This window comes from Salinispora fenicalii, from assembly GCF_000514815.1.
Taxonomy (GTDB): domain Bacteria; phylum Actinomycetota; class Actinomycetes; order Mycobacteriales; family Micromonosporaceae; genus Micromonospora; species Micromonospora fenicalii.
On sequence record NZ_AZWQ01000023.1, the window covers coordinates 57,672 to 112,478 of the forward strand.

Annotated in this window: 66 protein-coding genes and 1 riboswitch (1 of these 67 cut by a window edge); of the genes, 55 read left to right on the forward strand and 11 right to left on the reverse strand. The window is 69.3% G+C overall.

The window, feature by feature from the left end; genetic code table 11:
• From tuf to thiC, 43 genes are all read left to right on the forward strand, one after another.
• Window positions 1-232 carry the 3' portion of an elongation factor Tu gene (gene tuf / locus B116_RS0112735; RefSeq protein ID WP_027660310.1) on the forward strand. The gene continues 962 nt to the left of window position 1, outside the view, so 232 of the gene's 1,194 nt are visible here — the last part of the coding sequence; its start codon lies beyond the left edge, outside the window; its stop codon occupies window positions 230-232.
• Window positions 233-580: 348 nt separating this feature from the next.
• Window positions 581-889 carry a 30S ribosomal protein S10 gene (rpsJ, locus tag B116_RS0112740; protein ID WP_007073037.1) on the forward strand — a complete coding sequence of 103 codons (309 nt, stop codon included), beginning with the start codon at window positions 581-583 and terminating at the stop codon, window positions 887-889.
• Between the two features lie 11 nt (window positions 890-900).
• Window positions 901-1,560, forward strand: a complete 660-nt coding sequence (gene rplC, locus B116_RS0112745; RefSeq protein WP_027660311.1) for a 50S ribosomal protein L3 — start codon at window positions 901-903, stop codon at window positions 1,558-1,560.
• Entirely contained in the window at window positions 1,557-2,207 is a 651-nt protein-coding gene (rplD, locus tag B116_RS0112750; protein WP_018720672.1) for a 50S ribosomal protein L4, read from the forward strand. The genes rplC and rplD overlap by 4 nt, the downstream gene beginning before the upstream one ends.
• Window positions 2,204-2,506, forward strand: a complete 303-nt coding sequence (gene rplW, locus B116_RS0112755) for a 50S ribosomal protein L23 (protein WP_012015123.1) — start codon at window positions 2,204-2,206, stop codon at window positions 2,504-2,506. Before rplD ends, rplW begins: the two co-directional genes overlap by 4 nt.
• 12 nt (window positions 2,507-2,518) lie before the next feature.
• A complete protein-coding gene (gene rplB / locus B116_RS0112760) occupies window positions 2,519-3,358 on the forward strand; it encodes a 50S ribosomal protein L2 (RefSeq protein ID WP_018720671.1) in 840 nt (279 codons plus the stop codon).
• Window positions 3,359-3,370: 12 nt separating this feature from the next.
• Complete coding sequence (rpsS, locus tag B116_RS0112765) at window positions 3,371-3,652, forward strand: 30S ribosomal protein S19 (protein ID WP_012015121.1); 282 nt, start codon at window positions 3,371-3,373, stop codon at window positions 3,650-3,652.
• Window positions 3,653-3,692: 40 nt separating this feature from the next.
• Complete coding sequence (gene rplV, locus B116_RS0112770; protein WP_018720670.1) at window positions 3,693-4,151, forward strand: 50S ribosomal protein L22; 459 nt, start codon at window positions 3,693-3,695, stop codon at window positions 4,149-4,151.
• Window positions 4,151-5,017: a 30S ribosomal protein S3 gene (rpsC, locus tag B116_RS0112775; protein WP_012015119.1), complete on the forward strand. Its 867-nt coding sequence runs from the start codon at window positions 4,151-4,153 to the stop codon at window positions 5,015-5,017. The genes rplV and rpsC overlap by 1 nt, the downstream gene beginning before the upstream one ends.
• A gap of 3 nt (window positions 5,018-5,020) precedes the next feature.
• Window positions 5,021-5,446 (forward strand): 50S ribosomal protein L16, encoded by a 426-nt coding sequence (gene rplP / locus B116_RS0112780; RefSeq protein ID WP_007465292.1) that lies wholly within the window; start codon window positions 5,021-5,023, stop codon window positions 5,444-5,446.
• Window positions 5,446-5,682 (forward strand): 50S ribosomal protein L29, encoded by a 237-nt coding sequence (gene rpmC / locus B116_RS0112785; RefSeq protein WP_012015118.1) that lies wholly within the window; start codon window positions 5,446-5,448, stop codon window positions 5,680-5,682. Before rplP ends, rpmC begins: the two co-directional genes overlap by 1 nt.
• The gene (rpsQ, locus tag B116_RS0112790; protein WP_012015117.1) at window positions 5,679-5,954 is read left to right on the forward strand and encodes a 30S ribosomal protein S17; all 276 of its coding nucleotides are present in this window, start codon (window positions 5,679-5,681) and stop codon (window positions 5,952-5,954) included. The genes rpmC and rpsQ overlap by 4 nt, the downstream gene beginning before the upstream one ends.
• Before the next feature lie 98 nt (window positions 5,955-6,052).
• A complete protein-coding gene (rplN, locus tag B116_RS0112795) occupies window positions 6,053-6,421 on the forward strand; it encodes a 50S ribosomal protein L14 (RefSeq protein WP_007073026.1) in 369 nt (122 codons plus the stop codon).
• Entirely contained in the window at window positions 6,418-6,762 is a 345-nt protein-coding gene (gene rplX / locus B116_RS0112800) for a 50S ribosomal protein L24 (RefSeq protein WP_018720669.1), read from the forward strand. The genes rplN and rplX overlap by 4 nt, the downstream gene beginning before the upstream one ends.
• Window positions 6,762-7,331: a 50S ribosomal protein L5 gene (gene rplE, locus B116_RS0112805; RefSeq protein ID WP_018222587.1), complete on the forward strand. Its 570-nt coding sequence runs from the start codon at window positions 6,762-6,764 to the stop codon at window positions 7,329-7,331. The genes rplX and rplE overlap by 1 nt, the downstream gene beginning before the upstream one ends.
• A gap of 1 nt (window position 7,332) precedes the next feature.
• Window positions 7,333-7,518, forward strand: a complete 186-nt coding sequence (locus tag B116_RS0112810) for a type Z 30S ribosomal protein S14 (protein WP_007073023.1) — start codon at window positions 7,333-7,335, stop codon at window positions 7,516-7,518.
• A gap of 92 nt (window positions 7,519-7,610) precedes the next feature.
• Window positions 7,611-8,018 (forward strand): 30S ribosomal protein S8, encoded by a 408-nt coding sequence (gene rpsH / locus B116_RS0112815; protein ID WP_018217053.1) that lies wholly within the window; start codon window positions 7,611-7,613, stop codon window positions 8,016-8,018.
• A gap of 16 nt (window positions 8,019-8,034) precedes the next feature.
• Entirely contained in the window at window positions 8,035-8,577 is a 543-nt protein-coding gene (rplF, locus tag B116_RS0112820) for a 50S ribosomal protein L6 (RefSeq protein WP_018720668.1), read from the forward strand.
• Window positions 8,574-8,963, forward strand: coding sequence for a 50S ribosomal protein L18 (rplR, locus tag B116_RS0112825; protein ID WP_018720667.1), 390 nt, complete (start codon window positions 8,574-8,576; stop codon window positions 8,961-8,963). The genes rplF and rplR overlap by 4 nt, the downstream gene beginning before the upstream one ends.
• Before the next feature lie 34 nt (window positions 8,964-8,997).
• Entirely contained in the window at window positions 8,998-9,612 is a 615-nt protein-coding gene (rpsE, locus tag B116_RS0112830; RefSeq protein ID WP_018217050.1) for a 30S ribosomal protein S5, read from the forward strand.
• Window positions 9,612-9,794, forward strand: coding sequence for a 50S ribosomal protein L30 (gene rpmD, locus B116_RS0112835; RefSeq protein ID WP_018217049.1), 183 nt, complete (start codon window positions 9,612-9,614; stop codon window positions 9,792-9,794). The genes rpsE and rpmD overlap by 1 nt, the downstream gene beginning before the upstream one ends.
• On the forward strand, window positions 9,794-10,237 hold the full coding sequence (gene rplO / locus B116_RS0112840; protein WP_027660312.1) for a 50S ribosomal protein L15: 444 nt from the start codon (window positions 9,794-9,796) through the stop codon (window positions 10,235-10,237). The genes rpmD and rplO overlap by 1 nt, the downstream gene beginning before the upstream one ends.
• Before the next feature lie 917 nt (window positions 10,238-11,154).
• Window positions 11,155-12,480 (forward strand): preprotein translocase subunit SecY, encoded by a 1,326-nt coding sequence (secY, locus tag B116_RS0112845; RefSeq protein WP_018720666.1) that lies wholly within the window; start codon window positions 11,155-11,157, stop codon window positions 12,478-12,480.
• Entirely contained in the window at window positions 12,481-13,134 is a 654-nt protein-coding gene (locus B116_RS0112850; RefSeq protein WP_018720665.1) for an adenylate kinase, read from the forward strand.
• An 80-nt stretch (window positions 13,135-13,214) separates the two neighbouring features.
• Window positions 13,215-14,060, forward strand: a complete 846-nt coding sequence (gene map, locus B116_RS0112855) for a type I methionyl aminopeptidase (RefSeq protein WP_027660313.1) — start codon at window positions 13,215-13,217, stop codon at window positions 14,058-14,060.
• 517 nt (window positions 14,061-14,577) lie between these two features.
• Window positions 14,578-14,799, forward strand: a complete 222-nt coding sequence (gene infA, locus B116_RS0112860) for a translation initiation factor IF-1 (protein ID WP_007073013.1) — start codon at window positions 14,578-14,580, stop codon at window positions 14,797-14,799.
• Window positions 14,800-14,891: 92 nt separating this feature from the next.
• A complete protein-coding gene (rpmJ, locus tag B116_RS0112865) occupies window positions 14,892-15,005 on the forward strand; it encodes a 50S ribosomal protein L36 (protein WP_012015104.1) in 114 nt (37 codons plus the stop codon).
• Window positions 15,006-15,269: 264 nt separating this feature from the next.
• Complete coding sequence (gene rpsM, locus B116_RS0112870; protein WP_018217043.1) at window positions 15,270-15,650, forward strand: 30S ribosomal protein S13; 381 nt, start codon at window positions 15,270-15,272, stop codon at window positions 15,648-15,650.
• An 18-nt stretch (window positions 15,651-15,668) separates the two neighbouring features.
• A complete protein-coding gene (rpsK, locus tag B116_RS0112875) occupies window positions 15,669-16,076 on the forward strand; it encodes a 30S ribosomal protein S11 (RefSeq protein ID WP_007073011.1) in 408 nt (135 codons plus the stop codon).
• 13 nt (window positions 16,077-16,089) lie between these two features.
• Entirely contained in the window at window positions 16,090-16,716 is a 627-nt protein-coding gene (rpsD, locus tag B116_RS0112880) for a 30S ribosomal protein S4 (protein WP_018222594.1), read from the forward strand.
• A 96-nt stretch (window positions 16,717-16,812) separates the two neighbouring features.
• Window positions 16,813-17,835 carry a DNA-directed RNA polymerase subunit alpha gene (locus B116_RS0112885; protein WP_018217041.1) on the forward strand — a complete coding sequence of 341 codons (1,023 nt, stop codon included), beginning with the start codon at window positions 16,813-16,815 and terminating at the stop codon, window positions 17,833-17,835.
• Between the two features lie 32 nt (window positions 17,836-17,867).
• Window positions 17,868-18,440: a 50S ribosomal protein L17 gene (gene rplQ / locus B116_RS0112890; protein WP_018720663.1), complete on the forward strand. Its 573-nt coding sequence runs from the start codon at window positions 17,868-17,870 to the stop codon at window positions 18,438-18,440.
• A gap of 68 nt (window positions 18,441-18,508) precedes the next feature.
• Window positions 18,509-19,339, forward strand: a complete 831-nt coding sequence (gene truA / locus B116_RS0112895; protein ID WP_027660314.1) for a tRNA pseudouridine(38-40) synthase TruA — start codon at window positions 18,509-18,511, stop codon at window positions 19,337-19,339.
• A gap of 38 nt (window positions 19,340-19,377) precedes the next feature.
• Window positions 19,378-19,983 carry a class I SAM-dependent methyltransferase gene (locus B116_RS0112900; protein ID WP_027660315.1) on the forward strand — a complete coding sequence of 202 codons (606 nt, stop codon included), beginning with the start codon at window positions 19,378-19,380 and terminating at the stop codon, window positions 19,981-19,983.
• Window positions 19,984-20,024: 41 nt separating this feature from the next.
• Window positions 20,025-21,704, forward strand: a complete 1,680-nt coding sequence (locus B116_RS0112905) for an ATP-binding cassette domain-containing protein (RefSeq protein ID WP_027660316.1) — start codon at window positions 20,025-20,027, stop codon at window positions 21,702-21,704.
• 16 nt (window positions 21,705-21,720) lie between these two features.
• On the forward strand, window positions 21,721-22,689 hold the full coding sequence (locus B116_RS0112910) for an aldo/keto reductase (RefSeq protein WP_027660317.1): 969 nt from the start codon (window positions 21,721-21,723) through the stop codon (window positions 22,687-22,689).
• Window positions 22,690-22,887: 198 nt separating this feature from the next.
• Window positions 22,888-22,997, forward strand: a riboswitch (TPP riboswitch).
• Window positions 22,992-23,618 (forward strand): thiamine phosphate synthase, encoded by a 627-nt coding sequence (locus tag B116_RS0112915; protein ID WP_026321422.1) that lies wholly within the window; start codon window positions 22,992-22,994, stop codon window positions 23,616-23,618. Its footprint overlaps the riboswitch before it by 6 nt.
• The gene (thiO, locus tag B116_RS0112920; RefSeq protein ID WP_027660318.1) at window positions 23,612-24,805 is read left to right on the forward strand and encodes a glycine oxidase ThiO; all 1,194 of its coding nucleotides are present in this window, start codon (window positions 23,612-23,614) and stop codon (window positions 24,803-24,805) included. The genes B116_RS0112915 and thiO overlap by 7 nt, the downstream gene beginning before the upstream one ends.
• On the forward strand, window positions 24,796-24,996 hold the full coding sequence (thiS, locus tag B116_RS0112925) for a sulfur carrier protein ThiS (protein ID WP_018720656.1): 201 nt from the start codon (window positions 24,796-24,798) through the stop codon (window positions 24,994-24,996). The genes thiO and thiS overlap by 10 nt, the downstream gene beginning before the upstream one ends.
• A complete protein-coding gene (locus tag B116_RS0112930) occupies window positions 24,993-25,772 on the forward strand; it encodes a thiazole synthase (RefSeq protein ID WP_018720655.1) in 780 nt (259 codons plus the stop codon). The genes thiS and B116_RS0112930 overlap by 4 nt, the downstream gene beginning before the upstream one ends.
• Window positions 25,769-26,377, forward strand: a complete 609-nt coding sequence (locus B116_RS0112935; protein ID WP_027660319.1) for a thiamine phosphate synthase — start codon at window positions 25,769-25,771, stop codon at window positions 26,375-26,377. The genes B116_RS0112930 and B116_RS0112935 overlap by 4 nt, the downstream gene beginning before the upstream one ends.
• Window positions 26,374-27,174 (forward strand): bifunctional hydroxymethylpyrimidine kinase/phosphomethylpyrimidine kinase, encoded by an 801-nt coding sequence (gene thiD / locus B116_RS0112940; protein ID WP_027660320.1) that lies wholly within the window; start codon window positions 26,374-26,376, stop codon window positions 27,172-27,174. The genes B116_RS0112935 and thiD overlap by 4 nt, the downstream gene beginning before the upstream one ends.
• A 17-nt stretch (window positions 27,175-27,191) precedes the next feature.
• Complete coding sequence (gene thiC / locus B116_RS0112945) at window positions 27,192-28,784, forward strand: phosphomethylpyrimidine synthase ThiC (RefSeq protein WP_033667612.1); 1,593 nt, start codon at window positions 27,192-27,194, stop codon at window positions 28,782-28,784.
• A gap of 132 nt (window positions 28,785-28,916) precedes the next feature.
• Here the strand turns inward: thiC and B116_RS0112950 are convergent, their stop codons facing one another.
• From B116_RS0112950 to B116_RS0112965, 4 genes are all read right to left on the reverse strand, one after another.
• A complete protein-coding gene (locus tag B116_RS0112950) occupies window positions 28,917-30,212 on the reverse strand; it encodes a hypothetical protein (RefSeq protein ID WP_027660322.1) in 1,296 nt (431 codons plus the stop codon).
• Between the two features lie 77 nt (window positions 30,213-30,289).
• On the reverse strand, window positions 30,290-30,592 hold the full coding sequence (locus B116_RS0112955) for a cupin domain-containing protein (RefSeq protein WP_018720651.1): 303 nt from the start codon (window positions 30,590-30,592) through the stop codon (window positions 30,290-30,292).
• Window positions 30,589-31,539 carry an LLM class F420-dependent oxidoreductase gene (locus B116_RS0112960; RefSeq protein ID WP_027660323.1) on the reverse strand — a complete coding sequence of 317 codons (951 nt, stop codon included), beginning with the start codon at window positions 31,537-31,539 and terminating at the stop codon, window positions 30,589-30,591. The genes B116_RS0112955 and B116_RS0112960 overlap by 4 nt, the downstream gene beginning before the upstream one ends.
• Complete coding sequence (locus B116_RS0112965) at window positions 31,539-32,315, reverse strand: ABC transporter ATP-binding protein (protein WP_018720649.1); 777 nt, start codon at window positions 32,313-32,315, stop codon at window positions 31,539-31,541. Before B116_RS0112965 ends, B116_RS0112960 begins: the two co-directional genes overlap by 1 nt.
• A gap of 261 nt (window positions 32,316-32,576) precedes the next feature.
• Between B116_RS0112965 and B116_RS0112970 the strand changes: the two genes are divergently transcribed.
• Window positions 32,577-33,596 (forward strand): ABC transporter substrate-binding protein, encoded by a 1,020-nt coding sequence (locus B116_RS0112970; protein ID WP_018720648.1) that lies wholly within the window; start codon window positions 32,577-32,579, stop codon window positions 33,594-33,596.
• An 85-nt stretch (window positions 33,597-33,681) separates the two neighbouring features.
• The gene (locus tag B116_RS0112975; protein ID WP_027660324.1) at window positions 33,682-34,530 is read left to right on the forward strand and encodes an ABC transporter permease; all 849 of its coding nucleotides are present in this window, start codon (window positions 33,682-33,684) and stop codon (window positions 34,528-34,530) included.
• Between the two features lie 57 nt (window positions 34,531-34,587).
• Here the strand turns inward: B116_RS0112975 and B116_RS0112980 are convergent, their stop codons facing one another.
• Entirely contained in the window at window positions 34,588-35,766 is a 1,179-nt protein-coding gene (locus tag B116_RS0112980) for an ABC transporter substrate-binding protein (RefSeq protein WP_018720646.1), read from the reverse strand.
• Window positions 35,767-36,200: 434 nt separating this feature from the next.
• Here B116_RS0112980 and B116_RS0112985 point away from each other — a divergent pair, with 434 nt between their 5' ends.
• The 4 genes from B116_RS0112985 to B116_RS0113000 all read left to right on the forward strand — a co-directional run bounded on the left by B116_RS0112985 (window position 36,201) and on the right by B116_RS0113000 (window position 40,828).
• Window positions 36,201-39,368 carry a sensor histidine kinase gene (locus B116_RS0112985; RefSeq protein ID WP_027660325.1) on the forward strand — a complete coding sequence of 1,056 codons (3,168 nt, stop codon included), beginning with the start codon at window positions 36,201-36,203 and terminating at the stop codon, window positions 39,366-39,368.
• Window positions 39,368-39,775 (forward strand): roadblock/LC7 domain-containing protein, encoded by a 408-nt coding sequence (locus B116_RS0112990; RefSeq protein ID WP_012015079.1) that lies wholly within the window; start codon window positions 39,368-39,370, stop codon window positions 39,773-39,775. Before B116_RS0112985 ends, B116_RS0112990 begins: the two co-directional genes overlap by 1 nt.
• An 86-nt stretch (window positions 39,776-39,861) precedes the next feature.
• Window positions 39,862-40,230, forward strand: coding sequence for a DUF742 domain-containing protein (locus B116_RS0112995; protein WP_018720644.1), 369 nt, complete (start codon window positions 39,862-39,864; stop codon window positions 40,228-40,230).
• Window positions 40,211-40,828, forward strand: a complete 618-nt coding sequence (locus tag B116_RS0113000; RefSeq protein ID WP_018720643.1) for a GTP-binding protein — start codon at window positions 40,211-40,213, stop codon at window positions 40,826-40,828. The genes B116_RS0112995 and B116_RS0113000 overlap by 20 nt, the downstream gene beginning before the upstream one ends.
• Before the next feature lie 162 nt (window positions 40,829-40,990).
• On the opposite strand, the gene B116_RS0113010 is transcribed toward B116_RS0113000, so the two are convergent.
• Genes B116_RS0113010 through B116_RS0113030 form a run of 5 tightly spaced genes read right to left on the reverse strand, consistent with a single transcriptional unit; the run spans window position 40,991 to window position 48,421 of the window.
• The gene (locus B116_RS0113010; protein ID WP_018720642.1) at window positions 40,991-42,079 is read right to left on the reverse strand and encodes a uroporphyrinogen-III synthase; all 1,089 of its coding nucleotides are present in this window, start codon (window positions 42,077-42,079) and stop codon (window positions 40,991-40,993) included.
• A complete protein-coding gene (nirD, locus tag B116_RS0113015) occupies window positions 42,080-42,424 on the reverse strand; it encodes a nitrite reductase small subunit NirD (RefSeq protein ID WP_027660326.1) in 345 nt (114 codons plus the stop codon). It lies immediately after the preceding gene.
• A complete protein-coding gene (nirB, locus tag B116_RS0113020) occupies window positions 42,421-44,934 on the reverse strand; it encodes a nitrite reductase large subunit NirB (protein ID WP_027660327.1) in 2,514 nt (837 codons plus the stop codon). The genes nirD and nirB overlap by 4 nt, the downstream gene beginning before the upstream one ends.
• On the reverse strand, window positions 44,931-46,367 hold the full coding sequence (locus B116_RS0113025) for an FAD-dependent oxidoreductase (protein ID WP_027660328.1): 1,437 nt from the start codon (window positions 46,365-46,367) through the stop codon (window positions 44,931-44,933). Before B116_RS0113025 ends, nirB begins: the two co-directional genes overlap by 4 nt.
• Entirely contained in the window at window positions 46,364-48,421 is a 2,058-nt protein-coding gene (locus B116_RS0113030) for a molybdopterin oxidoreductase family protein (protein WP_027660329.1), read from the reverse strand. Before B116_RS0113030 ends, B116_RS0113025 begins: the two co-directional genes overlap by 4 nt.
• 215 nt (window positions 48,422-48,636) lie before the next feature.
• Here B116_RS0113030 and B116_RS0113035 point away from each other — a divergent pair, with 215 nt between their 5' ends.
• The 6 genes from B116_RS0113035 (at window position 48,637) to glmM (ending at window position 53,389) form a co-directional block, all read left to right on the forward strand.
• Window positions 48,637-48,894 carry a hypothetical protein gene (locus tag B116_RS0113035; RefSeq protein WP_018720637.1) on the forward strand — a complete coding sequence of 86 codons (258 nt, stop codon included), beginning with the start codon at window positions 48,637-48,639 and terminating at the stop codon, window positions 48,892-48,894.
• Window positions 48,872-49,177 carry a type II toxin-antitoxin system PemK/MazF family toxin gene (locus tag B116_RS0113040; RefSeq protein WP_018720636.1) on the forward strand — a complete coding sequence of 102 codons (306 nt, stop codon included), beginning with the start codon at window positions 48,872-48,874 and terminating at the stop codon, window positions 49,175-49,177. The genes B116_RS0113035 and B116_RS0113040 overlap by 23 nt, the downstream gene beginning before the upstream one ends.
• 200 nt (window positions 49,178-49,377) lie before the next feature.
• A complete protein-coding gene (locus tag B116_RS0113045; protein WP_027660330.1) occupies window positions 49,378-50,748 on the forward strand; it encodes a NarK family nitrate/nitrite MFS transporter in 1,371 nt (456 codons plus the stop codon).
• Between the two features lie 243 nt (window positions 50,749-50,991).
• A complete protein-coding gene (rplM, locus tag B116_RS0113050) occupies window positions 50,992-51,435 on the forward strand; it encodes a 50S ribosomal protein L13 (protein ID WP_018720634.1) in 444 nt (147 codons plus the stop codon).
• Window positions 51,436-51,455: 20 nt separating this feature from the next.
• A complete protein-coding gene (gene rpsI, locus B116_RS0113055; protein WP_018720633.1) occupies window positions 51,456-51,920 on the forward strand; it encodes a 30S ribosomal protein S9 in 465 nt (154 codons plus the stop codon).
• A 113-nt stretch (window positions 51,921-52,033) separates the two neighbouring features.
• Window positions 52,034-53,389, forward strand: coding sequence for a phosphoglucosamine mutase (gene glmM / locus B116_RS0113060; RefSeq protein ID WP_027660331.1), 1,356 nt, complete (start codon window positions 52,034-52,036; stop codon window positions 53,387-53,389).
• A 138-nt stretch (window positions 53,390-53,527) separates the two neighbouring features.
• Here glmM and B116_RS0113065 read toward each other — a convergent pair whose 3' ends face one another.
• Entirely contained in the window at window positions 53,528-54,715 is a 1,188-nt protein-coding gene (locus tag B116_RS0113065) for a pyridoxal phosphate-dependent aminotransferase (RefSeq protein ID WP_027660332.1), read from the reverse strand.
• Window positions 54,716-54,807 lie beyond the last annotated feature (92 nt).

Consider the following 54,807-nt stretch of genomic DNA (forward strand, 5'->3'; position numbering starts at 1 on the left):
CCGCCACACGCCGTTCTTCCAGAACTACCGTCCGCAGTTCTACTTCCGGACCACGGACGTTACCGGCGTTGTTACCCTCCCTGAGGGTACCGAGATGGTCATGCCGGGTGACAACACCACGATGACCGTGAAGCTCATCCAGCCCGTCGCGATGGAGGACAACCTCAAGTTCGCGATCCGCGAGGGTGGCCGCACGGTTGGCGCGGGCCGCGTCACCAAGATCATTCAGTGAGCTAGGTAACCCCGATTAGGTGTGCCGCTGCTCGTGCGGCATACTAGTCAGGTTGCGTAACGACGGTTCGCCCGTTCGCGTTCGGCCGTGCCGAACCTCCGGGCGGAGGAACCAGTCGGGCGCGGGGTGGTCGGCGATTCGCTCGCTGACCACCCTCGCGCGGCGTCTAGGTCGCCGTAGTGCGATCGACGTGATGACCCACCGCGGCAGGATCGCTCTGGATTCCGGGGCGGATTCTGAACCGAGGGCGCGACACGCCCGACCGCGGGGGTCGGCGAAGCGGGCCCGGCGCCACTCGGCGCAGGCGTCCGCAACACAGCGGCATCGAGAGAAGGAACAGAAGCCACTATGGCGGGACAGAAGATCCGCATCCGGCTCAAGGCCTATGACCACGAGGTCGTCGACTCCTCGGCTCGGAAGATCGTCGAGACGGTGACGCGCACCGGGGCGCAGGTCGCAGGCCCGGTGCCGCTGCCCACGGAGATCAACCGTTTCTGCGTTATCCGCTCGCCGCACAAGTACAAGGACTCGCGCGAGCACTTCGAGATGCGCACGCACAAGCGGCTGATCGACATCATCGACCCGACCCCGAAGACGGTCGACTCGCTCATGCGCCTCGACCTGCCGGCTGGCGTCGACATCGAGATCAAGCTGTAGGGATCGGACAAATGGACAGGCAAGTCAAGGGGATCCTGGGCGCGAAGCTCGGCATGACCCAGGTCTGGGACAACAACCGTGTTGTCCCGGTGACTGTGGTGCAGGCCGGCCCGTGTGTCGTCAGCCAGGTCCGTAGCCAGGAGAAGGACGGCTACGGGGCGGTCCAGTTGGCGTACGGCGCCATCGACCCGCGCAAGGTCAAGAAGCCGATGAGCGGCCACTACGCAAAGGCCGATGTCGCGCCGCGCCGGCACATCGTCGAGCTGCGCACGACCGACGCCGCCGAGTACTCGCTCGGCCAGGAGGTCACGGTCGAGGAGTTCCCGGCCGGGATCTCGGTCGACGTGACCGGAAAGACCAAGGGCAAGGGCTACGCCGGCCCGATGAAGCGGCACGGCTTCCACGGTCTACGCGCCAGCCACGGTGTGGAGCGTAAGCACCGTTCGCCGGGCTCGATCGGCGGCTGCGCCACTCCGGGGCGCGTCTTCAAGGGCACCCGGATGGCCGGCCGGATGGGTGGTGTGCGCTACACCGTCCAGAACCTCACCGTCCAGGCGGTTGACACCGAGAACAATCTCCTGCTCGTTCGGGGTGCCATTCCTGGCCCCAAGGGCGCGCTGGTCCTGGTTCGCACTGCGGCCAAGGCGAAGAAGGGTGGGGCAGCCAAGTGACCACCGTTGATGTCCGCACCGTTGAAGGTACCAAGGCCGGCTCCGTCGAGTTGCCCGCCGACATCTTCGACGCGCAGGCCAACATCGCGCTGATGCACCAGGTTGTGGTGGCTCAGCTCGCGGCGGCTCGACAGGGCACGCACAAGACCAAGACCCGGGGCGAGGTCGCCGGCGGCGGCAAGAAGCCCTACAAGCAGAAGGGCACCGGCCGGGCCCGCCAGGGTTCGATCCGCGCCCCGCAGTTCGCCGGTGGCGGCGTGGTGCACGGCCCGGTGCCGCGCGACTACAGCCAGCGGACCCCGAAGAAGATGAAGGCCGCCGCGCTGCGCGGTGCCCTCTCGGACCGGGCCCGCGCCGACAAGGTGCACGTTGTCGAGGCGTTCGTCGCCGGCGAGAAGCCGTCGACGAAGGCGGCCCTGACCACCTTGGCGAAGCTGACCGACGCACGCCGGGTGCTGGTGGTGCTGAGCAGCACCGACGAGCTGAACTGGGTGTCGCTGCGCAACGAGCCGCGGGTGCACCTGATCGAGTCCGGCCAGCTCAACACGTATGACGTGCTGCTGGCCGACGACGTGGTCTTCACCAAGGAGGCCCTGGAGGAGTTCCTGGGCGTTCCCGCTGAGACCACCGAGGAGGGTGGCAAGTGAGCACGATCGCCGACCCGCGCGACATCATCATCGCGCCGGTCGTCTCGGAGAAGAGCTACAGCGAGCTGAACCGTAACTGGTACACGTTCCTGGTGCACCCGGACGCGAACAAGACCGCGATCAAGATCGCCATTGAGCAGATCTTCAACGTCCGCGTTCTGACGGTCAACACGCTCAACCGCGTGGGCAAGCGCAAGCGGACCCGGACCGGGTTCGGCAAGCGTAAGGACACCAAGCGGGCGATGGTGAAGCTGGCTGACGGTGACCGCATCGAGGCCTTCGGCGGCCCGGTCAGCTGAGGGGTGTAGACAATGGCTATCCGTAAGTACAAGCCGACGACGCCGGGCCGGCGTGGCTCGAGCGTTGCCGACTTCGCCGAGATCACCCGGTCCACGCCGGAGAAGTCGCTGCTGGCCCCGCTGCCGAAGAAGGGTGGGCGTAACGCCCACGGCCGGATCACTGCCCGGCACCAGGGTGGCGGCCACAAGCGCCAGTACCGAATCATCGACTTCAAGCGGGTCGACAAGGACGGCGTGCCGGCGAAGGTCGCGCACATCGAGTACGACCCGAACCGCACCGCGCGGATTGCGCTGCTGCACTTCCTGGACGGCGAGAAGCGGTACATCCTCGCGCCGAAGGACCTGAAGCAGGGCGACACCGTCGAGTCGGGTCCGGGCGCCGACATTAAGCCCGGCAACAACCTGCCGCTGCGGAACATCCCGGTCGGTATGACCATCCACAACGTGGAGCTGCGTCCAGGTGGCGGGGCCAAGCTGGCCCGCTCCGCGGGGACCGGGATCCAACTGCTCGGCCGGGAAGGCGCCTACGCGACCCTGCGTATGCCTTCCGGTGAAATCCGCCGTGTTGACGTGCGCTGCCGGGCCAGCATTGGTGAGATCGGCAACGCCGACCAGTCAAACATCAACTGGGGTAAGGCCGGCCGGATGCGGTGGAAGGGCAAGCGCCCGACCGTCCGTGGTGTGGCCATGAACCCGGTCGACCACCCGCACGGTGGTGGTGAGGGTAAGACCTCTGGTGGCCGTCACCCGGTCAACCCGCAGGGTAAGCCCGAGGGCCGTACCCGCCGTAAGGGCCAGCCGAGTGACCGGCTGATCGTCCGCCGTCGCTACGCCACGCGTAAGCGCGGCTGAGGGAGATAAGAGATGCCTCGCAGCCTGAAGAAGGGCCCGTTCATCGACGACCACCTGCTCAAGAAGGTGGAGACGCAGAACGACAAGGGCACCAAGAACGTCATTAAGACCTGGTCGCGGCGCTCGACGATCATCCCGGAGATGCTGGGTCACACGATCGCTGTGCACGACGGACGCAAGCACGTCCCGGTATTCGTGACCGAGGCGATGGTCGGGCACAAGCTCGGCGAGTTCGCGCTGACCCGCACGTTCAAGGGTCACGAGAAGGACGACCGGAAGAGCCGTCGGCGCTGACGCCGCGGGCATACGGATAGAGGAACAAGGGGTTACAGCGATGCCAGGAAAGGGCGACGCTCCGGTGCTTCCGGGCGCGCGGGCGGTTGCGCGGTACGTGCGCATCTCGCCGATGAAGGCGCGCCGGGTGGTCAACCTCGTCCGCGGCCTGCCCGCGAAGGAGGCGCTCACGGTGCTGCAGTTCGCGCCACAGGCCGCGAGCGAGCAGGTGTACAAGGTACTCGCGAGCGCGATCGCCAACGCGGAGAACAACGAGCGGCTGGACCCCGACGCGCTGCTCGTCAGCGAGGCGTACGTGGACGAGGGCCCGACGATGAAGCGGTTCCAGCCGCGCGCCCAGGGCCGGGCGTACCGGATCCGGAAGCGCACCTGTCACATCACGGTGGTGGTTGAGGCGGTCGCGCCGGCTGCGCCGAAGAAGGCGGCGGCGAAGAAGGTGGCCCCGGCGGAGGAGACCACGCCAGCTGCGACCGAGAGCAAGACGGAGGGTGCCGAGTAATGGGTCAGAAGGTTCACCCGCACGGGTTCCGGCTCGGCATCTCGACCGACTGGAAGTCGCGCTGGTTCGCGGACAAGCTCTACAAGGACTACGTCGGCGAGGATGTCAAGATCCGGCGGATGATGTCCAAGGGCCTGGAGCGCGCGGGAATCTCCAAGGTCGACATCGAGCGCACCCGGGATCGGGTCCGTGTCGACATCCACACCGCCCGGCCGGGCATCGTTATCGGCCGTAAGGGTGCCGAGGCCGACCGGATCCGCGGCAAGCTCGAGAAGCTGACCGGCAAGCAGGTCCAGCTCAACATCATCGAGGTGAAGAGCCCCGAGTCGGACGCGCAGCTCGTCGCGCAGGGCGTGGCCGAGCAGCTGTCCAGCCGGGTCAGCTTCCGTCGGGCGATGCGCAAGGCCATGCAGTCGGCGATGAAGAACCCGGTCTGCAAGGGCATCCGGGTGCAGGTCTCGGGGCGGCTCGGTGGTGCCGAGATGAGCCGGACCGAGTTCTACCGCGAGGGCCGGGTCCCGCTGCACACGCTGCGGGCCAACATCGAGTACGGCTTCTTTGAGGCCCGGACCACCTTCGGCCGCATCGGTGTGAAGGTTTGGATCTACAAGGGCGACGCGGTGCCGGGCCGGGAGACCCCAGCCGAGGCTCCGTCGCGTCCGCGGCGGGAGCGTGGCGACCGCTCGGAGCGTCCGCGTCGGGGTAGGTCTGGTTCCTCCGGTACCACCGCTGGTGGCACCGAGGCCGGCCGAGCCGCCGCGACCACCATCGCGCAGGCGGCCGAGACGCCGAGCGGCGAGTCGGTGGATGCTGGCGCGGTCGCGTCGGCCGCCACCCAGCCGGCAGAAACGCAGCAGGAGGGCTGACAGATGCTGATGCCGCGCAAGCCCCCGAAGGGCTTCCGCAAGCCGCACCACCCGGACCGCAGTGGCGCGTCCAAGGGCGGTAACCGGGTGGTGTTCGGCGAGTTCGGGATCCAGGCTCTCGAGCCGGCCTACGTGACCAACCGCCAGATTGAGTCGGCGCGTATCGCGATGACCCGGCACATCAAGCGTGGTGGCAAGGTCTGGATCACCATTTTCCCGGACCAGGCGCTCACCAAGAAGCCGGCGGAGACCCGGATGGGTTCCGGTAAGGGCTCCCCCGAGTGGTGGGTCGCGAACGTGAAGCCGGGGCGGGTTCTCTTCGAGATGTCCTTCCCCAACGAGCAGATCGCGCGTGAGGCGATGCGTCGCGCGATTCACAAGCTCCCGATGAAGTGCCGGATTGTTACACGCGAAGTGGGTGAATCCTGATGGCAGCGGGCGTTAAGGCCGCCGAGCTGCGTGAGCTCTCCGAGGAGGAGTTGGTCACGAAGCTGCGCGAGGCTAAGGCGGAGCTGTTCAACCTCCGCGTGCAGGCCGCAACCGGGCAGCTGGACAACAACCGGCGGCTGCAGGTCATTCGTCGGGAGATCGCCCGGATCTACACGATCATGCGTGAACGCGAGCTGGGGCTCTCGGCCGCGCCGACTGAGGTGACTGCAGGATGAGCGAGAACACCACCGCGACCACGCGGGCCCGCCGGAAGGTGCGTGAGGGCCTCGTGGTCAGCGACAAGATGGACAAGACCGTTGTCGTCGAGGTCGAGGACCGCGTCAAGCACGGGCTGTACGGCAAGATCATGCGCCGTACCAGCAAGCTGAAGGTCCACGACGAGCAGAACTCGGCCGGCATCGGCGACCGGGTCCTGATCATGGAGACCCGGCCGTTGTCTGCCACCAAGCGGTGGCGGCTCGTGGAGATCCTCGAGAAGGCCAAGTAGCGAAGGCTCGAGCTCGGCCGGTTCCGGTCGGGCGCAGGTTCCGCCAGGCTCCGGCCGCCGTGGTGCGGCCGGAGAACCGGCAGACATAGGAGATAGACGTGATTCAGCAGGAGTCGCGACTGCGCGTCGCCGACAACACGGGTGCCCGGGAGATCCTGTGCATCCGGGTGCTCGGCGGCTCCGGTCGGCGCTACGCGAGCATCGGCGACGTCATCGTGGCCACCGTCAAGGACGCGATCCCGGGTGCCGGTGTCAAGAAGGGCGATGTCGTCAAGGCGGTCGTCGTCCGTACCGCCAAGGAGAAGCGGCGACCGGACGGCTCGTACATCCGCTTCGACGAGAACGCCGCCGTCATCATCAAGGACGGTGGGGACCCGCGTGGCACCCGTATCTTCGGCCCGGTTGGCCGGGAGCTGCGGGACAAGCGGTTCATGAAGATTATTTCTCTCGCGCCGGAGGTGTTGTGACCGTGAAGGTCAAGAAGGGCGACACGGTCGTCGTCATCGCCGGCAAGGACAAGGGTGCCAAGGGTAAGGTCATCGCGGCCTACCCGCGGCAGGACAAGGTCCTGGTCGAGGGCGTGAACCGGGTCAAGAAGCACACCCGCATCAGCACCACCCAGCGTGGCGCGAAGACCGGTGGCATCGTCACCCAGGAGGCTCCGATCCACGTTTCGAACGTGATGGTCTTGGACTCCGACGGCAAGCCGACCCGGGTCGGCTACCGGATCGACGACAATGGCCAGAAGGTCCGCATCGCGCGTAGAACCGGTAAGGAACTGTCGCGTAGCACCGGTAAGGACCTGTGATGACCACGGCTACCGAAACCAAGACCATGCCGCGCCTCAAGGAGCGGTACCGTAACGAGATCGTGGGCCAGCTGCGGGAGCAGTACAAGTACGGCAACCCGATGCAGGTGCCGCGCCTGGTCAAGATCGTTGTCAACATGGGTGTCGGCGAGGCCGCTCGGGACGCCAAGCTGATTGACGGCGCGGTCCGCGATCTGGCCACCATCACCGGCCAGAAGCCCCAGGTTAGGCGGGCCACCAAGTCCATCGCGCAGTTCAAGCTGCGGGAGGGCATGCCGATCGGCGCGAAGGTCACTCTGCGCGGCGACCGGATGTGGGAGTTTCTGGACCGGCTGCTCTCCATCGCGCTGCCGCGTATCCGCGACTTCCGCGGTCTCGACGGGCGCAAGCTCGACGGGAACGGCAACTACACGTTCGGTCTGACCGAGCAGTCGGTGTTCCACGAGATCGACCAGGACAAGATCGATCGCCAGCGGGGCATGGACATCACGGTGGTCACCACCGCCACGACCGACGATGAGGGCCGGGCGCTGCTCAAGTTCCTGGGCTTCCCGTTCAAGGAGAACTGAGATGGCCAAGAAGGCGCTGATCCTCAAGGCGGCCGCGAAGCCGAAGTTCTCGGTTCGCGCGTACACCCGCTGCCAGCGGTGCGGGCGTCCGAAGGCGGTCTACCGCAAGTTCGGTCTCTGCCGGGTCTGCATCCGGGAGATGGCCCACCGCGGTGAGCTGCCCGGCGTGTCCAAGGCTTCCTGGTAATAGCCCGGCGCGCTCCGCGCGTCAGCTGCACTGTCTCTTCGCCGTAGGCCCGGGATCCGCGGGAACCCCGGCGAGAAAGGTTGACGAGTTTAATGACGATGACCGACCCGATCGCAGACATGCTCACGCGTCTGCGTAACGCCAACCAGGCGTACCACGACCGGGTGACGATGCCCTACTCGAAGATCAAGGCGAATATCGCCGAGGTCCTCAAGTCCGAGGGGTACATCAGCACCTGGTTGGTCGAGGAGCCCGAGGAGAGCGCCGTCGGCAAGCGACTGGTCGTCGAGCTGAAGTACGGCCAGAACCGCGAGCGGAGCCTGGCCGGCATCAAGCGTGTGTCCAAGCCCGGCCTGCGGGTGTACGCCAAGTCGGGTGAGCTCCCACGGGTGCTCGGCGGGCTTGGCGTGGCGATCATTTCGACGTCCCAGGGGCTGCTCACTGATCGGCAGGCCCGCAAGCGGAGCGTTGGCGGGGAAGTCCTCGCCTTCGTCTGGTAACGGGAGACAGGTAGAAATGTCGCGTATTGGACGTAAGTCGATCCCGGTGCCAGCCGGCGTTGACGTCACGATCGCCGGCCAGACCGTTACGGTCAAGGGCCCCAAGGGCGAGCTCTCGCACACCGTCGCCGAGCCGATCACGATCGAGCGGGCGGAGGACGGGCAGCTGAACGTGGCTCGCCCGAATGACGAGCGCAAGGCCAAGGAGCTGCACGGACTGAGCCGTACCCTGGTCGCCAACATGATCGTCGGTGTGACCGAGGGCTACCGGAAGAGTCTGGAGATCGCGGGCACCGGTTACCGGGTGACCGCGAAGGGCAAGGACCTCGAGTTTGCGCTCGGGTTCTCGCACCCGGTCACCGTGGTGGCGCCGGAAGGCATCACCTTCTCGGTGGAGAAGCCGACGCTGTTCCACGTGGCCGGCATCAACAAGCAGTTGGTCGGTGAGGTCGCCGCGAACATCCGGAAGATCCGTCCGCCGGAGCCCTACAAGGGCAAGGGCGTGAAGTACCAGGGTGAAGTGATCCGCCGTAAGGCCGGAAAGGCAGGTAAGAAGTGAGCGCCACGCTGCTCAAGCGTCGCCGCGGCGTCGCCGCCAAGCGCGCCGTCGGGCGGGCGCGCCGGCACTTCCGGGTCCGCCGGCAGGTCAGTGGGACGCCCGCGCGTCCCCGCCTGGTGGTCACCCGTTCGCTGCGGCACATCGTCGCCCAGATCGTGGACGACACCAAGGGGCACACCCTGGTGTCGGCCTCGACCCTGGATGCCTCGCTGCGGGGCACCGAGGGCGACAAGAGTGCCTTGGCCGGCAAGGTCGGCGTCCTGCTCGCCGAGCGGGCGAAGGCCGCTGGTATCGCGAAGGTCGTCTTCGACCGCGGTGGCAACCGGTATGCGGGGCGGGTCGCCGCGCTTGCCGACGCCGCCCGCGAAGCCGGGCTCGAGTTCTGACAAACCCCGTCACGAGAGAGAAGGAAGGCTGCTGATGCCAGGTCAACAGCGCCGTGGCGGCGGGTCCGGTGGCAACGAGGGTGGTCGCCGCGACAACCGCCGTGAGGGCGGCCGCGGAAACGCGCCCGTCGAGAAGACCCCGCACCTCGAGCGGGTCGTCGCAATCAACCGCGTCGCAAAGGTCGTGAAGGGTGGTCGTCGCTTCAGCTTCACCGCCCTGGTGATCGTGGGCGACGGCGACGGCACCGTCGGTGTGGGCTACGGAAAGGCCAAGGAGGTGCCCGCGGCGATCGCCAAGGGTGTCGAGGAGGCCAAGAAGCACTTCTTCAAGGTGCCGCGGATTGGTCAGTCCATCCCGCACCCGGTGCAGGGCGAGGACGCCGCTGGCGTCGTGCTGCTGAAGCCGGCTTCGGCCGGTACCGGTGTTATCGCCGGCGGCCCGGTCCGGGCCGTACTGGAGTGCGCCGGTATTCACGATGTGCTCTCGAAGAGCCTCGGGTCGTCCAACCCGATCAATATCGTGCACGCCACGCTGGCGGCGCTGAAGGGGCTTGAGTCCCCCGAGGCCGTCGCCTCCCGGCGAGGCCTGCCGGTGGAGGACGTTGCGCCGGCGGCCATGCTGGCATCGCGGGCGGAGGTGGCGTCCTGATGGCTCGCCTGAAGGTCACCCAGGTCCGGTCCGAGATTGGGACCAAGCAGAATCAGCGAAACTCGCTGCGTTCGCTCGGGCTCAAGCGGATCAATGACGTGGTGGTCAAGGAGGACCGTCCGGAGATTCGCGGCATGATCTTCACGGTCAACCACCTCGTGAAGGTCGAGGAGGTCGAGTAATGACGATCAAGGTCCACCACCTGCGTCCGGCGCCGGGTGCCAAGATGGCCAAGACCCGTGTGGGTCGTGGTGAGGGCTCCAAGGGCAAGACCGCCGGTCGCGGTACCAAGGGGTCCAAGGCCCGGAAGAACATCTCGGCGGCGTTCGAGGGTGGGCAGATGCCTATCCACATGCGGTTGCCGAAGATGAAGGGCTTCAAGAACAAGTTCAAGGTGACGTTCCAGGTCGTCAACCTGGAGCGGCTCGCCGAGCTGTTCCCGAACGGCGGCCAGGTTGGCCCGGCCGAGCTGGTCGATGTCGGTGCGGTCCGCAAGGGTCAGCCGGTGAAGATTCTCGGCACCGGTGACCTCGGTGGCGTGACCCTCCAGGTCTCGGCACAGGCGTTCAGCGCGTCGGCCAAGGAGAAGATCACCGCTGCCGGTGGTTCGATCACCGAGCTGTAAGAGTTCTGCGGCGTGGGCAGATCGGGAAGCCGATCATGCCCACGCCGCAACTCGTTGGCCGCCGCTATGTGGCCTGGGCTTCGTTGTCGGGGACATGAAGCATCCCGAATCGGTTGCGGTGTGGTTCACCTGGCTGTTTGAACAGCCGGAGAGTCGTACAGTGCTTGGTTCTACAGATCCTGCGTCCGGCGTTCGGTTTTGCTTCTCGAACGGGTGGGAACGTAGTTTGGGGCGGCCAGCTTTGCTGTGGCTGCGGTAGCTTTTGAAGCCTGGCCGTGTTGATTGCGGTGGGTTTTTTCCTCGAATTGGCTAGGCGGCAGCGTTAACCTTGTTTCCAGGTTTAGCCGCGTAGCTACCCGAGAGTATTCGAATCCGGATGCGGTAAATGGTCGGCGACGCCGCCTTCGCGCGTGCGTGGAGTGCCTGATGTAGATCTCATCCGGCGATGGCGGATGGGTAGGCGAGGTCTGGATGTGGCCGCGGCAGGCGCCAGCGTGGTGGCTGTTTTCGAGGCCGGCCCAGTCGAGACTGAGTCGAGAGTGGGGCCGGGGAGCGGGCCGAGACCGGGACTGCGAGGGTCCTTGCTACTGTTCGCTATTGTTGCTAACAATTCTGCACGCTAGCGTACGGGTGGTGCCGGGTCAATAGAAACTTATAGACTTGATAATTTGGTGCGTCGCTCTCTTGTAGCCTGATGCGCACGTAGGTTGCTCCGGGCCCCGATGTGGGCGGCCGTGGAGGTTCGGTCCCTCGTCTGTCCGCTTCGTATGTCGCCGGGCGGAACGAGACATGTCGGCACCCAGTGGTGTGGTGTTGGGCAAGCCTGTTAAGGTGTGACCTCGGCGTCGTCTAGGTCGCCAGTCTGATGGTGCCCGTGTTGGCGAATGGCCACGCGGCCTTCGCGCAGGAGGAAGAACTTGCTGTCTGCCTTTCTCAGTGCGTTCCGTACGCCTGACCTGCGCAAGAAGCTGCTGTTCACGATCGGCATCATTGCGATCTACCGCCTCGGCGCTGCGCTGCCCAGCCCCGGCGTGTCGTATACCAATGTGCAGAAGTGCATCGATGCGACCCAAGGCAGCACCGGCGTACTGAACCTGCTCAACCTCTTCTCCGGCGGGGCGTTGCTGCAGCTCTCGGTCTTCGCGCTGGGCATCATGCCCTACATCACCGCGTCGATCATCCTGCAGCTGTTGACTGTGGTGATCCCCCGGCTGGAGCAGCTCCGTAAGGAGGGTCAGGCCGGCCAAGCGAAGATCACGCAGTACACCCGCTACCTGACCCTCGGGCTCGGTGTCCTGCAGGCGTCGGCCTTCGTGGCGCTGGCCCGCTCCGGGCAGCTCTTCAACAACCAGTGCGACCAGTTCCCGATCATCCCGGAAGGGACTGGTATCCCGGACTGGCTGACCCTGAGCATCCTGGTCATGACGATGACCGCGGGCACCGGCGTGGTGATGTGGCTCGGCGAGCTGATCACCGACCGGGGTGTCGGTAACGGCATGTCCGTGCTGATCTTCACCTCGATCGCGGCCCGGCTCCCTGCCGAGGGTTGGACGATCAAGGAGAGCCAGGGTTGGGCCAAGTTCCTGCTCGTCATCGCCCTGGTGTTGCTCATCATCACCGCGGTCACCTTCATCGAGCAGTCGCAGCGCCGGATCCCGGTGCAGTACGCCAAGCGGATGATCGGCCGGCGGATGTACGGCGGCACGTCCACCTACATTCCGCTGAAGGTGAACCAGGCGGGTGTCATCCCGGTCATCTTCGGATCTTCGCTGCTCTACCTGCCGCAGCTGGCGCTGCAGTTCTTCGATCAGACCGACCCGGGTCGGACCCAGGTGTGGATCCGGGACAACCTGGTCGATCCGACCAGCCCGATCTACATCGTGGTCTACTTCCTGCTGATCATCTTCTTCACATACTTCTACGTCTCGATCACCTTCAACCCGACCGAGGTCGCGGACAACATGAAGAAGTACGGTGGTTTCGTCCCGGGTATCCGTCCGGGCAAGCCGACCGCCGACTACCTCGACTTCATCCTCAGCCGGATCACCCTGCCGGGCGCGCTCTACCTGGCCGTCGTCTCGATCCTGCCGAACTTCTTCTTCATCTGGCTCGACCGCCAGCAGTACCTGAACTTCCCGTTCGGCGGTACCGCAGTGCTGATCATGGTTGGTGTCGGTCTTGAGACCACCAAGCAGATCGAGAGCCAACTGATGCAGCGGAACTACGAAGGGTTCCTGCGGTAGATGAGACTCGTTCTGGTTGGCCCGCCGGGTGCGGGTAAGGGCACGCAGGCGGAGTTCGTCGCTGCGCACCTCGCGGTGCCGAAGATCTCCACCGGGGACATCTTCCGGTCCAACGTTTCGCAGGGCACGCCCCTCGGGGTTGAGGCCAAGCGGTACATGGATGCCGGCGAGTTGGTGCCGGACGAGGTGACCATCAACATGGTCCGGGACCGGCTCGCCGAACCGGACGCCGGTGCGGGATTCCTCCTCGACGGCTTTCCGCGGACCACCCCACAGGCGGCCGCGCTGGACAAGCTCCTCGTTGACCTGGGCACCGCGCTGGACCTGGTGCTGGAGCTGGTAGTCGACGACGACGAAGTCGTTCGGCGGCTCTCCGGCCGGCGTACCTGCCGGGGCTGTGGCAAGGTCTGGCACGTCGAGTTCGACGCCCCCAGCCAGGAGGGGCGCTGTGACCGGTGTGGTGCCGAGTTGTTCCAGCGCGACGACGACAAGCCGGAGACCATCGCCACCCGGTTGCGGGAGTACGCGGACAAGACTGCGCCGCTAGTGGACTTCTACGGTGCCCAGAGCAAACTGGTGGGCATCGACGCCACTGGCCCGGTGGAGGATGTCACCGTTCGCGCAATCGACGCTCTGCGGTCCTACAGCGGCTGAGCTTCAGCACCGCGGACAGAGACCCCGTAGCGGGTTTCGTGGCGGCGTGCCCCGCTCTTCGGTAAGAAAGGTTCACCTCGATGCGTCGTCCCCAGCTGGACATCCAGCTGAAGACCCCTGACCAGATCGAGAAGATGCGCGCCGCCGGATTGGTGGTAGCGGAGGCGTTGCGCCGGATGCGGGAGGCGGTGGCTCCCGGCGTCAGTACCGCGGAGTTGGACGAGATCGCCGAGTCGACGATTCGGGCGGCGGGGGCGAGCCCGTCCTTCAAGGGCTACCACGGCTTTCCCGCCTCGATCTGCGCTTCCGTCAACGAGCAGGTCGTGCACGGCATCCCGGCCCCCACTCAGGTGCTCCGCGACGGAGACATCATCTCCCTGGACTGCGGTGCGGTGCTGGACGGTTGGCACGGGGATGCGGCCATCACTGTCGCGGTGGGCGACGTGGAGCCAGCGTTGCTGAAGATGGCCGCGGTCGCCGAGGACGCGATGTGGGCCGGCATCGCCGCGGCCGCCCGTGGCGCTGCCAGTGGCAAGGGACGGCTCACCGACATCTCCCACGCCGTCGAGACGGCGGTCCGTAAGGGCGGGCGGTACGGCATCGTTGACGGGTACGGCGGCCACGGTATCGGCACCGAGATGCACCAGGATCCGCACGTGCTCAATCACGGCCGCCCGGGTAGGGGCCCTCGGTTGGCGACGGGGATGGCGCTGGCCATCGAACCGATGATCACGCTGGGTTCGCCGCGGACGGCTGAGCTGGCCGATGGCTGGACGGTGGTGACGCGGGACGGCTCCCGGGCGGTGCACGTGGAGCACAGCATGGCGCTGCTGCCGGACGGGGTGTGGGTGCTCACCGCGGTTGACGGAGGGCGGGAACGCCTCGGTGACCTGGTAACCGCCCGGCAATCAGCGGTTACCGGCTGACCAGAGGTTCGAGACCGGCCGGGGAGCATCGGCCTGCTGGCCGAACTGCGGACGGACGGTGCTCGGCGTCGCGGAGGGCGCTGCCGGCGACCGCCCGGGTGGGCCGGACGCCCACCCCGGCTGCGGCTGATGACCACTTCTCCGGCTCCGGCTGGTGGCCCCGCCGGTGATGCCCTTGGCTGGTGGCACCCCCCCCAGCTGGTGACGGCCCCGGTCGCCGAGCGGGTGTTGACGTGGTGCCCTGGCCCGGTCCCCAGGACCCGGACGGGGCCGGGTGATGACTGCCCGATCGCCCGGTTCGGTGAGGTCAACTGCCGGGTCGGGTAGTCGGTTTGGCGACGGCGTGCGGGCCGGCGTACACTTTCTGATCGGCGCACAGCGTCCACTCCGGCATGCCCGCCCGCGCTTCGGCGGGTGCTGGAGCCGCGGCTGGCGCGGGTTACCTGATTTCGATCAGTCATCCCGTGAAAGACGTTGTGGGCCGTCCGGAGCAACCGACGTCAGGACAGCGGAGGACATGCCGAAAAAAGACGGAGCCATCGAGATCGAGGGCCGGGTCATCGAGCCCCTGCCGAATGCCATGTTCCGGGTGGAGCTTGCGAACGGGCACAAGGTGCTGGCTCACATCAGCGGCAAGATGCGGCAGCACTACATCCGTATCCTGCCGGAGGACCGGGTCGTCGTCGAACTTTCGCCGTACGACCTGACCCGAGGGCGCATCGTCTACCGCTACAAGTAAGCCTGACGGCGGCCGGGTGAATCCCGTGTCCGTCTTCGTCGCCCGGAGCCGCGTTCGTCGCGTCGCCGGGCCAGATCGGAAGTAAGGCAACCGTGAAGGTCAAGCCGAGCGTCAAGCGGATCTGCAACAAGTGCCGGGTGATCCGCCGGCACGGCCGGGTCATGGTCATCTGCGCCGACCCGCGCCATAAGCAGCGTCAGGGCTGACTGTTCGGCCGGTCGTTACACCGCGACCGGTCGACACCGGCCCCGGCCGCAGACTCCGTTACAACACAGCACATGCTCGTTCCAGCCGCAGGAGTGCGCAGCGCGTACCTCGTCGTGGTTAACCCCCGGTCGGAGGCCGGGGCCCGCTCGGGCAGCGACCGAACCGGTCGCCGGCGTCGGTTTCGGCGTCGGAGAACGGATGGTCGGTAGCGGGATGGGACGGGACCACACCTCCGCCAGAAACCACGAGGAGTACGCCCGCACATGGCACGGCTAGTCGGCGTGGATCTCCCCCGCGAGAAGCGGTTGGAGATCGCGCTTACCTACATCTTCGGCGTGGGTCGCACCCGCGCCCTGGAGACGCTCGCCGCCACCGGCATCTCGCCGGACAAGCGCGCCCGGGACCTCACGGACGAGGAGCTCGTGCAGCTCCGCGACCACATTGAGGGCAACTACAAGGTCGAGGGTGACCTGCGCCGCGAGGTCGCCGCGGACATCCGTCGCAAGGTTGAGATCGGCTGCTACGCCGGTATCCGGCACCGCCGGGGCCTACCGGTTCGTGGTCAGCGGACGCGGACCAACGCCCGCAGCCGCAAGGGCCCGAAGCGGACCGTCGCCGGCAAGAAGAAGCCCGGCAGGAAGTAATAGGAGCGCAGAAGACTTATGCCACCGAAGGCTCGTGCCGGAGCCGCCGTCAAGAAGGTCCGGCGCAAGGAACGCAAGAACGTCGCCCACGGCCAGGCGCACATCAAGAGCACCTTCAACAACACCATCGTGTCCATCACGGACCCGACCGGTGCGGTCATCTCCTGGGCCTCCGCCGGCCAGGTTGGCTTCAAGGGCTCGCGCAAGTCGACTCCGTTCGCCGCGCAGCTGGCCGCCGAGGCCGCCGCGCGTCGCGCGATGGAGCACGGCATGCGCAAGGTCGACGTGTTCGTCAAGGGCCCCGGCTCCGGCCGGGAGACCGCCATCCGTTCGCTGCAGGCCGTCGGCCTGGAGGTCGGTCAGATCTCCGACGTGACCCCGCAGCCGCACAACGGGTGCCGTCCGCCGAAGCGTCGCCGGGTCTGAGAGGTAGGAAGAGATGGCTCGTTACACCGGTGCTGACTGCCGCCGTTGCCGGCGGGAGAAGATGAAGCTGTTCCTCAAGGGCAGCAAGTGCGATGGCCCGAAGTGCCCGTTCGAGTCCCGGCCGTTCCCGCCCGGACAGCACGGTCGTGGCCGCACGAAGGAGACGGAGTACCTGCTCCAGCACCGCGAGAAGCAGAAGGCCCGCCGGGTTTACGGCGTGCTGGAGAAGCAGTTCCGCGGTTACTACGACGAGGCCGTGGCGAAGCAGGCCAAGACCGGTGAGGTCCTCCTGCAGATCCTCGAGTCGCGGCTGGACAACGTGGTCTACCGGGCCGGCTACGCCAAGTCCCGGGACATGGCCCGGCAGCTGGTCAAGCACGGTCACTTCACGGTGAACGGCAAGAAGGTCGACATTCCGTCGTACCGCGTCAAGGAGCACGACATCATCGAGGTCCGGGGCAAGAGCAAGGAGCTCACCCCGTTCCTGGTGGCGCAGGCCGAGGCCGGCTCCAAGAGCGTGCCGGCGTGGCTGGAGGCCATTCCGAGCCAGATGAAGGTGCTCGTGCACTCGCTCCCGAGCCGCCAGGTGATCGACACCCAGGTCCAGGAGCAGCTGATCGTCGAGCTCTACTCCAAGTAGTAGCTCGGGTGGTGGTCCGCCCCTTCCCGGGGCGGACCACCACAACGGTGTGTCGTGGGCGTCATATGGCGGGCGCCCCGGAAGAAAAGAGAAGAGATGCTCATCTCCCAGCGACCCTCTCTCTCCGAGGAGTCGATCAACGAGACCCGGTCCCGGTTCACCATTGAGCCGCTGGAGCCCGGCTTCGGCTACACCCTGGGCAACTCGCTGCGCCGGACGCTGTTGTCGTCCATTCCCGGTGCGGCGGTGACCTCGATCAAGATCGATGGTGTGCTGCACGAGTTCACCACGATCCCCGGGGTCAAGGAGGATGTGGTCGAGCTCGTCATGAACATCAAGGAGCTCTGCGTCAGCTCCGAGCATGACGAGCCGGTCAGCATGTACCTGCGTAAGCAGGGCCCGGGTGACGTGACCGCGGGTGACATCCAGCCCCCGGCTGGCGTCTCGGTGCACAACCCGGACCTGAAGCTCGCCACCCTCAACGGCAAGGGCCGGCTCGACATGGAGCTGACCGTCGAGCGGGGTCGTGGCTACGTCACCGCGGCGCAGAACAAGCAGGCGGGTGCCGAGATCGGCCGGATCCCGGTCGACTCGATCTACTCGCCGGTGCTCCGGGTGACCTACCGGGTCGAGGCGACCCGGGTCGAGCAGCGGACCGACTTCGATCGCCTGATCATCGACGTCGAGTCCAAGCCGTCGATGGGGCCCCGCACGGCCCTGGCCTCGGCCGGTTCCACGCTGGTCGAGCTCTTCGGCCTGGCCCGGGAGCTGGACGAGACCGCGGAGGGCATCGACATCGGGCCGTCCCCGCAGGACGCCCAGCTGGCAGCGGATCTGGCGCTGCCGATCGAGGAGCTGGACCTCACCGTCCGCTCCTACAACTGCCTCAAGCGCGAGGGCATCAACACCGTTGGTGAGCTCATTGGGCGTACCGAGGCTGACCTCCTCGACATCCGTAACTTCGGCCAGAAGTCGATCGACGAGGTCAAGATGAAGCTCGCTGGGATGGGCTTGGGGCTGAAGGACTCGGCCCCGAACTTTGACCCGGCGAACGTCGTGGACGCCTTCGGTGAGGCCGACTACGACACCGAGGACTACCGCGAGACTGAGCAGCTGTAAGCGCGGCTGAGGATTGACGAGGAGCACCGAGAATGCCCACGCCCACTAAGGGTGCCCGCCTCGGCGGCAGCCCGGCGCACGAGCGGTTGATGCTGGCCAACCTGGCCATGTCGCTGTTCCAGCACGGCAAGATTCAGACCACCGAGACCAAGGCCCGGCGGCTGCGCCCGCTCGCGGAGCAGCTGATCACCAAGGCGAAGCGCGGTGACCTGGCCGCCCGGCGTCGGGTGCTCGCGGTCGTCAAGGACAAGGACGTGGTCTACACCCTGTTCGACCAGATCGCGCCCCGGTACGCCAACCGCAACGGTGGCTACACCCGGATCGTGAAGACCGGTCCGCGTAAGGGTGACGCCGCCCCGATGGCGATCATCGAGCTGGTCGAGGAGCTGGCGGTCGCGGAGCCGAAGGCGAACAAGAAGACCGCCGGCCGCAAGGCCGCGCAGCAGGAGAAGGTCGAGGCGCTCGCCCCGGCTGACGAGACCCCGGCGCCGACCAGCGGCGACCAGGACGCCGAGGCTCCCGTCTCGGTCTCGGGCGACACCGCTGCGGCCCGCGCGGACAGCGACCTCGCCGTCGAAGAGAACAACGAGCAGAACAAGGCCTGATCGGTCAGGCTCCCGTCGGGCCCGACACCCACCTGGGTGTCGGGCCCGACGTGCGGAAGGGGACACGAGTGCAGGAGCGCACCCGGGTACGGCTGGATGTCTCGTACGACGGCACCGACTTCTCCGGCTGGGCGGTCCAGCCGCAGCGGCGTACGGTCGCCGGTGCGCTCGTCGCAGCGCTTGACCTGGTGCTCGGTGTCGGCGCGGCGACCGGGCTTACCGTCGCCGGCCGGACCGACGCCGGTGTGCACGCCACCGGACAGGTCTGCCATGTCGACCTGCTGACCGAGGTGTGGCAGCGGCACGAAAGCACCTTGCTGCGACGGCTGGCCCGGGTGCTCCCCGTCGACGTGCGGGTACGGGCGATGACGGGGACGTCGGATGACTTCGACGCCCGCTTCTCGGCGACCTTCCGGCGGTACGAGTACCAAGTCACGGACGCGCCCTGGGGCGCTGAGCCGTTGCGGCGGCATGACATCCTGGCCTGGCCGAGCCGGCTCGACTTGGCCGCGCTGAACCTGGCCGCCGGTGGGCTGGTGGGGGAGCATGACTTCGCCGCGTACTGCCGGCGTAAGGAGAACGCGACGACGCTGCGGGAGGTGACCCGGCTGGACTGGCGGCGTGCTCCGGACGGGATTCTCGTGGCGACCGTGCAGGCCGACGCCTTCTGCCAGGCGATGGTGCGCAGTCTGGTCGGCGCGATGTTGGCCGTCGGGGATGGCCGCCGCCCCGCTGACTGGCCGGCCGGCCTGCTCGCCCGTCGGGAGCGCGCCAGCGAGGTGAATGTCGCCCCGGCACACGGCTTGACCCTGGTCGAGGTGGGCTACCCGGACGATCCGGCCGAGTATGCCCGCCGGGCGGACCGGACCCGCCGGTTGCGGGTGCCGCCGCCGGCCTGAGGTGGGGCGCGGGCGGGGCCGGTGCGAGAATTGACGGTGTGACCGGCGACCACTACTTCACCGTTGAACCGGCGACTGCCGCCCGACCTCGGGACGTGGAGTTCTCCGCGGGCGGACGCGACTACACCCTGGCCTCCGCCGGTGGTGTCTTCTCCGCCGGGCGCCTCGACCCGGGGACGGCGGTGCTGCTGCGCAAGGCCGAGCTACCGGCGCCGGAGAGCACCGGTCACCTGCTCGACCTCGGCTGCGGCTTTGGGCCGATCACCTGTGTGCTCGCCACCTCGGTGCCGTCGGCCACCGTCTGGGCCGTCGATGTCAACGAGCGGGCTCGGGAGCTGACCACAGCCAACGCCGCGCGGGTCGGGGCGGCGGATCGGGTCCGGGTCGCCCCGCCGGACGCGGTGCCAGCAGCGGTGACTTTTGCTCAGATCTGGTCGAATCCGCCGATCCGGATCGGCAAGAACGAGCTGCACCAGCTCCTGCTGCGCTGGCTGCCTCGGCTGGCGCCGGGCGGGGTGGCCTGGCTGGTTGTCGCCCGCCATCTCGGTGGTGACTCGTTACATCGATGGCTCTCCGAGCGAGGCTGGCAGGTGGCGCGGCCGGCGAGCCAGAAGGGCTACCGGGTATTGCGGGTGACCCGGTAAAACGGGTTGGCCCGGCCGGGTTGGCCGGGCAGGATGCCTTCGTGGGTTACGTGGACGTGGCAGCCGTTGGGCACTGGTTGCCTGATGGGCGACAGCTCTTCGCCGATGTATCGTTCCGGGTCGCTGATGGCGCCAAGATCGCTTTGGTCGGGCCGAACGGCGCGGGCAAGACGACGTTGCTGCGGATGGTCGCCGGCGACCTGCCGGTGCAGCGCGGCACGATCGCCCGGGCCGGCGGACTGGGCGTGATGCGTCAGTTCATCGGGATGATCGGCGATGAGTCAACCCTCGCTGACTTGGCTCTCTCCCTCGCCCCGTCCCGGCTGCGCGAGGCGGGCCGCCGGGTCGCCGGGACCGAGTCCGCGATGCGGGCGGCCGAGGTGCGTGGCAAATACAGCACGGCCGCCGGTAAGGCCCAGCTCGCGTACGCGGAGGCGCTCGCCGCCTGGGGAGAGGCGGGCGGGTACGACGCGGAGGTGCTCTTCGACACCGTCACCACGATCGTGCTCGACCTGCCGTGGGACACGGCGCGGCACCGCCCGGTCCGGACGCTCTCCGGCGGCCAGCAGAAGCGTTTCGCCCTGGAGCTACTCCTGCGTGGTCCGGAAGAGGTGCTTCTGCTCGATGAGCCGGACAACTTCCTCGACGTGCCCGGGAAGCGGTGGTTGGAGGCGCGGCTGCGGGAATCCGGCAAGTCGGTGCTGTACGTCTCGCACGACCGGGAGTTGCTGGCCCGCACCGCGGACCGGGTGGTGGCCGTCGAGGGTGGTGGCGCGTGGGTGCACCCGGGCGGCTTCGCCAGCTGGCACGAGGCCCGGGTCGCCCGGCATGACCGCCTCGACGAGCAGCGTCGGCGGTGGGACGAGGAACACCAGAAGCTGCGGGAACTGATGCTGATGTACAAGCAGAAGGCCGCGTACAACTCCGGTATGGCCTCCCGCTACCAGGCCGCTCAGACCCGGTTGCGGAAGTTCGAGGAGGCCGGGCCGCCGCCCGTACCCCCGAAGGAGCAGGACATCCGGATGCGGCTGGCCGGCGGCCGGACCGGCAAGCGTGCCCTGATCTGCGAGCAGTTGGAGCTCGACGGTCTGACCTACCCCTTTGACCTGGAGCTCTGGTACGGCGACCGGCTCGCCGTGCTCGGTGCCAACGGGACCGGGAAGTCGCACTTCCTCCGCCTGATCGCCCGGGGCGGAACCGACCCGGATCCGGTGAATCAGCCGGTTGACGGCGGTGCGGGACTCGCGCCCGTCGGGCACGACGGGATGGCTCGCCTCGGTGCCCGGGTCCGGCCCGGCCACTTCTCCCAGACCCACGACCGGCCGGAGCTGATGGAGCGGACGCTGGTCGACATCCTCTGGCGGGGCGATGAACACCGCACCGGCATGGACCGGCACGCGGCGATGGCCGCGCTGTCCCGGTACGAGTTGGCCGGGCAGGGAGACCAGCGGTTCGGCACCCTCTCCGGCGGCCAGCAGGCCCGTTTCCTGGTGCTGCTGCTGGAGTTGTCCGGGACGACCCTGCTGCTGCTCGACGAGCCGACGGACAACCTGGACCTGGCCTCTGCGGAGGCGCTCGAAGCGGGGCTGGCCGCGTTCGCGGGGACGGTGGTGGCGGTGACCCATGATCGATGGTTCACCCGTTCGTTCGATCGGTTCCTACTGTTCCAAGGGGACGGCGAGGTGGTGGAGGTCGCCGAGCCCGTCTGGGATGTGGCCTGAGCGTGGGCGGCATAGGGTGGATTTCGTGACTGAGATGACGTATCGCCGGTTGGGCGACTCCGGGCTCGTGGTGTCCGCAGTCGGCATCGGCTGCAACAACTTTGGCCGCAGGGTCGACCTGGACGGGACCCGGGCGGTGGTGGAGGCCGCCCTCGATTCCGGGATCAACTTCTTCGACACCGCCGACATTTACGGTGCTCCGCCGGGTAGCTCCGAGGAACTTCTCGGCCAGGTGCTCAAGGGGCGCCGGGACGATGTGGTGGTCGCCACCAAGTTCAGCATGGACATGGACGGCCGGAACGGACCGGACCACGGCGCCCGTGGGGCCCGGCGTTACGTCATGCGGGCAGTGGAGGCCTCGTTGCGTCGGCTGGCGACCGACCACATTGATCTTTACCAGATGCATGAACCGGACCCCGGCACCCCGATCGACGAGACGCTCGCCGCGTTGGACGATCTGGTCACCGCCGGCAAGGTGCGTTACCTGGGTAATTCCAACTTCGACGGCTGGCAGATCGCCGATGCGGACTGGATCGCCAGCTCGCGCGGGCGGACCCGGTTCATCTCCGCGCAGAATCACTACTCCCTTCTCGAACGGGGTGTCGAGCACGAGGTCATCCCGGCGTGTGAGCGGTTCGGGCTGGGCCTGCTGCCCTTCTTCCCCCTCGCCAACGGCCTGCTCACCGGCAAGTACAAGCGGGGCGAGGCGGCGCCGTCGGGCAGTCGCCTCGCCGGTGGTGGCCGGTACGCGGCCCGGCTGGCCGCCGCCAACTGGGACACCATCGAGGCGCTCGAGGCCTATGCGGCCGAGCGCGGGCTCAGCCTGCTTCAGGTCGCCATCGGTGGGCTCGCTGCCCAGCCCGCGGTGGCCTCGGTGATCGCCGGTGCCACCACCCCCGACCAGGTTCGGGCCAACGCGTCGGCGGGTGCCTGGGTGCCCGACGCCGACGATGTGGCGGCCCTGCGGGCGGTGCTCGACGGCTAGAAGCTCGTGAACTCGGCCCTCCCAAAGTTGTGAGCTCGGCCTCCCCACACTCGTGAGCTCGGCCTCCCCCCGTCTCGACGGTGGGAGGCCGAGCCGTGTCCGGGGCGCCGGCTACGGTGGCCGGTCCACACTCTCGCCAAGATGGCCCCGCCTGGGGCCGTCTTGGCAGCCTGACGGCGACTGCCGTACGGTGGCAGGCAAGTGACCCACGGGAGCCCGGTAGACCGGGCTGAGAGGGGGGCTGGGAGCCCCCGACCGTTGAACCTGATCCGGGTAGTGCCGGCGCAGGGAGGAGAGTTGCCGTGTTGTCCCTTGGACGCTTACATCTGATTACCGATGCCCGCTCTGGGCAAGATCCACTCACTGTGGTGCGGGCGGCCCTGTCGGTGGCCCGCACCGAATTAGTCGTTCAGGTCCGAGTGGCCGACGATGCGACCGACCGGCAGGCGTACGACCTGGCCCGTCGGGTGATCGCGCTCTGCGCCCGGTACGGCGCGACCTGCCTAGTGAACGACCGGCTGCACGTGGCCCTGGCGGTTGGTGCCGCCGGTGGTCACGTGGGCGCCGACGACCTGCCGGTCGGGGCGGCCCGTACGGTGCTTGGCTCCGCCGCCGTTCTCGGCGCCACCGCTCGCGACGCGGATACCGCTGTCGAGGCGGTTGCCGCCGGGGCCAGCTACCTCGGGGTCGGACCGGTCCACTCCACCACTTCAAAGGAGGGTTTGCCGCCCGCGATCGGCGTGGCGGGGGTAGGAGCGGTCGCCGCCGCGGTCAGCGTGCCGGTGATCGCCATCGGGGCGGTGACCGCAGCGGACGTGCCCGCCCTGCGGGCAGCGGGCGCGTACGGAGTGGCGGTGATCGGCGCGCTCTCGCGGGCCGCCGACCCCGCCCGGACCACCGCCGCACTGATGGAGGCGCTGACGTGGTGAGCGAACTCCCCGACACCTCCAGGGACAGCAACCCAAATCCTCTGTCCAGTCCCGACGTCGCAGTGATCGGGGCGGGGCCGATCGGCTTGGCCATCGCCTGGCGGTGCGCGGCCCGCGGGCTGCGGGTCGTCGTACACGACCCGGATCCCGGTTCGGGTGCGGCGTACGCCGCCGCGGGGATGCTCGCGCCGGTCGCCGAGGCGTACTTCGGTGAGCACGAGCTGACCGGCCTGCTCACCGATTCGGCGGCGCGCTGGCCGGCGTTCGCCGCCGAGCTGGCCGCCGCTGCCGGCACCGACGTCGGCTACCGCAGCGAGGGCACCCTGATGGTCGGGCTCACCGCCGACGATCTCGCGGTGGCCCGCCGGCTCTGGGCGTACCAGCAGGGGCTGGGGCTGCCAGTCATTCCGCTGCGCCCCTCCGAGCTGCGAGACCGGGAGCCGGCGCTGTCACCCCGGCTGCGGGGCGGTGCCTACGCCGGTACCGACCACCAGGTGGACCCGCGGCGGCTGATGTCGGCATTGCGCATCGCCACCGAGCGGGCCGGGGGAGTGCTGGTGCCGACGCCGGTTCAGCGGTTGACCGAGGTGACCGCGGGGACCACGGTGGTCGCGGCCGGCTGCGGCTCCGCCGCGCTGACCGGGTTGCCGGTCCGCCCGGTCAAGGGGCAGGTGCTTCGGCTTCGCGCCCCCGAGGCACCGGGCTTCCAGCATGTGATCCGGGGTTTCGCCGACGGGGAGCAGGTCTATCTCGTCCCGCGGCCGGACGGGGAGGTTGTGGTCGGGGCGACCTCGGAGGAGCGCACCGACACCATGGTGACCAGCGGTGCGGTGTTGCGGCTGCTCCGGGCCGCGACCGATCTGGTGCCCGAGGTGGCCGAGTACGAGCTGGTCGAGGCGCTTGCCGGGCTCCGTCCGGGCAGCCCCGACAACGCGCCGATCCTCGGTCCGCTACCTGGGCGGCCGGCGGTGCTCGCCGCGACCGGGCACCACCGGCACGGGATCGTGCTCACCCCGGTCACCGCCGATCTGATCGCCGACCTGATCGTCACCGGTACGCCGGATCCGCTGCTCGCTCCCTTCGCCCCGGAGCGCCTCGGTCCGCTCGCGGTCGAGGCGGAACTGCCCGCTCCGGTGCGCGGTTTCCCCGTGACCCGGTCGACCCCACAGGAGAAGTCGTGGAACTGATGGTGAACGGCGCCGGGCGGAGCCTGCCCGCCGGCACGACCCTCGCGGACCTGGTCCAGGTAGTGACAGACCAGGAGCGTGGCCTGGCTGTCGCCGTCAACGGCGAGGTCGTGCCGCGTGGTGGCTGGCCGGCCACCCTGCTGCGCGATGGGGACCGGGTCGAGGTGCTCAGCGCCGCGCAGGGTGGGTGAGTGAGGTGACCTTCGAACTGGGTGGGGTGCCGATCTCGTCGCGCCTGGTCCTCGGCACCGGCGGGGCCGCCAACCTCACCGTCTTGGAGGAGGCGATCCGGGCCTCCGGCACCGACCTGGTCACTGTGGCGCTGCGCCGGGTGGATAGCACCGGGGCCCCCTCGGGTGGCCTACTGGACCTGATCGACCGCTGCGGGGTCCGGCTGCTACCCAACACCGCCGGCTGCTACACCGCGGGTGAGGCGGTGAAGGTGGCCCAGTTGGCTCGGGAGGCGTTCGAGACCGACTGGGTGAAGCTCGAGGTGATCGGCGACGAACGCACCCTGTTGCCGGACGGCGTGGAGCTGTTGCGGGCTGCGGAGGAACTGGTCGCCGACGGGTTCACCGTGCTGCCGTACACCTCGGACGACCCGATTCTGGCGCGTCGGCTCGCCGATGTCGGCTGCGCGGCGGTGATGCCGGCGGGTGCGCCGATCGGATCGGGGCTCGGCGTGTCGAATCCACACCACATCCGGCTCATCCGGCAGAGCGTACCGGTGCCGGTGATCTTGGATGCCGGGATCGGGACCGCCTCCGATGCGGCGCTCGCCATGGAGTTGGGCTGCGACGCGGTGCTGCTGGCCAGTGCGGTGACCCGGGCCGCCGATCCGGTGGCGATGGCGACCGCGATGCGGTACGCGGTCGATGCCGGCCGGCTCGCGTACGGGGCTGGCCGGATCCCGCGTCGGTTCCACGCCCTCGCCTCCACCCCCGACGACGGGCGGCCGGAGCTGTGACCGGGCCGAGCGGCCTGGTGGTGCTTACCGACCGCCGGGCCGCGCGGCGACCGCTCGTCGAGGTCGTCGCCGACGCCGTGGCCGGCGGCGTGCGCTGGGTGGTGCTGCGGGAGCGGGATCTGCCGCGGGCCGAGCGTGCCGCCCTCGCGGATGCACTGCGCCGGGTCCTCACCCCGGTCGGTGGCACCCTGGTCGTTGCCGGTCCGGATCCGCTCGGTGGCAGTGCCGTGCACTTGTCGGCGGCGGGTCCGTATCCGCCACCGCAACCTGGCCTGATCGGCCGTTCCTGCCATGACAAGGCGGAGTTGGGTCGACTCACGGTCGAGGACTACGCCCTTGTCTCCCCGGTCTATCCGACGCGGACGAAGCCTGGCTACGGCCCGCCGTTACTTCCGGCCGGACTGGCAGCGTTGATCGGGATCTGCCCGGTCCCGGTGGTGGCGCTGGGCGGGATCGAGACGGCCGGGCAGGTACGCGACTGTGTGGCGGCGGGAGCGGCCGGGGTGGCGGTACTGGGTGCGATCATGCGGGCCGAGGACCCGCGCGCGACCGCGGCCACCCTGCAGGGAGCTTTCGACACCGTCGGTAGTGGAGAGAGGCGGTGACGCCCCGTACCGTCCTCACCATCGCTGGCTCGGACTCCGGCGGAGGTGCCGGCATCCAGGCCGACCTGAAGGTCTTCGCGGCGCTGGGGGCGTACGGCACCAGCGTTGTCACCGCCGTCACCGCGCAGAACACCCGCGGCGTTGACGCCGTTCTGCCATTGCCCTCGCAGACCGTGACCGACCAACTGGAGAGCGTGCTCGGCGATTTCCCGGTGCGGGCGGTGAAGACCGGAATGCTCGGTAGCCCAGCGGTCGCCGACGTGGTCGCTGGCGCAGCGCGCGAGGGCCGACTGCCGCACCTCGTCGTTGATCCGGTGCTGGTGGCCACCAGCGGGCACCGGCTGGGCGCGGTCGCGGTGGTGGAGCGGTTGCTGCCGTTTGCCCAGGTGGCGACGCCGAACCGGGCGGAGGCCGCGGCCCTCACCGGAGGTCGGGTGGACACGGTCGAGGAGATGGTCGCCGCCGCGACGGCCCTCGCCGCCGGTGGACCGGAGTACGTCGTGGTCACCGGAGGGGACACCGATGGGGACACCGGTGGGGACGAAGCGGCGGTGGACGTGCTCCACGGTGCGGGCGGCACCACCGTGCTCCGCGCCGCCCGGGTGCCGACCCGGCACAACCACGGGACAGGGTGCTCGTTCTCGGCCGCCATCACCGTCCGGCTCGCCCTCGGTGATGCGGTGCCGGTGGCGGTCGCAGCGGCCAAAGAGTACGTGACCCGGGCGCTGATCGGCGCTCGGGACTGGGAGTTGGGCGCGGGGCCCGGACCGCTTGATCACTTCAGCTGGTCCGTCTGACCTACAGGGAGGCTGTCATGCAGAAACGTCGCAAGGTGTACGTCGAGGGGTCGCGGCCGGACATTCAGGTGCCGTTTGCCGAGGTTGACCTCTCCGGAGACAACCCGCCGGTGCGGCTCTACGACACCTCGGGGCCGGGTTCCGACCCGGAGGTGGGGCTGCCACCGATGCGCGGTAAGTGGATCGCGTCCCGTGGGGACGTCGCCCCGGTGCGCGGTGCCGGTACGCCGCTGGCGGGGGTGGACGGCCAGCGGCCGACCCAGCTCGCGTACGCCCGGGCGGGTGTGGTGACGCCGGAGATGGAGTTCGCGGCGATCCGTGAGGGGGTGGCCCCGGAGTTGGTGCGGGAGGAGATCGCGGCTGGCCGGGCAGTGCTGCCGTTGAATGTCAACCACCCGGAGTGCGAGCCGGCGATCATCGGCAAGGCATTCCTGGTGAAGATCAATGCGAACATCGGTACCTCGGCGGTCACCTCCTCGGTCGCTGAGGAGGTGGAGAAGCTGACCTGGGCGACCCGGTGGGGTGCGGACGCCGTGATGGATCTGTCGACCGGTAAGCGGATTCACGAGACCCGGGAGGCGGTTGTCCGGAACTCCCCGGTGCCGATCGGCACCGTGCCGATCTACCAGGCGTTGGAGAAGGTGGGCGGCGACCCGGCGAAGTTGAGCTGGGAGGTGTTCCGGGAGACGGTCATCGAGCAGGCCGAGCAGGGCGTCGACTACATGACGGTGCACGCCGGGGTGCTGCTGTCGTACGTGCCGCTCGCCGTGGAGCGGGTGACCGGGATCGTCTCTCGCGGTGGTTCGATCATGGCCGCGTGGTGCCTGGCCCACCACGAGGAGAACTTCCTCTACACGAACTACCGGGAGCTCTGCGAGATCCTGGCCCGCTACGACGTGACGTTCTCCCTCGGCGACGGGCTGCGCCCCGGCTCGATCGCGGACGCCAACGACGAGGCGCAGTTCGCCGAGCTGAAGACCCTCGGTGAGCTGACGAAGATCGCCTGGGAACACGATGTCCAGGTGATGATCGAGGGCCCGGGGCACGTGCCGATGCACAAGATCAAGGAAAACGTGGACCTTCAGCAGGAGTGGTGTCACGAGGCGCCGTTCTACACGCTTGGCCCCCTGAGCACGGACATCGCCCCCGCGTACGACCACATCACCTCCGCCATCGGCGCGGCGATGATCGGAATGTTCGGTACGGCGATGCTCTGCTACGTCACCCCGAAGGAGCACCTCGGGCTGCCGGACCGGGACGACGTGAAAGCCGGCGTGATCGCCTACAAGATCGCTGCGCACGCGGCGGATCTGGCCAAGGGGCACCCAGGGGCCCAGGCGTGGGACGACGCGCTCTCCAAGGCGCGGTTCGAGTTCCGCTGGGAGGACCAGTTCAACCTCGCGTTGGACCCGGAGACCGCACGCGCCTACCACGACGCCACCCTGCCCGCCGAGCCAGCGAAGACGGCCCACTTCTGTTCGATGTGTGGCCCGAAGTTCTGCTCCATGAAAATCACCCAGGAGCTGAAGGAGTACGCGGCGCGCGGCATGAAGGACAAGTCGGAGGAGTTCGTCGCCTCCGGCGGTCGGGTCTACCTTCCGCTGGCCTGATCTTCCACCCACCCGTGGTGCCGCCGGCTGTTGGTCGGGGCGCCACGGGTGCACCCGGGTCGTGTTCGAGCACGTCATCGCCGCACATGGCATCGGTTGTCGGCCTGAGCGGGCAGGCCAGGGCGGCCCGGGTCAGTCGGCGTGGTGTCGGCCGATGGAGCGCAACGAGCGGCGAGCGCTCTCCGGGTTGGGCTCGTTGTTGGGCATCGGCTTACCCAGACCGGCGACCCAGTCCACGAACTCCTCATCCTGCGCGGGTAGCCGAACTTCCGCTGTCGGTTCCCCCGTCGGGTCAGGCCGGGAGCGACTGCGTCGGAACAGGCTTCGGCGGCGTGGCGCGGGAGGCGCTGCGTCGGGCACCGAGTCGTCGGCTGCGGTGCCCGGGTCGGCCTCGTCCTCGGCAGCTACTGGACGGGGCCGGGCTGCCGGTACCGGGTTGCCGGTGGTCAGCGCGGCTGGGTCGACCTTGGCGTCCATAGCCGTCTCGGTTGCGGCTGCGGGAGTCGTGGTGGCCCGTTCGACTGGGCGCTTGTTCAGCGGCCAGCGCAGCATCGCGGTGGCTCGTTCGACTGGGCGTTCGATCAGTGGCCAGCGCAGCATCGCGGCGGCGGCCGAGCCGAGCCCGCCGGTGACCACCGCGAGCAGGGCGCCATAGTACGGCGTGGCCTGGTACTCGTCCGTATCCGCGCCAGGGCCAGCGGCCAGGTACGCGCCGGCCAGCAGCGCCGGTCCGGCGAGCCCGGTCAGCGCGCCGACGGGTGTGGCCTGCCCACGCCGACGGGCAAGGCCACCGGTGCAGGCTCCGGCCAGCAGCGCCGCCACCGGAAGGCCCAGCAGGCAGAGCCGGTCCGCCACGGCGGGATCGAGCCAGGAGGGTTCCCACACCCCGAGGCGTACCGCCCGCAGCGGGCCGGTGTCGTTCAGCGATGGGGCGACCGAAGCCAGGGCGAGGAACCAGACTAGGCCGGCGACAACCGCCATGTTCCAGAGCAGTGGGGGTCGCATCAGGATGGCCAGCGCCGCGCCCCCGCCGGCCACCGCGCCGAGGAGTGCCCCAACGGCGACGGCCCAAACCGGAGCTACGGCGCTCACGTCGGCGGCGCGGGCGGACTGCATGCCCAGCGGTGCGACGACCATGGCGCCGAGCGCGGCGCCAGCCGCCACGGCGGCCTGCCGGTCGCTACTGATCAGCGGAGTTGCTCGGCGTGCCAGCCGTTCGGCACCGACGGCGCCGGCGACCGCGGCGTTCGCCGCCAACCAGCCAACCCAGGCGAGCTGTGCCGGCCACTGGTTGACGCCCTCACCGGTGAAGGCGCCGGAGAAGCGCACGATGCCGAAGCCGAATGCGACGCCGAGCTGGCCAGCTCCGGCCAACAGGCTTACCCCGAGCGCTGTGAGCAGTAGTTTGCCCAAGGTCCGAAACGCCATGCCGGCACGTTACGGTCCCAGTGCGGGCGCGCGCCACTGGCACGCCGGGCGGGTGCGGTAGCCCGGCCGGCGGTCGGCTACTTGAGCTCGACGAGCCGGGCCAGGTAGGTCGTGTCGCCCGTGTTGATGAGCATGTGTACCGCCCCCGGATCCCGATAGACGACGCCCCCGGTTGGCTCGTCGGCGTCGATCCGGTCGCCGTCGATGGTCTGCACGACGTTCTTGGCGCCCTGGATCGCCACCACCAGATACGGGTGGTCGTGCCGATGCAGTGGCTGCCGCTCACCGGGTGCCAGCCGGATGTGCCAGACCCGTACCCGGTCGTTCTCGAAGACGATTTCCTGGCCCACCGGGCCCAGCTCAAGGTCGGTTGTGGTCATTGTGGTCCATCCAGTTGGGGGAGCACCTCGGCGGCGATGAGCTCCAAGTGGTCGAGATCGGCGAGGTCGATGAAACGCAGGTGGACCCGGGTCGCTCCGATCGCGGCGAACTCGCCGATGCGGTCGACGAGCTGCGCGGGTGAGCCCACGACCGGATCCTCCGGGGGCAGGGCGCTGGGCCGGTGCAGCGGCGCGGCGCGGTGGTGTGCCTCGGCGTCGGTGCGGCCGACGGCCACCACAATCCCGGCCGAGAGTGTCAGCGGCTGCCGCCCGGACTCGGCCCGGCCGACGGCATCGCACGCCTGGCGGACCCGCTTGTACGCGGCCGCTGTCCGCGCGACGGAGGTGAACGGCATGTTGAACTCGTCGGCAAAGCGGGCAGCCAGGTCGGGGGTGCGCTTCGCGCCGCGACCGCCCACGATCACTGGTGGACCGGGGCGCTGGACCGGCTTCGGCAACGCTGGCGCGTCAACGAGTTGGTAGTGCTCTCCGGGGTAGCTGAACCCCGTCCCCGGAGGGGTACCCCACAGCCCGGTGACGATCTCCAGCTGTTCGGCCAGCCGGTCGAACCGTTCGCTGACGCTGGGGAAGGGGATTCCGTACGCGGTGTGCTCCCGCTCGTACCAGCCGGCGCCGATACCCAGCTCGACCCGGCCACCGCTCATCTGGTCGACCTGCGCCACCATGATCGCCAGTGGGCCGGGCAGCCGGAAGGTGGCCGACGTGACCAGCGTGCCGAGTCGGATCCGGCTGGTCTCGCGGGCCAGCGCGGCCAGCGTCAGCCAGGCATCCGTGGGGCCGGGCATCGCCGGGTCGTCGCCCATCGCCCGGTAGTGGTCGGCGCGGAGGAAGCCGTCGTAGCCGCAGGTCTCCGCGTGGCGGGCGAACTGAAGCTGGTCGTCGTAACTGGCTCCGCGGTGTGGCTCGGTGAATACCGAGACACGCATCAGGGCACCTCCGCCGATGTGGGTTCCTTCTCCGCGAGCAGCTCGTGCAGGTCGGCGCTGACCCGGGCGACATCGGCCAGATGTGCGTTGCGCCCGAGCGTGCGCGGACGAGGGATGGAGACGTCAACGATGGCGCGGATGCGGCCGGGGCGAGGGCTGAGCACGACGACGCGGTCGGCCAGCAGGACCGCTTCCTCGATGGAATGGGTGACGAAGACGACCGTCGCCGATGTCTCCATGTGCACCCGTTGTAGCTCACCGGAGAGCTCCTCGCGGGTGAGCGCATCGAGCGCGGAGAAGGGCTCGTCCATCAGCATCACCCGGGGCTCGCCGATCAGCGAGCGGCAGAGCGAGACCCGTTGTTGCATGCCGCCGGAGAGCTCGTGCGGCAGCCGCTTCTCGAAACCGGCGAGGCCGGTCAGCTCCAGTAGCTGCCGGGCCCGGTCGCGGTGTTGGGCCCGCTTCCAGCCGAAGATCTCCACCGGAAGAAGAACGTTGTCAAGCACCGTGCGCCAGGGCAGCAGGGCCGGTCGCTGAAACAGCATCGCGACATCCGGTCGGGGATGGGTGACCGGCGCATCAGCGACAGTGACCTCCCCGGCGGTAACTGGGAGTAGCCCGGCGATGAGCCGAAGTAGAGTGGATTTGCCGCATCCGGAGCGGCCAAGGATGGCCACAAATTCGCCGTCGGCGATGTCAAGGTCGATGCCACGCAGGGCCTCGACTCGGCCGGAACGGCCATCGAAGCTTCGAGCTACCCCGGATAGCCGGATCATCCGCGGGCCCCCCTGAGTCGACAGTCAGTGATCAAGGGACAGGGTACCGCTCGGGTGCGGTCATGATGCTGGCCGGGGTGGGATTAGTTGTGTCCGTTCCGCAACCCGGCATACCTGGCGGTGTGGCGGCGGTTTTCTCGTACGCTGTGCCCCCGAAGAGTCCCCTCACGATGGTGGCGCCGACTTCACCCTTCGGGTCGACGCCACCCGACTACCCCTCCGGTGGCACTCGGCCCCGGTCGGAAAGGACAAGGTGTACTGATGAGAAGGCTGACCCGTACGGTCGCCGCGGCCACGATGGCGGCTGCGCTGGCGATGGTTGGGGCGTGTAGCAGCGACTCGGACTCCACCGAGGGGGGTGACGGCGCGATGGAGAAGGTAACCTACCTCACCTCCTTCGGGAACTTCGGCCGGGACTCCTACGCCTGGGTGGCGAAGGAGAAGGGCTTCTTCCGTGACGCGGGTTTTGATGTCGAGATCAAGCCGGGGAAGGGCACCGGCAGCACTATTCAGACGGTCTCCGGAGGACAGGCGGACTTCGGGCCGGTAGACCTCACCGGTAGCCTGCTCCAGTTCGGCAACGGTGAGGCCAAGGACTTCGTTGTGGTCGCCGCGATCCAGCAGCGCACCATGGCCGGCATCGCCACTGTCGAGGGTACGAACATCGCTACCCCGAAGGACCTTGAGGGCAAGAAGATCGCGGACTCCCCGACCTCGGTGGTCCGTAACCTCTTCCCCACATACGCGGAGTTGGCCGGCGTTGACGCGAGCAAGGTGACCTGGGTCAACGGTCAGCCGCAGGACCTGATGGGCACCCTCGCCGCCGGCACGGTCGACGGCATCGGGCAGTTCGTCGTGGGTCAGCCGACGATCGAGGCGATCGCCAAGAAGAAGGCGGTCATGCTGCCGTACAGCGAGTACATGCAGGACCTCTACGGCAACGTGCTGATCACCTCCACGGCGATCGCCGAAGAAAAGCCGGAAATGGTCAAGCGGTTCAGCGAGGCCTTGTTGAAGGGTCTGGACTACGCGTTGGACAACCCGCAGGAGGCAGCTGAGCTGCTGCAGAAGAATGTGGACTCGACGAACGTCGAGTCCGCCAAGGCGGAGCTGGAGCTGATGGCCGGCTACGTCCGGTCCAACAACAGTGGTTCCGTGCTGGGCACGCTGGACAGCGCCCGAGTGGCGAAGAGCATCGCCATCCTGCGGGGTGCGGGACAGCTCAAGCAGGAGCTCGAGCCCGACCAGGTCATCGACTTCAGCCTCACACCGAAGTCCTGATCAACCACCGTTCGGGGGTGCGGACCGGGTTCCGGGCCGCACCCCCGCCGTGTGCCGGCCCGCAGCCGGCAGGAAGGAGGAGGCTGTGACCGAGACCCGGACCCGGCCCGAGGGGCCGTCGGCGGTGGCGATCAACCCGCCCGCGCCGGCCGCCCGCCGACGGCGTGCGATCCCGGTGGGGAACGCCGGGCTTCCGTTACTCGGACTGGCGATCGCACTGACCTGTTGGTGGTTGGTCACCACGGGGTTCGGCCTCGTGCACCCGGCCGCCTTGCCGCCCCCGCAGGCCGTTGGGGCCTCGATGGTCGAGAGAAGCGGTGTGCTCCTGCCCGCGCTCGGTATCACCACCATGATGACGGTGGTGGGCTTCCTGCTCTCGGCGGCTGCCGGGGTGCTGATCGGGGTTGCGCTAGCCGCGTTTGGACCCCTTGAGCGGATGTTCGCGCCGCTGCTCGTCGCGGTCAACGCCGTGCCGAAGATCGCGCTTGGCCCGCTCCTCGTGGTGTCGTTCGGCTGGGGTGCGAAGCCGATCCTGACCATGGTGTTCCTGCTCTGCTTCTTCCCGATCGTGCTCTCCACCGCGACGGGTCTGACGACCACGCCGGCGGACCTGGCCGAACTGGCGCGGTCGCTACATGCTTCTTGGTGGCAGTCGTTCCGGAAGGTGCGTTTCCCGGCCGCCCTGCCGCAGATCTTCGTCGGCCTCAAGGTGGCAATGCCGCTGGCTGCCATCGGGGCGGTGATCGGGGAGTTCTACTCGGACCAGCCGGGCCTGGGCTATCAGATCCTGCAGTACAACGGGATTGGGGAAACCACGACGGCGTGGGCGGCGATCGTGTTGATCGCCGCGATGAGCATCGGGCTCTACTCCGCGCTGTACCTCGTCGAACGCCTCGCCCTGCCCTGGGTTCGGGCGACCACATCGGCTCGGTGAGGCAGCGGGTCTGACCGGGATCCGCCCGGCCCGGTACCACCGGGCCGGGCGGAGGTGTCATCCGGCCAGGTGCCAACGGCCGTTGCGTGCGACCAGAGTGGTCAGTGCCTGCGGCATGAGACCGGAGTGATTGTCCGGAGTCAGCCGGATCGGACCCGAGAGACCGTCCAACTGAGAGGTCTCCAGCACGTTCCGGATGCCTTCCCGGTCGGTCGTGCCGGTGCCGGTGGCGGAGCGTATGGCGGCATCGGTGAGGAGTTGAAGGGCGTCTGCGGCGAACGAGGACGAGCCGTGGTAGCCGCCGAAGCGGGCGGTGTAGTCCTGGAACCACTGGCGCCGCGCGGCCTTTGCCGGGGTGGTGGCGATTACGTCGTCGATCACCAAGGTCTGAGTGAAGACCATGGTGGCGTTCTCCGCGGCCCGGGCCGTCGTGCCGAGGAAGAGCTCGCCAGCGGCCGAGGCGTCAAAGTAGAGCGCGCCCTCGAAGTTGGCTTCTCGTGCGGCGACAGCGGCGAGACCAGCCTGCTCGGCGCGGGCCCAGAGCACCAGTGCCTCGGGCGCGCCCTGAGCTAGCGCGGTGATTTGGCTGGAGACGTCGGTGTCGGTGGCGCGGACGGTTTTCACGTCCAGCACCTCGATGTCGGCCTTGTCCAGCGCGGCCTCAAGGACGGTCAGCCCCTCTTTGCCGTAGGCGTCGTCGCTGCGCAGCACCCCCACCGTGTCGATCTCGTTGCGGCGAAGTTCGACAGCGAGGGCTTCGGCGCTGTCCGGTGCGCTCGGGGCCAACCTGAACACGTACCGGCGCTCCGTTGCCGGGCTGGCGATGGCCTCGGCGGAGGCCAGCGCCACCATCGGCACCTGCTGTCCGTTGACGGCCTCCACCGCGCCCATCGCGCATTCGTTGCAACCGCCCATGACGATCGCGCTGACCTGGGAGTCAGCGCTGAAGTCGTTGACGTTGCGGAGGGACTCGCTCGCGTCGGAGCGGTTGTCCTTTATCCGGAGCTCGATCTGCCGTCCGTTCAGGGCGCCGGATGAGTTGAGCTGTTCGGCTTTGAGTTCGAGAGCCCGCTGGTAGGTCTTGCCCAGCGGCGCGCCGGGTCCAGACAGTTCGAGGTCGGCGGCGATGATGATCGGGCTAGTGTCTTGCTCCTCCGCGCCGAACTGGCAGGCGGTGAGCGTGGTGGCCAAGACGGCCGAGGTGAGTGCCGCGGTTGCGGAGCGGATGGGGCTCAACGTTGTCCTCCAGGTACGGCACGGGAGCCAGCGAATCGTCCGTTATCGCTGGGATAGCGATCACTTTTCCCGTAAGGTGTGCGCGCAGCCTGGAAAACCTTGCCAATGTCGGGCCCTGTGGTCAAGCGGGCCGGGCGGAGGCGTTTCGGGACGAAAATCTCACATGCTGGGGTGACGTAAAGTTTGCGCCTGATTACCAATCCGTATTGGTGTACCAATGTGCGTCTACATTGCCTGTTCAGAGCGTTGTTAAATTGGTGGCATTCGTGGACTGTGGCATCGGCTGGCCGTCATCCGGGCCTTCGGCTCCAGCTTGACTTCCCAAATCCGGTCTCGTCTGATGAAATCGCGGCCGTGCCGCGCATGGTTTCTCTTCTGCTGGACCAGACCTGGGTCGGCGGTTCAGGCGTGGATGGAATGACGGAGGCGATGTCGTGAGCACCGGACCGACGACCCTGCCCGCAAGCGGCGACATTGACTCGCCGAAGCGGCGTTGGCTGCCTCAGCTCCGTAATGCGCGAATCCGCTCGAAGCTGGCGCTGATCCTGGTTGTGCCGGTCGCCGCGGTCATCGCCCTGGCGGCTGTTCGTCTGATCACAGTCGGTGAGGGTGCGTACGACGCCACGCGGGCCAAAGCGCTCACCGAACTCTCCATCGACATCTCAGCCCTTACTCAGGACTTGCATACCGAACGAATGGCGGCCGCCGTCTATATCGCGTCGGCGGGAGAGGCGGAAGCGGCTGCCGACGCCTACAACCTGCGGGTGCGCAGCACTGACGAGCGGGTGCAGGCCTACCGGGCGGAACGCGAGCTCTTCGACGAGCTGCCCGCCGCCGTCAGGGAACGGGTGGCGGCCATTGACGCGCACCTCGAGACGCTGGACGCGACTCGGCAGCAGGTGCTGGACCGTAAGCAGATGGCGGTCGCTGAGTCGGCGTTGCGTTACGGCGTCATCCTGGTCGACCTGGTGGCCTACAGCGACGGGCTCGCCCAGCTACCGGGGGACGAGCGGCTGGCGGAGGGCCGGCGGGCGGTCGCGGCCTTTGCCCGGGCCAAGGCCGCAGTCGCCGAGGAAGAGTCCGTCGCCTACACCGCGTTGAGCGCCGGCGGCTTCGACGAGGAGCAGTACTCCTCCTTCGTCGCGACGTTGACCAGCCGGCAGGAGGCGCTGCTTGCCTTCGCCCTCGCGGCGGACCCGCAGCAACGCTCGCTCGTGGAGAACACCATCTCGGGTGACGCGGTCACGCTGTCGGACACCATCGCCGTGGACATCGCCCGCTCGGTTGGGCAGCAGTCCCCGGTGAGCGCGGAGGAGGCCAGTGCCGCCCTCGGCGCCGTCCACGACCTCATGCGGTGGACCGAGACCCGGCTCCAGGAGAAGCTGCTCGCCGATACCGAGCAGAACCGTTCGGACGTCCTCCGGCAGGCCATCATCGAGTCGCTGCTGGTGCTCTTGACCCTGATCATCGCGATCACCCTCGCCGTGGTGCTGGCCCGTTCGCTGAACCGTTCGCTGCACCGGCTGCGGGAGGGCGCCCTGGCCGTGGCCAACCACGATCTGCCGGAGGCGGTACGTCGCCTGCAGAACATGGAGGCGGTGGACGAGGGTGGGGTTGACGACATCGTCCGCGAGATTCGCGAACCGATCCGGCTCACCAACCAGGACGAGGTTGGCCAGGTCGCCGTCGCGTTCAACGTGGTGCACCGGGAGGCGGTCCGGGTGGCGGCGGAGCAGGCCGCGCTGCGGACCAGCGTCTCAGCGATGTTCCTCAACCTGGCCCGGCGGAGTCAGACGCTGGTTGACCGCATGATCGGAGAGCTGGACGCGATCGAGCGTGGCGAGGAGGACCCGAAGCGTCTGGCCCGACTCTTCGAACTGGACCACCTGGCCACCCGAATGCGCCGCAACGACGAGAACCTGCTGGTCCTCGCTGGAGCCGACTCGACCGTGCCCCGGCGGGAGGACGCCCTCCTGGTGGACGTGCTGCGTGCCGCGCAGTCCGAGGTCGAGCTCTACAACCGGATCGAGTTCGGCACTGTCGATACGGATGTGTCGGTGGCCGCCCACGTGGTTAACGATGTGGTCCGGCTCGTCGCCGAACTACTCGACAACGCCACCCGCTTTTCGCCGCCGAACACCACTGTGGTCGCTGACGGGCGACGGATCCGCGACTACGTGCTCATCCAGGTCGAGGACCGCGGTCTCGGCCTCTCCGACGAGCAACTTGACTCGCTCAATCGGCGGCTGTCCGAGTCGTCGAGCGTCGATGTCGCGGCATTCCGGCTGATGGGCCTGGCCGTGGTGAGCCGGCTCGCTGAGCGACACGGCATTCGGGTCGAGCTCCGCCGCAACGTTGAGGGTGGCATTGTCGCCCAGGTAACCCTGCCGACGGCCGCTGTTGTGCTGCCCGTTGGGCGGGGACCAGCCCAGCTCACCCGCCCTCGCCAGCCGCTCGCGGTGGAGCAGGGCCCGTCCACCTCGTTCGGCTTTGGTGACCCGGTGGCGGGGGGCGTGCGCGCCGCCACCCTGCCGGAGCAGCGGCAGCCCGAGCCAGCCCCGTGGCAGGCACCGGTGCAAGCTGACACCAGCGTGGCGCCGGTGCAAGTCGGCACCAGCGTGGCACCGGAGCAGGCCGGCGGGGTGCCCGGGACCGAGCCCAGCTTCGGCGCTGCGGGCCGGATCGGTGATGCGCCCACCGCGGCCTACCCACTGCCCCAACGGAACCCCACCGGTGAGTCGTCGGTTGCGACTGCGGCTTTCCCCACCGTGCCCGCCACCCCAGCGCCGTCAGCCGCCCCGTCCGCCAGTCCATTCGGCACCGACAGCATGCCCGGTGGGCTCGGCGCTGACCTGGCCGCCACCGCATCGATCGACGCGACACCTTTCTCCGCGCCGCCTGCGGAGACGCCCACGGAGACACCGGCGGAGGCGCCGATTTTCCGGGAGATGGAGGCGGTCTGGTTCCGGACGCACGGCAACGATGCGACCGCCATCTTCACCCGGCCGGACTTCGATGGAACGGCTCCGGATCCCGCGGCGAGTTCCCCAGTCGAGCCGCAGCTACCCACCCGGGTGCCCGGAACGACGGCGACCCCGCCGGCTGCCACCTCGGGGCCGTCCTACTCCGCCACTCCGGCTTCCGCCGGGCCGCCGCCCGCCGCGCCGCCGCCCAGCGGGCCGCCGGCCGCAGTGCCGACGAGTGTGCCGCCCGCCGCGCCGCCGACGAGTGTGCCGCCGGCCGCGGTGCCGACGAGTGTGCCGCCCGCCGCGCCGCCGACGAGTGTGCCTCCGGCCCCGCCGGGTGCCTCCGGGGCCCCGGCCGGCGGTGGCAATGCGTGGCGAACCGTCGCGGACGAGGGTTGGAGCCGGGCCAGCCAGGCTGCCGAGCCGACCAACGGCGGTACCACCCGTTCTGGTCTGCCGAAGCGGGTGCCGAAGGCGCAACTCGTCCCCGGCGGGATCGAGCCCCGGGCCCGGGAACGGACCCGCCGGACGCCGGACGAAGTCCGCGGCCTGCTGTCTGCATATCACCGTGGTGTGCAGCGCGGCCGTGCGGCCGGCTCGGACCCCAACAGCACTTCGAGCAAGGAGACGAGCTGATGAACAGGCCAGCGACCATGCAGGACATGGGTTGGCTGCTCAGTAACTTCGCCGACAGCGTGGCGGGTATCGCTCACGTGGTCGCGGTGTCCGCCGACGGGCTGCTGCTCGCCTCGTCCCGGGACCTCCCCGCGGACCGCGCAGATCAGCTCGCGGCGATCACTTCCGGCGTGGTGAGCCTGACCGACGGCGCGTCCCGCATGTTCAGCGCCGGCGGGGTGCTTCAGACAGTCATCGAAATGGACAGCGGCTACCTCTTTCTCATGTCGATCAGTGACGGCTCGTCGATGGCGGTGCTCGCTGCCCGCAGCTGCGACGTCGGGCAGGTTGGCTACGAGATGGCCCTGCTGGTGGAACGGGTCGGTGCCGCACTGGTGCCGTTGCCTCGGGACGCGGTGTCTTCATGATCTCTGGGCTCCGGACAGCGCCGCCCGAGGAGAGCAGAGCCGGCGCCGAAGGGGTACCGGTCGGGCGAGAGGGGAGGTGACAGCGGATGGAAGGCCGGCGGACCGAAGCGCGCGGGGAACTGGTGCGCCCATATGCGGTCACTCGGGGCCGGACCGAGCCGCAGCAGGACATCACCTTGGAGGCGGTGCTGTCCGCGAGCGCCACGGCGGTTGCCGAATCCCGTTTCGCGGGGCACGACAAGCACCGCATCGCGACGATTTGTGAGGGCCGGGCGCAGTCGTTGGCGGAGATCGCCGCGTACACCCGGATGCCCCTCGGCGTAACCCGGGTACTGGTGGCCGACATGGTGGCCGAGGGCTTGCTGACGCTACACACTGCCGCCGCTCCCACGATGGGGTTCGTGGAGCGGATGAACCTGCTTGGAAGGGTGCTAAGTGGACTTCGCGAACTATGACCCCGCCAGGGCGAGCCGGGAGATCATCTCCGCGAAGATCGTCGTTGCGGGGGGCTTCGGCGTCGGAAAGACGACGCTGGTCGGGGCGATCTCGGAGATCACACCGCTGACCACCGAGGCGATCATGACCGCAGCCGGTGTCGGCATCGATGATCCGTCCAAGGTGCCGGGGAAAGAGACGACGACAGTCGCCATGGACTTCGGCCGGATCACCATGGCGCAGGATCTGATCCTGTACCTGTTCGGTACGCCCGGCCAGACCCGGTTCTGGTTCATGTGGGACGAGATCATTCGGGGTGCGGTCGGTGCGGCCGTCCTGGTGGACACCCGCCGGATCACCGATGCCTTCGCCCCCCTGGACTACTTCGAAAACCGCAAACTGCCGTACGTGGTCGCGCTCAACCGGTTCGACGGTGCCCCCAACTACGAGTTGGCGGAGGTACGCGAGGCGCTCGCCATCCCGGCGGACGTGCCGCTCGTGCTGACCGATGCGCGCAGCCGGGACTCGGTCAAGCAGGTGCTGGTGACCGTCGTCGAGCACGCCATGAGCCGGCTGCAGGCCGAGCACAACCGCGGGTTCCCGACTCCGGTCGGGTGAGCCGGCACCGGTGACCGGCACCCGCGGCAGCCCCGGCGCCGCTGACCGGAACCTCAGCATCGGGGACCGGAACCCCTCCGGCGTCGGTGACCGGCACCTCGGCGTCGGTCCGCGAGCCCGGCCCGCCAGCTAGCTGCGGGCCGGGGCTGCGGCGGCTACGCGTCAGTCGACACGGAGGCGGTAGCCGCGCTTCACCACCGTCTGTACTGCCCCGGGGGCCCTCAGCCCGGCGCGCAGCCGCGCCACCGCCATCTCCACCGCGTGCTCGTCTGCCCCGCGCGGTAGCGTCCGGAGCAGTGCCGCCCGGGACAGGACCCGCCCCGGGGAGGCCGCCAGCGAGCGCAGCACCGCCATCGGGGCCGGCGCCAGCGGTCGCAGCTCACCATCAACCACAGCGGCGTGCCCGCGCAGGGTGAGTAGGTGACCGGCGGCTTTCAGGGTGACCGCGCGCCGCGGCAACTCCGCAACGATCGTTCGGACCAGCGCGCCCAGCCGGGCCCGTTCGGGAGCGCTGACCGGCACCCCCCGTCGCCGTAGCGGCTCCGCGGTCACCGTCCCCACGCAACTCGCCAGCACCGCACCCCGGAACGCGTCGAGCACCCGGTCGGTCCGGTCTCCGGCGGCAACCAGCAACGCCTCGGCGGCCGGTGCCGAGGTGAACGTCACCGCGTCCACCATCCGGTCGGCGACCAGGTCGATAAGTCGATGCAGTGGAGTCGGATCGGTCGGCGGGGCCCAACGGTAGACCGGCACCGCGATCACGGTCGCGCCGGCTGCAACCAGCGCCCTCGTGCACTCGGGTTGTGCTCCGCCGTGCAACTGCATAGCGATCACCTGGCCGGCCACCCCCCGGTCCCGCAGGTGCTCCACCACCTCGGCGCAGCTCTCCGAGGCGGGCGACCACTGATCGTGCAGGCCGGCGGCCCGGATCGCGCCGCGAGCCTTCGGACCGCGCGCCACCACGTACGACTCGCGCAGCGCCGCGCGCAGCGGCTCAGCCAGCCCCCAGCCTTCGGCCGCCTCCAGCCAGCCACGCATCCCGATCCCGGTGTCGGCCATCAGGACATCCGGCGGGCGATCGAGGCAGGCCCGTGTTGCCGCGCGTAGCTCGGTGTCGTCGGCGAGTGGCACGATCCGCAGGGCCGGCGCGAAGACCACCCGAGCCCCGTGCCGTTGCAGTAGTGCCGCCAGTTCGTCCCGACGCCGGTCGGCGGTCACCCCGACGGTGAAGCCGGCCAGTTCGTTGCGCATCTACGCCTCCGCTCGCAGCCGTACCTCGACCAGCCCGGCCCGGCACCGCACCTCGTGCCGCCGGACCGCGACGCCCGGTAGGTCCAGGCAGTCTCCGGTACGCAGGTCGTATGCCTGTTTGTGTAGTGGGGAGGCGACTATCGGCACGCCGCCCCGGCTGCCCACGATCCCGCGTGAGAGCACATACGTATCGGTGACCGGGTCCCGGTTGTCGATGGCGAAGAGGTCGGCGGCGGTGCGGAACAGCGCCACCTGGGCACCGTCAACGAGTGCTGCCACCCCTCGACCTGGGTCAAGGCGGGTCAGTGGGCAGATCACAGTCCACTCCGGCCGATCGTCGATCATCGCGGCACCTGCGGCATTCCCAGCCCGACCGGCTGTCGGTTCTCGATGTCCTCGGCCCGTGCCGGTACCTGTTGTCCACGTTCCTCGGTGAACCGGATGGAGGGGTCGGGCACCTCGGGTGCGTTGACGAACGAGGTGAACCGGCCCAGCCGGGCCGGGTCCTCGAGGACGTCGCGCCACTCGTCGGAGTACGACCCCACGTGCCGGGCCATCGCCGCGTCCAGCTCGGCGCAGAGCCCGAGCGAGTCGTCCACGATGACCGCGCTGAGGTGCTCCAGGCCGCCGTCCATCGCCTCGATCCAGGCGGCGGTACGTTGCAGCCGGTCCGCGGTGCGGATGTAGTACATCAGGAACCGGTCGATCAGGCGTACCAGTGCCGCGGTGTTCAGGTCGGTGGCGATGAGGTCGGCGTGCCGGGGCCGGAATCCGCCGTTGCCGCCGACGTAGAGGTTCCAGCCGGCCTCGGTGGCGATGATGCCGAAGTCCTTGCCGCGTGCCTCGGCGCACTCCCGGGCGCAGCCGGAGACCGCTGCTTTGATCTTGTGGGGGGCGCGGAGCCCGCGGTAGCGCAGCTCCAGCGCGATTGCCAACCCGACCGAGTCCTGTACCCCGTACCGGCACCAGGTGGACCCGACACACGACTTCACCGTCCGCAGTGCCTTGCCGTACGCGTGGCCGGACTCGAAGCCCGCGTTGACCAGCCGGCGCCAGATCTGCGGCAACTGCTCCACCCGCGCGCCGAGCAGATCGATGCGTTGCCCGCCGGTGATTTTCGTGTAGAGCGCGAAGTCCCGGGCCACCTCGCCGAGCACAATCAACTTCTCCGGGGTGATCTCGCCGCCGGGGATTCGGGGCACGACCGAGTAGCTGCCATCCCGTTGCAGGTTGGCCAGGAAGTGGTCATTGGTGTCCTGTAGCGACGCTCGCTCGTCGTCGAGGAGGTGCCCGGCGCCGAGGGAAGCCAGGATTGACGCCACCACCGGCTTGCAGATGTCACAGCCATCTCCCCGGCCGTACTCGGTGATCAGGTTGGAGAAGGTGCGGATTCCGCGGACCCGGATGAGGTCGAAGAGCTCCTGGCGGCTCACCTCGAAGTGTTCGCAGAGCCCGCGGGGCTGCCCAACTCCGGCGGCGTCGAGCAGCTGCCGGAGCATCGGTACGCAGGAGCCGCAGCTGGTGCCGGCCCGGGTGCACGCCTTGAGGGTCGGCACGTCGGCCGCGCCGCCGGCGATCGCCGCGTCCAGGTCGGCGCGGGTCACCCCGTTGCAGGAGCAGACCTGCGTGGAAGCGGGGAGCGCCGCCGCTCCGGTGCCCGCTCCGGCCGGGGCGAGCAGCGCGAGCGGTGCGGCGGGCAGCGCCTGACCGATGCTGGCCCGCAACGTCGGATACGCCTCGGCGTCGCCGACCAGCACGCCGCCGAGCAGCGTCTGCGCGTCGTCGGAGAGGACCAGCTTCGCGTACACCCGGGTGGCCGGATCGGTGAAGGTCACGTCGAGTGAGCCCGGGGTGGTGCTGTGGGCGTCGCCGAAGGAGGCGACGTCCACGCCGAGCAGCTTCAGTTTGGTGGCGGTGTCCGCGTCGGGGACGGTGGCCGTCCCGCCGACCAGCCGGTCGGCCACCGTCTCCGCCATCGCGTAGCCGGGGGCGACCAGACCGTGGCAGGTGCCGTCTACGGCGGCGCACTCGCCGACCGCCCAAATCCGCTCATCGGCACTGCGGCAGGTGCGGTCGACCAGTACCCCGCCGCGGTGGCCAAGGGGCAGGTCGGTGGCGCGGGCCAGCTCGTCCCGGGGGCGGATACCGGCCGCCACGACGACCAGGTCGGCGGCCACCCGACCGCCGTCCGCCAGCTCCAGTTGGGCCACCGAGCCGTCCGGGCCGGGGCGCAGCGCGCTGGTGGCGACCCCGAGGTGGCAGGCGACGCCCAAGTCCTCGACGTAACGGCGCAGCAGCGCCCCGCCGGCGGCGTCCACCTGCACCGGCATCAGCCGCGGCGCGAACTCCACGACGCTGGTGGCGAGCCCGAGTAGCCGCAGCGCGTTCGCCGCCTCCAGGCCGAGCAGCCCACCGCCGATCACCGCGCCCCGCCGGCGGCCCCGGGCGTGCGTGCGGATCGCGGCCAGGTCGTCCAGGGTGCGGTAGGTGAAGACTCCCGGCAGGTCGACGCCGTCGATCGGCGGCACGAAGGGGGACGAGCCGGTCGCCAACACCAGTGCGTCGTACGGGTACTCGTCGGTGGCCGTTGTCACGATGCGTCGGTTTCGGTCGATCCCGGTGACCGGCACACCGAGCCGCAGCTGTACCCGCGGATCCGGGGTGTGCAGGTTCAGTTCGGCTGCCCCCACCCCGTCGAAGAGGGCAGAGAGACGCACCCGGTCGTACGCGGGTTGGGGCTCCTCACCGAGCACGGTTACCCGCCACCGACCGTCGCTGTCGCGGGCGCGCAACGCGTCCACGAACCGCTGGCCGACCATGCCGTTGCCGACGACGACCAGTTGGCTTTCCCTCATCGCCCCACCTCCACCGATTCCACGGTGGAGAGCCATTCGACGACGCCGGCGACCGCGTCTCGGCAGGAGCCGCAGCCCGTACCGGCGCGGGTGGCCGCCACCACGTCGTGGACCGTCCGCGCCCCGCGGCGCCAACTCTCCACCAGGGTTCCTTTGTTGACGTTGTTGCAGTGGCAGACCGTCGCCGCGTCCGGCATCAGCGCCGGTGTCGTGGTCGGTTCCGCCGGCGCCGGGCCGAGTGCCCGGCCCAGCAGCAGCGACCGTCGGTCGCTGGGCACCGGCTGCCCCCGGTCGAAGAGCTGGATGACCCTACCGATGGACGGGTTGTCGCCCACCAGGATCGCGGCGGTCAACCGCTCGTGGTTGATTCGCAGTCGGGCGTACGTGCCACCGGCCGGGTCGGTGAAGGTCAGCTCCTCACCGGGGCCGCCGCCGGGGTCACCCATGGCCGCCAGGTCGATGCCGGCGGTCTTGAGGCGGGTCACCACCGGCCGTGGCCGGTACCGGGCCGACGGGTCCGCGCCGCTGAGCACCTGTGCCAGCACCCGCGCCTGCGCCCAGGCCGGGGCCACCAGACCGGTCAGGGTGTCGCCGTGCTGGGCGCAGTCGCCGATGGCCGAGATGCGCTGGTCGTTGGTGCGTAGCTGGTCGTCGACCAGGACCCCCCGCCGTACGGTCAGGTCGGCGGCCGTGGCGAGCGCGGTGTCCGGGCGTACGCCGCAGGCAAGCACCAGTAGATCGGCGTCGAGCGACCGGCCGTCGGCCAGCTCGAGACGGACGCCGCGGGGGCCGGCGAGCACGGCGGTGGCCGGTACGGCCAGCTGGGTGGCTACCCCGAGGTCGGCGAGCGTACGGGCGAGCACGGCCGCCGCGGCCGGGTCGAGTTGCCGCTCCATCAGGTACGGCACCGGGTGCACCACGGTCACCTCGAGCCCGCGGCCGGCGAGCCCGCGGGCCGCCTCCAGGCCGAGTAGCCCGCCGCCGAGCACCAGCACGCGGCGGGACCGGTCGGCAACGGCGAGGATGCGGCGGCAGTCATCCAGGGTGCGAAACAACATCACCCGCGCCGGCAGCTCCCCGCCGGTCAATCCGGTCAGCGGGGGGACAACGGCGCGGCTACCGGTGGCCAGGACCAGGTGGTCGTAGTGGATCCGGTCGCCCCGATCGGTGCGAACCGTACGGTTCTCGCGGTCGATCGCGGTGACGCAGACCCCGGTGCGCAGGTCGACTCCGTGGCTGGCGACCTCGGTCAGCTGCACCTCCGGCTCCCCGATCGCTCCGGTCAGCAGAGTGGAGAGCATGATCCGGTTGTATGCGTGGTGCGGTTCTGCCCCGAGCACGGTGACCTTTCGGTCTCCGCCGTGCGCGGAGAGCTCACTGGCGAGGCGGGTACCGGCCATTCCGTTGCCGATGATCACGATCCGGTCGGTCACGTCGCCGCCACCTTCTCCACTCGTACCGCGCAGATCTTGAATTCCGGCATCCCGGAGATCGGGTCGACGGCGTCGTTGGTGACCGTGTTGGCGCGGGCGGTGCCGCCCCAGTGGAACGGGGCGAAGACGGTGTCCGGCCGGATCGCCGGGCTGAGTCGGGCCGGCGCGACCAGCTCGCCCCGGCGGGAGCACACTCGGACCGGCTCGCCATCGGTCACGCCGAGCCGGTCGGCCACGTCCGGATGCAGCTCGACGAAGGCTGCTGGCGCGGCCTGGCGCAGCGCTGGCACCCGTCGGGTCTGTGTTCCTGACTGGTATTGGGCGAGCACCCGTCCCGTGGTGAAGTGCAGCGGGTAGGCGGCGCACACCTGTTCCGCGGCGGGTCGGTGCTGCACGGCGTGGAATCGGGCACGCCCGTCGGGGGTAGGGAACCGGTCGGCGAAGAGCCGGGGGGTGTCCGGTCCGTCAATCTGTGGGCAGGGCCAGAACGCTCCCTCCTGTGCGTCAATCCGTTCCCAGCTGATTCCGGCGTAGTCGGCGAGCCCGCCGGCCGAGGCCGCTCGGAGTTCCTCGAACATCACCTGTGGCTCCGGCGAGAGTGGGGGCTCTCGGTCCCGGTCGGCAGGATGTCCCGGGCGCCGCTCCAGCGCTGTGGCGAGGGCGGCGAGGAGTTCCAGGTCGGTGCGGACGCCGGGCGGCGGCTTGCGGAGCGCCCGTCGACGCAGGACTCGTCCCTCCAGGTTGGTCATGGTGCCGTCCTCCTCGGCCCACTGCGCGGTCGGCAGCACCACGTCGGCGAGGGCAGCCGTCTCGGAGCGCAGGAAGTCGACGACCACCAGCAGATCGAGGTCGTGCAGGCGGCCCTCGATCCGGGCCGCCCGGGGCGCGGAGACCACCGGGTTGGAGCCGAACACCAGCAGCGCCTTCGGCCCGTCCGGGGTGCCGAGCGAGTCCAGCAGCCGGTACGCGGGAATCCCCGGCCCCGGTAGGGCCTCCGCTGGTACGCCCCAGACCGCGGCGACGTGCGCTCGGTCGGCGGGGTTGTCGATGCGGCGGTAGCCGGGAAGCTGGTCGGCCTTCTGGCCGTGTTCCCGGCCACCCTGGCCGTTGCCCTGCCCGGTCAGGCAGCCGTAGCCGGAGCCGGGGCGGCCGGGCAGGCCGAGGGCGAGCGCCAGGTTCACGTACCCGGTGACGGTGTCGACCCCCTTGGCGTGTTGCTCGGCGCCGCGGGCGGTGAGGATGATCGCCCGCAGGGCGTCGCCCAGCGCGCGTGCGGTCGTCTCCAGATCGGCCACCGACACCCCGGAGAGCGCCTCGGCGCGGGCCGGCCACCACTCCGCCACCGCCCGACGGACCTCGTCGAAGCCGGTGGTACGGCCGGCGACGTAGCCGTGGTCAACGAGTCCTTCGGCGAGCGCGATGTGTAGCAGCGCGTTGGCCACCGCCAGGTCGGTGCCGGGCAGCGGCTGTAGGTGCAGGTCGGCCTGGCGGGCGGTGGCGGTGATGCGCGGGTCCACCACGATCAGCCGCCCCCCTCGGCGGCGTTGCTCGGTCAGCCAGCGCACCAGTGGGGGCATCGTCTCGGCCGGGTTCGCGCCGACCAGCAGCAGGGTGTCGGCGCTGCCCAGGTCGGCCAGGGGAAAGGGGAGGCCCCGGTCAATGCCGAAGGCGCGCATCCCGGCGGCCGCCGCCGACGACATACAGAATCGCCCGTTGTAGTCGATGTGTCGGGTCCGGAGCACTACCCGGGCGAACTTGCCCAGCGCGTACGCCTTCTCGTTGGTGAGGCCACCGCCACCGAAGACGGCGACCGCGTCCCGCCCGTGGTCGGCCTGGACGGTGCGGATCCCCGTGACGATCCGGTCCAGGGCCGCCTCCCAACTCGCCGGGCGCAGCTCGCCGCTGGCCGGGTCGCGAAGCAGCGGGGTGGTGAGGCGATCCGGGTGCTCCAGCAGTTCGGCGGCGGTCCAGCCCTTCTGGCAGAGCCCGCCCTGGTTGGTGGGGAACCAGCGGGGGAGTACGGCCACCTCGCCGTCGGTCTCGCGCAGCGTCATCCCGCACTGGAGAGCGCAGTACGGGCAGTGCGTCGCCGTCTCGTTGGGGGGTCGTCCGGTAGCGGTGGCGGGGCGCGTACCGTCTGTCATGTCGGTGAAGCGTGCCGGCAGGGGGTTTCCGGCCCGGTTCCCACGTGTTTCGGTCCGGTCAAGTCGGGCGCACTGCCGCGGCGAGATAGATGACTGATGGTCATACCCCTGGGTAGGCTGCCGGAATGACTGCCAAGGTGACCCTGTCGTTCGCCGACGAGACGATCGAGCAGGCCCGGTGGTTCGCCCGACGGGAGGGGCTCTCCCTCTCCGCCTGGATGGACCAGGCCGCCCGGGAGAAGACGCTGCGTGCGGTCTTCTCCGCGCACGCCGATGCGGTCAGCCGGGCTGGTCTCGACTGGGAAGCTGCCGCGCTCGCTGACGCCCACGAGGTGGGGCTGGTTGAGGACCTGCTCCTCGGTGGCCGTCCGCGTGCTGCGTAGGGGCGAGGTCTGGCGGATCTCGGGCGCCCGGGAGCGGCTGGGGCTGGTCGTTAGCTCCGACGTCTACAACGCCACCGCGGTGCCGATCGTGATCGTGGCGGAGGTGGTGGAGACGGCGTTGCTGCGGGACTCCCCCCTCGCGGTGTCGATGGGCGAGCGGGTGGTGATGCCGGACCGGCTCTCCTCGCCAATGAAGCAGTGGTTCTCCGAGTGTGTGGACGTGGCCGACCAGGAGGTCATGCGTCGGGTTGGCCGGGCGCTGCGCATCCTGCAACAACTCTGAGTCATCCCGTCGATCGCGCCGCTGATCGACAGCGCTTCTCACGGGCCGGTGGGCAGCTCGGTGCGAGCACCGTTGCCTCCCCGAATCCGGCGACGAACGCTGCGGTAACGCCGGCTTTCTAGGTTCCAGCCGGGCCCGCTCGACACCGACCAGCCGGTGCACCCGGCGGGCCAGGACGGCCCGGCCGGAAGGAGCGCCTGATGACGACGACGAGCGTGCCCGCGACGACCACAGCGGAGGAGATCGACCTACAACGCGGCCGGGGCCGCTGGGTGGGCCACTGGGCTCCGGAGGACGATTATTTCTGGCGGACCGTCGGCCGGGCTGTCGCCCGGCGCAATCTCATCTATTCGATCTTCGCCGAGCACATCGGGTTCTCCATCTGGCTGCTCTGGAGCATCGTGGTGGTCCGGTTGGGCGATGTCGGGTGGACGCTGACCACCAGCCAGGCGCTCTGGCTGACCGCCGTGCCCAGCGGCGTCGGCGCGCTGCTGCGGCTGCCCTACACCTTCGCGGTGCCGGTCTTCGGTGGGCGGAACTGGACCGTGATCTCGGCCCTGCTGCTGATCATCCCGGCTGCTGGGTTGGCCTGGGCGGTGCAGCATCCGGAGATCGGCTTCGTCCCGCTGCTGCTGATCGCCGCCACCGCCGGGTTCGGCGGCGGGAACTTCGCCTCCAGCATGGCGAACATCTCGTTCTTCTATCCGGAGCGGGAGAAGGGGTGGGCGCTGGGACTGAACGCGGCCGGCGGCAACATCGGGGTCGCCGTCGTGCAGTTCCTGGTGCCGCAGGTGATCGTGCTCGGCGGTGGTCTCGCGCTGGCCCGAGCCGGCTTGATGTATCTCCCGCTCGCGGTGATCGCTGCGGTCTGTGCCTACCTGTTCATGGACAACCTGGCCGAGGCCAAGGCGGACGTGGGGCCGGTGTGGTCCTCGCTGCGGGACCGGAACACCTGGATCATGTCGTTGCTGTACGTCGGCACGTTCGGCTCGTTCATCGGCTACTCGGCGGCCTTCCCGACCCTACTCAACGGGGTCTTCGGCCGGCCCGACATCGCGCTGTCCTGGGCGTTCCTCGGTGCGGCGGTGGGCTCGCTCTGCCGACCCTTCGGTGGTCGTCTCGCCGACATCGTCGGTGGTGCCCGGGTCACCGTGGCCAGCTTCGTGTTGATGACCGGCGGTGCGTACCTGGCGCTGTGGTCGGTGCGGGAGCGCTGGCTGGAGCTCTTCTTCCTGGCGTTCATGCTGTTGTTCGTGGCGACCGGGGTCGGCAACGGATCGACGTACCGGATGATCTCTCGGATCTTTCAGGTGCGGGGGGAGGAGCTTGGCGGTTCGCCGGAGATCATGCGCGCCATGCGCCGGCAGGCGGCCGGGGCGCTCGGGATCATCTCCGCGGTCGGCGCCTTCGGCGGCTTCCTGGTCCCGATCTGCTACGCGTGGGCGAAGTCGGCGTACGGCAGCATCCAGCCCGCGCTGTGGTTCTATGCCGGCTTCTTTCTGGTGCTGACCGTGCTGACGTGGGCTGTGTACCTGCGACCGGGGGCGCGGCTGGCCGCGGCTCGAGTGTGATTTCGGCCATCACCGGCCGGTGCCGCGGGCGGGAAACCGGCCTGCCCCGGCCCAGCCCGGCGGGTCGATTGGACCCCGTTTTGCCGGCTGGCTCGGCGTTGGGTATCGTTACCTGCTGTTGTGCGACATCTAGGGGCGTGCCGTCTGAGGTGCGCTTGGTCGTTCGTGCGCGTTGGCTCGGCCTGAAAGTCATGGTCACCCCGGCGCGCAGGCCCCAGACCGACGACGAGACAAGGTAAACCTGTGCGTACGTACAGCCCGAAGCCGGGTGAGATCGAGCGTCAGTGGCACGTTATCGACGCCTCTGATGTCGTGCTGGGCCGCTTGGCCACCCATGCCGCCACGCTGCTGCGCGGCAAGCACAAGCCGACTTTCGCGCCGCACGTCGACACGGGCGACTTTGTCGTCATCGTGAACGCCGGCAAGGTCGCGCTGACCGGTAACAAGCGGCAGCAGAAGATCGCCTACCGGCACTCCGGTTACCCCGGCGGCCTCAAGCAGGTCGGCTACGACGAGCTGCTGACCAAGCGTCCCGAGCGGGCCATTGAGCTGGCCGTGAAGGGCATGCTCCCGCACAACAAGCTGGGCCGGAAGCTGATCAAGAAGCTGAAGGTCTACGCCGGTGCCGAGCACCCGCACGGCGCGCAGCAGCCAGTGCCGTTCGAGATCAAGCAGATCGCGCAGTGAGCGCGGGCGAAGGAAGCAGCATGACCGACATCATCGCCACCGAGGTCGCCCCCGAGGCCGCCGAGGCGCTGGCGCCCGTCGTCCGCGCGCCCCTTGGTGACCGGCCGATCCAGACCGTGGGCCGCCGCAAGGAGGCCATCGTCCGGGTCCGCATCGTCCCGGGCACCGGCAAGATCACCTGCAACGGCCGGGACCTTGAGGCGTACTTCCCGAGCAAGGTGCACCAGCAGCTGATCAAAGACCCGCTGGTCACCACCGAGAAGGCGGAGGAGTTCGACGTCATCGCGAACCTGCGGGGCGGCGGCACCACCGGTCAGGCCGGTGCGCTCCGGCTGGCCATCGCCCGCGCGCTGATCGTCAGCGAGCCGGACGACCGCCCGGCGCTCAAGAAGGCCGGCTTCCTGACCCGGGACGCGCGGGTCAAGGAGAGCAAGAAGTACGGTCTCAAGAAGGCCCGTAAGGCTCCTCAGTACTCGAAGCGCTGACCATCAGCTACTCGTTGTACTTGTGACGGACGGCCGGGCCGCCTCCTGCGAACGGAGGTGGCCCGGCCGTTCCGCTTTTCCACCATCGGCAGTTGCATCGGAGGTTTGGCGGAATGGGTCGGTTGTTCGGCACGGACGGGGTACGGGGAAGGGCGAACGCGGATCTCACGCCCGAGTTGGGGCTCGCGGTAGCGGTCGCCGCCGCGCACATCCTCGCCGAGGCGGATCGGAGCCACCCCCCGCTGGCCGTTGTCGGCCGGGACACCCGGGCCAGCGGCGAGATGTTGGAGGCCGCGGTGGTGGCCGGGCTGACCAGCGCCGGCGCGAACGTCGTACGGGTCGGCGTCTTGCCAACCCCGGCGGTGGCGTTCCTCACCGCGGAGGCCAAGGCCGACATCGGGGTGATGCTCTCCGCCTCGCACAACCCCATGCCGGACAACGGCATCAAGCTCTTCGCCGCCGGCGGGCACAAGCTGCCGGACGAGATTGAGATGAAGATCGAGGCGGCGGTCGAGGCGAACGCGACGACCGCCTGGGAGCGTCCGGTCGGAGCGGGTATCGGTCGGGTCCACGACCTGCTCGACGGCGCCGACCACTACGTGCAGCACCTGGTCGGCACCGTGCCGCACCGGCTGGACGGGATCAAGGTCGTGGTGGACTGCGCCAACGGCGCCGCCGCCGAGGTGGCCCCGGCGGCGTACCGGGAGGCCGGCGCCGAGGTGGTCGCGATCCATGCGGAGCCCGACGGCCTCAACATCAACGACGAGTGCGGCTCCAACTACGTCGCGGCGCTCCGGCAGGCCGTCGTCGAGCACGGCGCGCAGCTGGGCATCGCCCATGACGGCGACGCCGACCGTTGCGTGGCGGTCACCGCCGACGGCGACGAGGTTGACGGCGATCAGGTGATGGCGATCCTCGCGCTGGCGATGCGGGAGGCCGGTACGCTCACCGCCGACACCCTGGTGGCGACCGTGATGAGCAACCTCGGCCTGCGGATCGCCATGTCGCGGGAGGGGATTCGGCTGGTCGAGACGAAGGTCGGTGACCGGTACGTGTTGGAGGAGCTGCGCGCCTCCGGCCTAGCGCTCGGTGGCGAGCAGAGCGGGCACATCGTGATGCCGGCCCACGCGACCACCGGCGACGGCGTGCTGACCGGCCTGCACCTGATGTCCCGGATGGCGGGGACGGGTAAGTCCCTGGCCGAGCTGGCCGCTGTGGTTACTCCGCTGCCTCAGGTTCTGATCAACGTGCCGGTCGGCGACCGTACGGTCGGTGCGGCGGCTCCGACCGTACGGGCCGAGGTTGCGCGGGCGGAGGCCGAACTGGGCGATACCGGGCGGGTCTTGCTGCGTCCCTCGGGGACCGAGCCGCTGGTCCGGGTGATGGTGGAGGCCGGCACCGAGACGACGGCGCGTGCCGTGGCCGAGCGGATCGCCGAGCAGGTCCGCACCGCCAGCCCGGTCAGCTGACCTGGCGTACCCCGCCGGCGACGGGTGCCGGCGGGGGCCTGCTCGCCTTTGACGGCCCCGGCGTGGCTGGTCTGTTGGCGGCGACGGTCCCGGGGCGCAGGTCGTCGATGCCTCAGGTAGGCCCCGGGCCGGACGCGCTCACCGCGCCAGCTGTCGTAGCCGGGTGACGGCCTCGGCCAATACCTCTGGGCGCTTGCAGAAGGCGAACCGGATCAGCCGCCGGCCGGCCTCCGAGTCGTCGTAGAAGACCTGGGTCGGGACCGCGACCACGCCACAGCGTTCCGGCAGCGCGCGACAGAACTCCACCCCGTCTCGGGCGCCGAGCGGTGTCACATCGGCGGTGACGAAGTATGTGCCCTCCGGTGGGCCGACGCCGAACCCGGCGTCGGCGAGGCCAGCGACGAGCTGGTCCCGGCGGGCCTGCATCCCGGCCCGGAACTCGGTGAAGTAGCTGTCGTCCAGGCCGAGCGCCACCGCGACCGCCGGTTGCAACGGCGCGGCGTTGACGAAGGTGAGGAACTGCTTAACCCGCAGGACCGCCGAGACCAGCGATGCCGGGCCACTCGCCCAGCCGACCTTCCAGCCGGTGCAGGAGAAGGTCTTGCCGGCCGAGGAGATCCGCAGCGTCCGGGCACGCATCCCGGGCAATGTGGCGAGGGGTACGTGGTCAGCGGCGGCGTCGGTGAAGGCGAGGTGTTCGTAGACCTCGTCGGTGACCGCGTACGCGTCGTACTCGCGGCACAGCTCGGCCACCAGGGTCAGCTCGGCGGGGGTGAAGACCTTGCCAGTGGGGTTGTGCGGGGAGTTCAGCAGCACCAGCCGGGTGCGTGGCCCGAACGCGGCGCGCAGCTCGTCTGGGTCCACCGCGTACCGGCCGGCCACCCCGGGCCGCAGCGTCACCGGGCGTCGGCGGGCGCCGGCCAGCGCGATCGAGGCGGCGTACGAGTCGTAGTAGGGCTCGAAGCAGACCACCTCGTCGCCCGGCTCGCAGAGGCCCAGGATCGCCGCTGCGATCGCCTCGGTGGCGCCCGCGGTCACCACGATTTCGCCCTCGGGGTCGTACTCGAGGCCCCAGAATCGTTGCTGGTGTGCCGCCACGGCGACGCGAAGCGGGGGGATGCCGGGCCCGGGCGGGTATTGGTTCTGCCCGCCGCGCAGTGCCTCAGCTGCCGCAGCCAGCATCTCGGGCGGACCGTCGGTGTCCGGAAAGCCTTGCCCGAGATTGACCGCCCCGGTGCGGCTGGCGAGGGCGGACATCTCGGCGAAGATCGTCGTCCCGAAGGGGCGCATTCGCGTTACCAGAGGATCGACGTGGGTGGTCGTCACGTCTGCCAGCCTACGGACTCTCCGTGTCGGTTCAACCCGCTGCGGTCGCCGATCGTTCTTCGTGACGCTAGGTAGCCGCTCATGCCATTCGC

Coding starts and splice junctions, on each gene's coding strand:
- rpsJ (WP_007073037.1), top strand. CDS start 581: ATGGCGGGACAGAAGATCCGCATCCGGCTCAAGGCCTATGACCACGAG.
- rplC (WP_027660311.1), top strand. CDS start 901: ATGGACAGGCAAGTCAAGGGGATCCTGGGCGCGAAGCTCGGCATGACC.
- rplB (WP_018720671.1), top strand. CDS start 2,519: ATGGCTATCCGTAAGTACAAGCCGACGACGCCGGGCCGGCGTGGCTCG.
- rpsS (WP_012015121.1), top strand. CDS start 3,371: ATGCCTCGCAGCCTGAAGAAGGGCCCGTTCATCGACGACCACCTGCTC.
- rplV (WP_018720670.1), top strand. CDS start 3,693: ATGCCAGGAAAGGGCGACGCTCCGGTGCTTCCGGGCGCGCGGGCGGTT.
- rpsC (WP_012015119.1), top strand. CDS start 4,151: ATGGGTCAGAAGGTTCACCCGCACGGGTTCCGGCTCGGCATCTCGACC.
- rplP (WP_007465292.1), top strand. CDS start 5,021: ATGCTGATGCCGCGCAAGCCCCCGAAGGGCTTCCGCAAGCCGCACCAC.
- rpmC (WP_012015118.1), top strand. CDS start 5,446: ATGGCAGCGGGCGTTAAGGCCGCCGAGCTGCGTGAGCTCTCCGAGGAG.
- rpsQ (WP_012015117.1), top strand. CDS start 5,679: ATGAGCGAGAACACCACCGCGACCACGCGGGCCCGCCGGAAGGTGCGT.
- rplE (WP_018222587.1), top strand. CDS start 6,762: ATGACCACGGCTACCGAAACCAAGACCATGCCGCGCCTCAAGGAGCGG.
- B116_RS0112810 (WP_007073023.1), top strand. CDS start 7,333: ATGGCCAAGAAGGCGCTGATCCTCAAGGCGGCCGCGAAGCCGAAGTTC.
- rpsH (WP_018217053.1), top strand. CDS start 7,611: ATGACGATGACCGACCCGATCGCAGACATGCTCACGCGTCTGCGTAAC.
- rplF (WP_018720668.1), top strand. CDS start 8,035: ATGTCGCGTATTGGACGTAAGTCGATCCCGGTGCCAGCCGGCGTTGAC.
- rpsE (WP_018217050.1), top strand. CDS start 8,998: ATGCCAGGTCAACAGCGCCGTGGCGGCGGGTCCGGTGGCAACGAGGGT.
- rpmD (WP_018217049.1), top strand. CDS start 9,612: ATGGCTCGCCTGAAGGTCACCCAGGTCCGGTCCGAGATTGGGACCAAG.
- rplO (WP_027660312.1), top strand. CDS start 9,794: ATGACGATCAAGGTCCACCACCTGCGTCCGGCGCCGGGTGCCAAGATG.
- B116_RS0112850 (WP_018720665.1), top strand. CDS start 12,481: ATGAGACTCGTTCTGGTTGGCCCGCCGGGTGCGGGTAAGGGCACGCAG.
- map (WP_027660313.1), top strand. CDS start 13,215: ATGCGTCGTCCCCAGCTGGACATCCAGCTGAAGACCCCTGACCAGATC.
- infA (WP_007073013.1), top strand. CDS start 14,578: ATGCCGAAAAAAGACGGAGCCATCGAGATCGAGGGCCGGGTCATCGAG.
- rpsM (WP_018217043.1), top strand. CDS start 15,270: ATGGCACGGCTAGTCGGCGTGGATCTCCCCCGCGAGAAGCGGTTGGAG.
- rpsK (WP_007073011.1), top strand. CDS start 15,669: ATGCCACCGAAGGCTCGTGCCGGAGCCGCCGTCAAGAAGGTCCGGCGC.
- rpsD (WP_018222594.1), top strand. CDS start 16,090: ATGGCTCGTTACACCGGTGCTGACTGCCGCCGTTGCCGGCGGGAGAAG.
- B116_RS0112885 (WP_018217041.1), top strand. CDS start 16,813: ATGCTCATCTCCCAGCGACCCTCTCTCTCCGAGGAGTCGATCAACGAG.
- rplQ (WP_018720663.1), top strand. CDS start 17,868: ATGCCCACGCCCACTAAGGGTGCCCGCCTCGGCGGCAGCCCGGCGCAC.
- thiC (WP_033667612.1), top strand. CDS start 27,192: ATGCAGAAACGTCGCAAGGTGTACGTCGAGGGGTCGCGGCCGGACATT.
- B116_RS0112950 (WP_027660322.1), bottom strand. CDS start 30,212: ATGGCGTTTCGGACCTTGGGCAAACTACTGCTCACAGCGCTCGGGGTA.
- B116_RS0112955 (WP_018720651.1), bottom strand. CDS start 30,592: ATGACCACAACCGACCTTGAGCTGGGCCCGGTGGGCCAGGAAATCGTC.
- B116_RS0112960 (WP_027660323.1), bottom strand. CDS start 31,539: ATGCGTGTCTCGGTATTCACCGAGCCACACCGCGGAGCCAGTTACGAC.
- B116_RS0112965 (WP_018720649.1), bottom strand. CDS start 32,315: ATGATCCGGCTATCCGGGGTAGCTCGAAGCTTCGATGGCCGTTCCGGC.
- B116_RS0112970 (WP_018720648.1), top strand. CDS start 32,577: ATGAGAAGGCTGACCCGTACGGTCGCCGCGGCCACGATGGCGGCTGCG.
- B116_RS0112990 (WP_012015079.1), top strand. CDS start 39,368: ATGAACAGGCCAGCGACCATGCAGGACATGGGTTGGCTGCTCAGTAAC.
- B116_RS0112995 (WP_018720644.1), top strand. CDS start 39,862: ATGGAAGGCCGGCGGACCGAAGCGCGCGGGGAACTGGTGCGCCCATAT.
- B116_RS0113010 (WP_018720642.1), bottom strand. CDS start 42,079: ATGCGCAACGAACTGGCCGGCTTCACCGTCGGGGTGACCGCCGACCGG.
- nirD (WP_027660326.1), bottom strand. CDS start 42,424: ATGATCGACGATCGGCCGGAGTGGACTGTGATCTGCCCACTGACCCGC.
- nirB (WP_027660327.1), bottom strand. CDS start 44,934: ATGAGGGAAAGCCAACTGGTCGTCGTCGGCAACGGCATGGTCGGCCAG.
- B116_RS0113030 (WP_027660329.1), bottom strand. CDS start 48,421: ATGACGCTGCGCGAGACCGACGGCGAGGTGGCCGTACTCCCCCGCTGG.
- B116_RS0113035 (WP_018720637.1), top strand. CDS start 48,637: ATGACTGCCAAGGTGACCCTGTCGTTCGCCGACGAGACGATCGAGCAG.
- B116_RS0113045 (WP_027660330.1), top strand. CDS start 49,378: ATGACGACGACGAGCGTGCCCGCGACGACCACAGCGGAGGAGATCGAC.
- rpsI (WP_018720633.1), top strand. CDS start 51,456: ATGACCGACATCATCGCCACCGAGGTCGCCCCCGAGGCCGCCGAGGCG.
- glmM (WP_027660331.1), top strand. CDS start 52,034: ATGGGTCGGTTGTTCGGCACGGACGGGGTACGGGGAAGGGCGAACGCG.